Here is a 56,052-nt window from a genome sequence, read left to right as displayed (position 1 = left end):
TGTGTGGTTGACGCCTCCCGGCGAGGCCAGTCCCATACCGCTGCCTGCATGGCTCGCCGAGGCCGCCACCCGGCGGCCCACGCCCGCCCGTCCGGTCGCCATGCCCGCGGCTGTGAAGAACACCACCGGCTACGTCGCCGCCGCGCTTCACAACGAGGTGCAGCGCGTCTTGGACGCGTACCCCGGCACCCGCAACGACGCCCTCGTGCGCGCTTCGTTCAGCCTCGCCCAGCTTGCCGCTGGGGGGCGGCTCCCCGCCGCCCTGGCGGTCGAAGCCCTGTACGCCGCCGGACAGTCCGTAGGTCTCCCGTACCGCGAGGTCGAGGCCACCGTCACATCCGGCATGCGTGCCGGCGCCCAGCACCCCCGGAGCACGCCATGACCGCGCCGACGAACGCCCTCAAGCTCATCAGCCACCTGGAGAGCGTCGCCGAGGCCCGCGCCGAACAGGACACCGGCGACGACCCGGAGCACTCCGGACTGTCGTCCGAAGAGCACTTTGAGCAGCGCGTTACGGGCATGCTCGGCGAACTGCTCGACACGGATGCCCTCGACAGCATCGAGCCCCTTGAACCGGTCGTCGTCGACGTGCTGTTCCGCGACACCCTCGCCCGTATCTACGGCCCGTCCGGCACCTTCAAGTCGTTCATGACGCTCGACATCGCCGCGTGCGTCGCCACTGGCTCCACATGGCACGGCCAGGCCACCCGACCCGGACCCGTCGTGTACCTCGTCGCCGAGGGCCTGCGCGGTATCCGCAAGCGCGTCCGGGCGTGGGAGCAGCACCACGGCCGGAAGATGACCGGCGTCAAATTCCTGCCCCGCCCCGTACAGGCACGCGACCTCGAATGGCTCGTGCTCATCGAGGTGTGCCGTCGCCTTACCCCCGCCCTGGTCATCGTCGACACGCAGGCCCGCGTCACGGTCGGCGTCGAAGAGAACAGCAACAGCGAGATGGGCATCATCGTCGACCGCATGGAGCAGCTCCGCGCGGCATCCGGCGCCTGCCTCCTGCTCGTGCACCACACCGGCCACGACGAGGGCCGCAGCCGCGGCGCCACGGCCGTCAAGGGCGCCCTGCAAACCGAGTTGGGCGTCACCCGCAAGGACGCACCCGGCACCGGCCCCGTGATCACGCTGAAGACCGGCAAGCAGAAGGACGACGCCGAACTCGACGACATGGAGTTCGGTATCCACTCGATTGCCCTCGACGGTGAGGCCAACGAGGACGGAAGCCCCGTCACGTCCGTCGTCCTCGTCCGCCTCAACACTGCCGGGCAGGCCCAGGCGCACACCGGCTACGCGGGCAAGGTCGAAGAGATCGCCGCCGCCCTCGACGCCGCAGGAGTGCCCGCGACCGCCGGACGCGACCGCCTCCGCAACGAGTGCAGCCGCCTCGGAATCCAGGCCGGAAACGCGGTCCTGAGTGACGTAGCCAAGCACCGCAAGAACCGGACGAACAGCCCGGATCACCTGTCCCCGCAGACCCTCGAAGACACCCCACAGACAGGACAGGAGGAATAAGGCAAACCCTCTGTCCCGATCGTCGGGACAGGGACAGCCGAAAGCCCAGGTCAAACCTGTCCCGGACAGCCACAGGACAGCAGGGGACAGGGCACCTACGGGCGACCTGTCCCCACTGTCCCCACCCCTTGGAGGGGGGACAGGTGGACAGACCGAAGCCCCCACCCCACGTTGCCGCGCAGCACGTCGTGTCTCGCGCGCACCTGAACCACAGCCACCGCGTCCGCGACCGGTCGCGCCCCGGATTGCCTCGCGGGCGCACGTACATGTACGAGAGGACCAACCCCATGCACAGCAGCACCACCACCCCCGACGAACAGCAGCCGAGCGGCTACCCCGGCCGTGACCGGCTCGACGCCGCGAACCGCGGGTTCCGCCGCGCCCTGGCCAGCCTCGCCCGAGAGGGGCGACGACACGACCCCGAGTTGCTGCCCGTGGTGGAACGCATCGCCACCGAGGCCGCCGGCCACCTCGAACGGCTCGCCAAGAACGCGGCCGAGGCTGAAGGGAAGTCGGCCCGGCACCGCGCCGCACTGGCCCAGGAGCAGGAGAACCTGACCCGCACCCTGCGGAAGTTGTCCCGCTCGAACCCGACCCTCGCGGCACGAATCGCCCAGGGCGCCGCTGAGCAGGACGGGGCCGCCCGTGGTTAGCCACGTCGAGCAGGCCATAGCCGCCCGCATCGCCGCCGTACGCGCACGTCGGGAGCAGCAGGCCGCCGACCGCGCCGCGTTCGCCGAGCAGCGCGCCCATGGCCTACAGGCACGGCGCACGGCCAAGCTACGGCGCCTCAGCCCGGCCGCCAGTGGCCCGGGCCAGCTTCACGCGCAGGAGGACTGGGCCGCCCTCACGGGGCAGACGGCCGGCATGACCGACGACAACGTCATCCCCCGCGAGCAGGCGTTCGCTGCCGCCCGCGTCGCCTTTGATCGCGCCCTCGACCGCATCACCCGCGACTACTACGCCGGCCGCCTCACCCTCGAAGCCACCGCCCGCATCGCTGCCGCCGCCGGCCTCGACCAGGACTCCCACCGCGCCGCCGAAATCGCACAGCGCGGTGACGAAATCGAACAGTCGCCCCGGGGTGACGCCGATGAGTAGCCACGCCAGTGACCACCCCGTGAGCACCCCCACCGTGACCAGCAATGACACCCCCACCGCCGGATACCGAATCCGTAGGTTCCCCGCGCCATTGGTTCGTGCCGACGGGTCCGTGATCGTGCCGTCTGCCCTGGTTCCCGCCGTCCGCCGCGCCCTCGTCGCCGACCTGGCCGCACGCCAGCGTGCCGACGGGGGCGCACTCACTCCCGAGGCTCACGCGTTTCTGTACGCCCTGCGTACGGCCGCACAGGTCCGGAGCACCCCGCCCCCGGGCCATAGTTCCGCCGACGCAACCGCACCGCTCGACGCGGGCACCGTGGACCCCGACGCGCATGGGCGTCTTGGGTTGGTCACGGCAGGCGAGGCCGCCGACCTGCTCGGTTCATCCGCCGAGTGGATACGGCGCCTCGCCCGCCGAGGCACCCTCCCCGCCCGTCGCGTCGGCCCGCAATGGCTCATCGACCGCGCCGCACTCGACGACTACCGGCACGGCCGCACCAACGGAAGGAGCGCCGCAGCATGACCGCCGCCACCATCACCACGCCGGCCGACGAGGCCGCCCAGGCCGAGGCCGCCTACCTCGCCTCCGAAACCGAGGCCGTCGCCGCCGACGAGGCCGCCGAGCACCTGGCCGAACGCGTCCGCGAGGGCGACGACAGCGTGACGCCCGAGCAGCTCGACACCGCACAGAAGGCCGGTAAGTTCGCACGCCTCCGCGCCGAAGCCGCCCAGCGCAAGGCCCGCAAGGCCGCCGAGCACGCCGAGCAGGCCCGCCGCCAGGCCCTCACCGAGCAGGCCGTGACCCTGCTCGACAAGCAAGCCGCCCCGGCCACCGTCGCCGACGCGTACGAGACCGCCCGCCAGGCCCTCGCCGCCCTCGTCGCCGCCGTCGACCGGCACGACGACACGGTGACCGAGGCCGCCCGCCTGCTCGCCCAGGCCGATGCCCCGGCGACCATCCGGTACGAGCGGGTAGAGCACGGCGGCGGGTACGCCACACAGGAACCGCGTCCGACGACCGCGTCCCGGACCGCGCCGACCGTGAGCTACGACGCGCACGGCCACCCGCTCGCCCTGTCGGTGGACACCGGCAAGTCCCGCTGCCCGCTCCACAGCGGCAGTGTGCTGGGGGCCCTGCTCGCCGACCTCGCCGGCGCTTCCAAACCGCGGACCCCGATGGGCGAGACCGAGTTCGTACGCCGCCCGATCACAGAGCAGGCACACCAGCACGGCGACCGCGTGCGCGCTTTCCTCACCGACGCCACCAAGGGAGCCGCCGCATGACCGCGCTTGACGACGCGATCCGCCGGCGCATCCAGCGCCAGGCCGCCGAGGCCCAGGCCAAGCCGCCGAACCCCCTCGCGTCAGCGATCGCCCGCAACCTCGCCGGGCCGAACCCGACACGCCCCACCACCCAGCCCCCGAAGGAGCCCCACCGTGGCTAAGACCCTCACCCCCGCCGAGATCACCGCCGCCGCCAAGGCCGAGGCCGAGGCCGCCGAGCAGCGCGCCGCCGAACTGCGCGCCGCCGTCGAGAACGGCGACACCACCGTCACCCCCGCCGCCCTGGCGGAAGCCGAGCAGGCCGGCGTGTTCGCCCGCCTCCGCATCAAGGCCGCAGAGAAGAAGGCCGCCGCCCAGGCCGAAGCCGACCGGCACAAGCGCGCCGAGACCGTCGCCGCCGAGGCCGCCACCCTGGCCCAGCAGGACGACGCCGAGGACCTGGCCGTGAAGATGCGCACCGCCGTCGACGCCCTCGCCGCCCTGTACGCCACGGCCGCCGACCGGCACGGCCGCATCAAGGAGATGGCCGAACGCGTCGACGTGATCCGCCGCGAGGCCGAGCAGGCCGGCATCGCCGACATCCGCGCCCGTTACGGCATCGGCCGCGGCGGCTACGCCGGTGAACTCGCCCTCGCCGTCGGCAAGACCACCCCGACCCAGGTGCGAGCCATCAGCCCGGCCGACGCCGTCGCAACCGCGGTCGCCCTCGCCCTCCCGGCTGACGACCCGTATGCGGCCGGACCTGTGAGCGAGGCGTGCACCCACGCGCCCGCGCGAGCGAAGAAGGTGTGCGAGCGGGTACCCGTCATCGGCGCCCAGTTCACCGCGCCGTGAATCACGGGCAGCGCGAGGACCAGGCCGACGAGCAGCCCCCGGCGCCGCGGATGCTCCGCCCGCCGGCCACCCTCGCCGACGCTCGCCACCTCACCACCTGGCAGTGGTACCGACTCGCCACCGAGTGGCCCGACGACTACGAACGCCTCGTCGGCCGCCCCCGCACCCGAGCATGATCGGCCCCGGCGCCCTCACCGCCGGGGCCTCGTCGCGTCCCCGATTGCGCGCAACCAAGCAGCCCGCTCACCTGTCCGCAATTTCCAGCAATCACCGGGCAGTCGGCAGCCACCCGGCGCATCCTGGTCATCCGACCACAGGCGACCGGAGGGCGACATGACGCTACGGTTCATCGGCACCACCAGCGACGATGGAGACTGCCCCACCCTGTACGAGATCCCGGAGACCGAGGAAATCCTCGTTCAGGGCGACCGCGAGACCGACCCCGAGCACCTCGCCCAGCTCCGCGACGTCAAGCCGTCCGAGACGTTCGTACGCGTCCCCCGAGCACTCCTCACCCGCTACGCCCCCAGAACCGACACGCCCCCGCTACAGCCGTTCTCCGCGATCTCCCACCTGTTCCGCGACTTCCGGCACACCGCGTTCCGACTGGAGACCCGCCGCGGCTACGCCTCCGACCGCAACAGCCCCAAGTGGCAACGCTGGCTCAGCGGCGAGGACATCGCCGCCGAGCCGCCCAACCCGTGGCGCGAGAACGTCGCCGCCCAGACCGCCCAGGGCAAGAGGTTCGAACGCGTCCGCCTCGTCGACACCCCGCCCACGGAGGGGCAACGCTTCCTGCTCGCCAGCGCACCCGGCAACCTCGCCGCAGGCGAGGACATCCGCAACCTGTCCCGCGCCGACGCCGATCGGCTGCGCCTGCCCGAATACGACTTCTGGCTGTTCGACTCCAAGATCCTCGCCCGGTTCGCGTTCGGCGAGGACGACACCACCCTCGGCGTCCACGTCACTGAGGACCCCGCCGAAGTGCTCGCCGCCTGCCAGGCCCGCGACGCCGCATGGCACCACGCCACGCCTACCAGCGACTACGCCGAGCAGGTACGTTCCAGCGCGTGACCAGCGACTTTCAGACGGCCCGGGAAGCCCTCGGCGCGAGGCTGCGTGAGCTGCGCACCGAGGCCGGCCTCGACGGCAAAGACCTCGCCGCCAAACTCGGCTGGCAGACGTCGAAGGTCTCCCGGTTGCAGAACGGCAAGCAGACACCGACCCGCGCCGATCTCACGGCGTGGGCGCAGGCGTGCGAGCAGGCCGCCGCAGAAGGCGAGTTGCAGGGGCTGCGCGCCGGCTTGGAGATGAAGCAGCGCCACCGGTCATGGCGTCGCCAACTAGCCGGAGGCCACCGGGGCCGACAGGAGATCGCGGTACGCCAGACCGAGCACACCGCGATGATCAGGGGCCTGGAAGTCTCCCGCATACCCGGTCTGTTCCAGACCCCGGAGTACGCCCGCGTCATCTTCGACACCAACGCGGAGTTCCGCGGTATCGCGCCGACGACCGAGGCCGCCGTCGCCGCACGCATGCGCCGCCAAGAGGCCCTGTACGACCCGGAGAAGAGTTTCCGCTTCCTGCTGTGCGAGGCAGCCCTGTACCACCGCTCATGCCCGGCCGACGTCATGGCCGAGCAGCTCGACCGCCTGTACAACCTCGTCGGGCAACGCCGCGTAGAGATCGGCATTCTTCCGTTCGGTACCCAACTACGACGCACCGCGCCGCACGGCTTCTGGATCTACGACCGCCGGTTGGTCATCGTCGAGACGATCAGCGAGGAACTGTGGCTGACCGGTGATGACGACCTGGCCCTGTACGAACGGGCGTGGGAGTGGCTCGCCGAGGCCGCCGAGTATGGACCACTGGCACGCCGCCTGGTCGGCCGCGCTCGCGCCTCTCTTGACCCTCTGTAACGACCTTGAGAGCGGTTGTCACAACTCGCCCAACCAGTGCGGTCCGTCTTCTATCACGAGCCGATCGCCGCTCCCGAGGTCGTTAGCGGAAGTCGTAGTCCTCGTCCATGCCGCTGGAGAGGTAAATTTCCTCGGCTCCAGCGAACGAGTAGCCCTCGGGTTCTTCTTCCTCGCAGTCAACCGAGGTGGGACCCTCGATGTGATCATCACCCTCCATGCACCGGCAGGGGAAGATCTCCTGGGTAATCTCACCGTTGACGATGCTGTTGACGGCGCGGTCGTGCAAAGGTCCCGTTGGCATAGCCCGATGCTACAGAGCATTCCGCAGCAACCGGCGCCCCTGCATGCTCAATCACGCGCAATCCCCATACGGGTGCGCAATCGCAGTCCCTACCGTCCCCGCATGACCACACGGACACCTGCCCTGACCATTCAGCACATCCCCTGGTCACCCGCCGAAGAGGCCGCATACTGCGTTCTCGTCGACCACACGGGCGGCACCGAGGCCGCGCCCCCCTGCCCCGACTGCAACAGCCCCGAACGCGAGTGCGAGACCGGCGCCCAGCTCCGCCGTGCGCTCCGAGACGCAACCACTGCCAGGCGCGCAGGATGATCGCGCCCGCACTGCCCGTGCCGTACATCGCCGCATGGTCCGGCGAAAAGGCCGCGGAACGGCGTCTCGTGTGCCGTGCCGACGGCATCGCCTACGCCGATGAGCAGCCCGACGACCGCGACCAATACGGCGTCCTGTGGAACGGCCGCGCCCGCGCCCGCGGAGTCGGCCGCCCACGGTTCGGGGAGGTTCACCCGGTCAGGCAACGCGAGGCGATGGCGTACCTACTGTGTCAGGTGTGCGGGGCGCCGGCCGACCGCGACGGACGCGGGACCCTGTGGCTGTTGGAGGACAACCGGGCCGACTGGACCGGATGGCCCGATGGACTGATGACCGCGCACCCTCCGGTGTGCCTGCCGTGCGCGCGGCAGGCCGCCGATCTGTGCCCGCACCTCCGCGGCCGGTACGTCGCCGTACGCGTCCGCGAAAGTGACCCATGCGCCGTACTCGGCCGCCGGTGGGCCCCGACCGCCCTGGGGGCGCCACAACGGCTCGATCAGCGAGTGGTCCCCTACGGGAACTCGGCTGCTCGGTGGGTGACCGCCGGGCAGCTTATCCGGTCACTGCACGGCTGCACGTTCGTCGATTTGGACAGGCAGATCGCTTCGTCAGGTGCCCGGACCAGTGGGAACCAACCGTGAGGGAGGCCTGCCCTATGAGTATCGACATCCGTACTCGTGTCGCTTCAACCCCTGCTCAATCGCCTTCTGCTCCGTCACCGAGAGGTATCTGTCGTTGACGTAGCCGCAGGGCGACTCACTGGAGTGGTAGCAGTCGGGGTCTGGCCCTGGAGGGATCAGCACGACACGACGTCGAGCTTTGATCGCCAACTCCGCCGCTTGACTCCGGCTGTTCAACTCGCTCTTGAATCTGTTCTCAGCGAGCTGGACCTCACGGCGAAGTTTCGCAAGCTGTTCCTCTCGGTCTCGGCTTAGCTCCTCGTACAGGCGTGCTCGCTCTGCATTCAGCTCCATCGCTTCCTGCGGCGTCAGGTCCATGAAGACTCCGTCTGGTCCAGCTACGGCATTGGCAGTTGGCGCAAGCCTGACACCCTCGTGGTCCGTAACGGGTGGCGTTTTCCGAAGATGGCTCCCGGGGGCGTTGTACGGCGAGGGCGCCGAGCGGTTCATTCGCTCACTCCTCTCCGGCGAGGGCGAGATCCTTGTGCGTTGTAGCGGGGTCGCAGCTCTCGTTGAGACGGGCGAACACCTTCTTCACGTATGAGGTGCTGCGGGTAGCGAGGCGTGCCGCTTCGGTAACTGGGGTGCCCGTTGCCCAGCACGATTCCAGGACGACGCGCGCGGCGCCGGTGGACAGCCGCTCGGACTCCCAAACGGTCACTCCACCGTCGGTGTCGTTGGAAGGCCCCTCCAGCGGGAATTTGTGGTGGGCACCACAGATGACCAGCGGCGATGCCTGCGGCACGGTATCAGCGCAGTCGTTGTCAGGCGACTGCTCGGAAGCCACCTCTATGGGCGGCGTGCCAGTCAGCGCGGCGGGGTGCCCCGCCGATCCCGATGCGGACCGCACGGTGACCGGTGCGACCTCGACGCGAGGTTGCTTGATGGGCGTCTCGATTGCGGCCTCGACGTGGTCGGCGAGCCGGTGCACCCGCCACAGAACGAGGGGAGCGATCGCGGACACGGCGACGACGAGAAGCCAGTCGACGGGCAGCAGGCCGGCGGCGACGAGGTGCGCGGCGGCGTTCGTGGCGATCATGGCGGCGACGGCTGCGGCGACGTCCCGGCGGGCCCGCAGGGCACGCACGGCGTAGATGTCGAGGGCGGCGGGTAGGGCCGCAGCCGTCCACTCGCCGAACCCCGCGGCGCGGGCGAGGGCGTACTCGGCCGACGCGGTCACGGCCAGGGCGGCGGCGAGCGCCGCCCATGGGAGGGGTCGCGCTTCACCGGTGCTCACCGCCGGGCAGGGCGACGGCCTCGGACCACGTCTTACCTGCGGCGAGCGTGGCGCGCGCCTGGTCGCTGGTGACGTACCCGGTGGGCGGGGACTCGGCGAGGTGCTTGCGGAGGTACCGCGTGGTCCACTCGACGCCGAGCGGAGCGCCGTCGAGGGCGTCGCGGAGTGCGATCTTCGAGTGCATGGCGCGGTCGTTCAGCACCCGGTCGTGTGCTTCGGTGCCGCCAACCGTGGCGGGGGCCGGTATGTCGAGGGCGACGAGGACGGCGGCGAGCAGCTCGCGCACGGGGCCGTCTGGGATACGGTCCTGCATTGGGTTCGGGCTCCCTGATCTGGAGGGGTTCGGATCAAGGCCCCGGCCGGTGTTCACAGCACCGGGCGGGGCCGCCTCGTACCTGGGGCGTTCCGGTGGTCACGTGGTCACGGCGGTGGTCACGGACGCACCGGAACGGGCCGGTACGGCCCGAACGGGAGCGGGGGCGGGCGTGCCCTCTGAGCAGGCAAAACGGGGTGCGCCGACATCAGGCGTCAGCCTCCGGCACGTCCGTTTCAGGACTCATAATCCGTCGGCCGTGGGTTCGAGTCCCACCCGCCCCACCAGTTTTACCCTGCGGAAACGTTCTGACCTGCGGAAACGCATTTTCCGGGTGCGTTTCGCGTGTGGCGTTTGCCTCACGGCGGTGTGGCGAACGTGGGTCCTAGTGCATCGAAAATGAGCTCTGAACGGCTTTGACCTGGGGTTTTGTAGCGACGCCTCCGTGGGAGCGCCGTTGAACGGTCCCACGGCCGTGGAGGGAGGGGCCGCCCTTCGCCCAACACATCGGCGCGAGATCGCCCCCTTCGCGCGTGGCCTGCCTCGCGGGCAATGTGCCTTCCCCCTCGGCCACGAGGCGCCAGGCGTTGTCGAACAAGTCGGCCCGGACGTCACGGATGTCGATGCCGGCGACTTTGTCACCTTCGACTGGCGAACTGCATGCAGTCGGCCCACTGGCCCGTCGTGAGGACCAGGGATAGCGGGCGGCATAAGCCGTCCGTGCTCAGGTGGAGCTGTGGTGAGCCCGCTCCGCGAGAGCGGACCGGGCCGCCCCCGCCTCCACCAGGCGGGCCTGCAGGCCTTGCTGCGGTGTTTCGTCCTGGTGTTAAGGGACTTGGTATGAAACTGACGGCCCTTGTTGACAGGTGGGTGTGGGTCTCTCGTAACCAGCCTCGGCGTTTCAGTCGGGGTTGCCGGGCGACCTCGGCGGACTCGCGGAGGGTGCCGTCCTGGTCCAGGGCGGGGTGCCAGACCTGGTCGGGCAGGGCGCGGATCGCGCGGCGGACCGGCTCGGTGACCGCGTATCCGACCGAGAAGGAGGTGCGGATTCCGCGTGTTCGCAGGTTTCGGACGTGGGTGAGGAAGAGCTTCGCGGATCCGGCACTGTCGGTGCGGACGAGGATGTCGGTGCCGTACCGGTGTGCGTCGGGGATCTGCGCGAGAGCGTCGTCCAGAACCGCGATGTGGCCCGCGGCCGTGTTGGCTCCGGCGTTCCCGGGCCGGTCGGAAGCCTGGTGCAGGCAGAAGACGACGACACGAGGTGGCCGTGGTGTGAGGGCGCGGCCAACCGGCCGCCACCCGCACACCGCACCACAACCTCCCCGGCTCTCACCGGGCTTCGGGAGCAGGGCGGTGCTTGTACATTCAGTAGGGGGATCTGTGTTCCTCCTCGGAGGCCAGGGTGGGCAGACGAAGAGTGAACGTGGTGCCCACGCCAGGGGTACTGCGCGCGTCGACGGTGCCGTCGTGCGCGAGGACGAGCTGGTGAACGATGGCGAGTCCGAGCCCGCTGCCGCCAGTACTACGGCTTCGGGACGGGTCGGCGCGCCAGAACCGCTCGAATACGTGATCCAGATGTTCGGGAGCGATCCCGTGGCCGGTGTCGCTGACCGCGAGGACCACCATGTCGCCGTCGACGGTCGCCGTCAGTGTCACCGTGCCGCCGGACGGCGTGTGCTGCACGGCGTTGCTCACCAGATTCCCGAGAGCTTGTTTCAGTCGTACGGGATCCGCGTACAGCAGTGGTTCTCCGGTGACGGCCAGGGCGATGGTGAGGTTCGCCTTCACGGTCGCGGCGCGGTGTGCGCTGATCACCTGGTCCATCAAATCCGCGGCGAAGAGAGGTTCGGGGTGGAGCCTCAGGACTCCGGCGTCCGCTGCCGCGAGATCCTGGAGGTCGTCGATCAGGCGTGCAGATCTGCCCACGCCACGCAGGATCTTGGAGCCCTACCTGACCGGAAGCGGCGTCCCGGACCCGCTCTCTCGGAGCAGCGTCGGCCTCCCTCTGCGCGAGGCCGGTCATTCCTCCGCGTCACGTACCAGGAGCGCGATCCGCACCCGGTTGTCGACCCCCAGCTTGGCGAACAGGTTGCCTACGTGCGCCTTGACGGTCGCGACGCCGATGTGCAGCCGCTCGGCGATTTCCGGGTTGCCCAGTCCGTCCGCGACGGCCCGAGCGGTATCGAGTTCTCGTTCGGTCAGTGCGGACAGCTGTTTCCGCGCGGCTTCGCGGGATGAGTCGCGAGCGTAGGAGGACCGCGGGCTGGTGGCTGCGGCGATCACCCGTGCCGTGGCCGCTGGGGACAGCACGGGGTTGCCGTCCGCGACGGTCCGCACCGCGTCGAGGATCCGCGACGGCTGGGTGTCCTTGAGGACGAACCCGAGTGCTCCGGCGCGCAGTGCGCCGAGCACCAGATCGTCGGAGTCGAATGTGGTCAGCATGAGTACCCGGGGCGGCGCCGGACGGGTGAGGAGCTCCCGGGTCGCGCTGAGACCGTCACGGCCGGGCATCCGCACGTCCATCAGCACGACGTCCGGCCGCTGCTCGTCCACCACGGTGATCGCGGCGTCCCCGTCGGCCGCCTCCGCGACGACGGTCAGGTCCGGTTCGCCGTCGACGACGAGCCGCAGCGCCATGCGCACCAGCTGTTCGTCGTCGACGATGACGACACGCACCGGCTCCACCGGCTCCCGCTCGCTGTCCACTCATACTCTCTTTTCGTGGGTGGGATTCGGCCAGGGCAGCCGCGCGGTGAGGACGTATCCGTTGTCGGGTGCGGGGTGGTGGCTGAGTTCTCCGCCGGCGAGGCTGATGCGTTCGGTGAGGCCGAGCAGACCGAATCCCGATGTTGGTGGTTGTGCGGTTGCTGTGGTGGCGGGGGAGTTGTGGACGCTGACGCCGAGGTTGTCGCCGGCTGTTCCTTCGAGGGTGATGTGTACGTGCGCACCTGGGGCGTGTTTTGCGGCGTTGGTCAGTCCTTCCTGGACGATCCGGTAGCAGGTCCGTCCGACGGCATCGGACGGTGTTCCCGCCACGGTGCTGGTGAGCGTGACGTCCAGTCCGGATGTGCGGGCTTCGGCTATCAGTTCGGGGACGCGGTCGAGGGAGGGCTGGGGTGGTTCCGGGCGGCCCGGGTCGGCCCGGAGCACACCGAGGACATCCCGTAGTTCTTCCAGGGCCTGGTGGGAGCCGTCGGCGATACCGCGGACCAGCACGCGGCTTTCCTCTGCGGTGAGGTCGCTGCGGTGGTCCAGCACTCCGGCCTGCATGGCGACCAGGGAGATCCGGTGCGCGAGCACGTCGTGCATCTCGCGGGCGATCCGGTTGCGTTCCAGGGCCCGTGCCTGCGCCGCCCGTGCGGTCTGTTCACGTTCCGCGCTCTCCGCCCGGTCCCGCAAGGACCGCACTTCGACGCGCCGTGCCCCGATGGCCATGCCCATGGCCACCGCGATGCCCGCGATCAGTGCCGGGAACGCGAGCTGGTACCACAACAGGCCGGGCGAGCTCTGGACCGGGTAGAACCCGCCGGCGAACTGTGACGCGGTCACGAAGGCCAGAGCGACGACCCCGATCTCCACCGGACGACGACGCGTGGAGATCGAAACCAGCGCCAGAAACGCGGCGCCGGAAGCGAGTGCCGACGCGGTCGAGGCGATCACGACCGTCATGGCGACGGCGAGCGGGAACCGCCGCCGCCACAGAAGCGCCGTCAGGCAGCCGAGAGCCACCAGCGGATCACCGATGACGAACCACGAGCCCGTTTCGTCCGTCTGCCCCCGCAGCAACACACCGATGGACAGCCAGAGCGGTATCCCCACTGCCGCGGCCGCACCCAGCCGCCATGTCTGCTGCCACCACCCGAGCCGTGGCGCTGCGTCCGTGTTCACCCGGCCATTGTCGCGAAGCCGCGCGGCCGGTGAGTCGGACCGCGGGATGATGCGCCCCCGACCAGAGTCGAATCACCGCCCCGCCTTCGGCCGAAGGCGTTGCGAGCCGCAGGGCTGATGTGTCTGCCGCACCGCACGGACAGACTCGTTCACGTGCCGAGACAACCGAACACCAGACGGAGAAACGCGATGCGCAAGGGCGGCTATACGGCCCTTGAGGCGGTCGGCATGGTGATCACAGCCCTGGCCGCCCAAGGGATGATCCGCGCTCTGCTCAACCAGGGCTCCGAGCCGCTGTGGGGCATCCTCAACCGGGTCCCCGGCGGCCTCACCGGCCAGATGATCCTCCTCGGACTCATCGCGCTCGTCGCAATGGTGTCCGGTGGCTGGGCACACACCCGCAAGGAACCGACCACCGAGCGGGCCGGAGATCTTGGGGGAACCCGCGACCGGGGAACGACCTGACGCCCATCCGGACGACAGACCCGCCCCTACGGCATGTGTGCCCACGCGCCCCGGGGAGAGCATTCGCCGTCCACGCGCTCAGCCTGGCCGCCCACGGCCTCCACGACCCCGCCCGGATCGACGTGCTGGTCCGCTTGAACGGCCGGCGGCGGGGTTGTCCCGAGCATGCCCGTTTCGGCGCCCCCGTGCGCCCTCAGGAGGACATCAGATGCGTAGAAGAACCTTGTCCCTCACCCTCGACGCCACCACGGCGACGGCCGCCGTGGCGCTGACCGTGCTTCCGGAAATGTCGGTGGCGACGCCCGGCACCGCGGCGACGACGCCGGACACCGTGCGGTGGGGCCCGTGCTCGGAGAAGAAGGCCGCTTCACCCGGTAAGGCCGCGTCACCCCGTCTCGAGTGCTCGACACTCGAAGTCCCGTTGGACTACCGCAATCCCGACGGCCGGCAGATCGACGTCGCGATCTCCCGGCTGGCGAGCGAGAAGCCGTCGCAGCGCCGCGGTGTGCTGACCACTCCGGGCGGTCCCGGCATCTCAGGTCTCGGCCACCCAGTCGCTCTCGCCGCCTCAGGGCTGCCGCAGGACGTGCTGGACTCCTACGACGTGATCGGCTTCGGCCCGCGGGGCACCGGCCGCAGTACGCCGGTGACCTGCGACCTGACGCGGGCACAGCGCAACCGCGGCAACCTGCCGCCGTACGCGCACACAGCGGCCGATGTCGCGCGGGAGGCGGGGAACGCGCGGACCGTCGCCGGGCAGTGCGCCACCTCGCGGACGGCGTGGATGCTGCCGCACACCACCACCGCGAACACCGCGCGTGACATGGACCGGATCCGGGCGGCACTGGGCGAGCCGAAGCTCTCGTACCTCGGTGGGTCCTACGGCAGTTACCTCGGTGCGGTGTACACGACGATGTTCCCGAAGCGCAGCGACCGGATCGTGCTCGACAGCAACCTGGGCCCCGGCGGGTACGACGTCACGGCCACGCGGTCGCTCGCCCGTGGGATGGAGGACCGGTTCCCGGACTTCGCGGCGTTCGCCGCCGCGCACCCCGAGTACGGCCTGGGCACCACACCGGAGCAGGTGACCGCGAAGTTCTTCGAGCTCGCGAAGCGGCTGGAGGCGAAGCCGGTCCAGGGCATGGACGCGACGCTGTTCCGAGGGCTCACCTTCGACCGCCTCTACAGCGACGCGTCCACGCCCCTGGTGGCCGAGATGTGGCAGGCGCTCGACAAGGACCGGCCGCTGCCGCCCGACACCCCACCGTCGACGGACGGCATGGAGAACTTCATGGCGGCCCGGTTCCATGTGATCTGTGGGGATACGCGCTGGCCGGGGACGGTCCGGGAGTATCAGCGCAATGTCGCGGTCGACCGGGTGAGGTACCCGATGCTCGGCGGGTCCGCGGCAGGCATCGGACCGTGCGCGTTCTGGCCGGACAAGCGGGTCGAGCCGCCGGTGCGCATCAGGGAGCGGGGCCCGTCGAACGTGCTCATGGTGCGGAACGGGCGCGACCCGGGGAACCCGCTGGCCGGCGCCCAGGAGCTGCGGCGGGCGTTCGGGAAGCGGGCCACGATGGTGAAGGCCGACCAGGGCGGGCACGGCATCTATCCGTTCGGCCCCAACACGTGCGCGAACGGCGCAGTGACGACGTTCCTGACCACCGGGCAGCGCCCGTCGCGGAACCTCGCCTGCGCGGCGGAACCGAGTGAGTAGCGGGAGCGGAGACATGTTCAAGGAGTGGCGGCATCGTCGGGCCGTGCAGCGAATCAAGCCCGGGGACGGGCGACCGTTGAAGCGTTTCCGCTGGTGGCAGATGCTTACCCGCGGACTGTTCCATCTTCGGCTGATGAGTGACGACGGTCGGCAGACGGTCTACACCGTCGACGTAAGGCATCAAAAGCAGTCGTCGAATGGCCACGTCAAGGCCCACCTGTACCTCGACGGCAGGCATCACGCCGAGTCCAGAGTCCCCGCCGTCTTCCCCGTCCAGGGCGGCACCGTCGAAGTGAGGGCGAGCAATTTCGGGCTCAAGCGCTGCCACTACGTCACCGCCGAGGGGGCCGAGTTCCAGCTCGTCCCGGACACCGCCTCCGCCGAGGGGCGCCGCGCGCGCCTCGACCGCGCACACCCCGCGCTGAGCCGCTTGATCGGTTCCCTCTCGATGATGGTGCTCGTCATCGGCCTGGTCCTCCTGATCCTTCAGCTCGTCGAACAGGTCACCCGGGACCCGGAGGGCCTCGCCCAGTACGTCGGGACCTTCACCTCGCCCGCCGATCTGCCGGGCTGGGGCAACGCCGTGCTCGGACTCGTCACCGTGGCGGCCAGCACGGAGCGGGCGCTGCGGCTGCGCTACAGCAGGCTGCTCGACGGCGGGGCGGGCTGACCCCGCTTCTTCGGCGCCACCGGGTCGAACAGCTCGTGTTCACGGGCAAGACGAAGGCGTAGTGGGAGAGCCGGATCCGGCGCCCGGAGGAGGCCGCCCGCCGCTACTTCGCGGGGGAGCCGTACTCGGGCCGGGCCTCGGGCATCACGGCCGTCGGTTACCACCAAGCGGGGCCCGGGGCCGCCACCGAGCTGGAGCGGATCACGGCCGGTCCGGATGGGGCGGCGGGGAGGGTGTGGCGCAGGCTCGGGCGGGATGAGGATGAGTGGCAAAGGGGCGCCGCCCTCTGGCCCTGGTCCTCGCGCTCTCCGCGTGCGCGGCTGGCTGGCGCGGAGCCCCTGGCCGCGATCGCGGGGTGGAAAGCCGACGCACCCGCCGGTGTCCTCCCCGCCCTCGGCGGCCCGAATCGCGAACCCGCCGGTCCCGTGGCCCCAGCCGAACGAGCTGCATCCACTACGAAAAGTGAATGCCTGCTGTGGGCAGTGAGAGGTCGAGAGGTGAGAAATCACAGGAACCTCCAGGGGTGACCTGGTGACCTGGTGACCTGCGGAAGGCGAGGGAACCTTGCGCTCCTCGGATGCGGCGATGAGGCCAGCGGGGGAGGGGGCGGGGCGCGATGACTGATCACCTCAAGGACCCACAGGCCGTCTCCTGGGAGGGCCTGGCCGAGGAGTTCTCCTTCACCGACGCGGAGAAGGACCGGGTCCAGAAGGGGGCGCAGGCGCTGGTCCTGGCCTCCCGTGTCCATCGCCTCGCCGAGTTGCGGAAGCGGCAGCACACCACGCAGGCCCAGGTCGCCGAAGTCCTCTCCACTCCGTGCATCAGCGAGCGCCTACTGGCCACAGTACGGACAGGAGCTGCAACTTCTCGTAGCTCTCGCTGCCAGGAACGGCGGTGTAGACCAGCAGTGTGTGTGACTGGCTCGGGTCGTGCAGTATCTGGCAGTGCAGTTCCAGATCCCCCACCTCGGGGTGCGTGAAGCGCTTGACCTCGGCGGGGCGGATGCCTATCTCATGATCGTTCCAGAGGGTCCGGAACTCCTCGCTCTGCCCGTGAAGGAGGTCGGCGAGGTGCGCCGCCTGCGACCCGGGTCCGCGCAGGGTGAGGATCCCGCGCAAGCCGGAAACGAACATTCGGGAGAGGAACGGGTGCTCTTCGGGCGCGTACAGCCGACGCGCGGCGGGGTCGGTGAACCACCGGTAGCCGAGGCTGCGGGCCGGCCCGGTGTAGCCGGTCGTGTCGCCTGTGAGTGCGACGCCGAGCGGGGTCTGGCGCAGGGTCTCACCCAGTTCGGTGACGATCTCCGCGGGAGTGTCGTCGAGCCGATCGAGCACACGCAACAGGCCCGGGCTGATGTGCTCGCTGACCGCGCCCCGCGCAGGGGGATGGTGGCCTGCGAGCCTGAAGAGGTGGTCGCGCTCGTCGAGTGAGAGATGCAGTCCTTGAGCGATCGAAGCGATCATCTGCTCGGAGGGGTGGGGTCCGCGCTGGCGTTCGAGTCGTGCGTAGTAGTCGGTGGACATGTGGCAGAGCGAGGCTGCTTCCTCGCGCCGTAGTCCGTTGGTCCTGCGGCGTTCCCCCCGGGGGAAGCCCACGTCCTCGGGCTGTAACAACTCCCGGCGGCGACGGAGGAACTCGGCCAGGCCGACCCTGTCGATCATCATGCGGTTTCCTTCCTCGGCGTGCCTCAGTTCTACCTACCGGGACACACCGCCATCCACGGATCATCAATCCCCCCTTCCCGGTACAGCGGCGGTTCCGTGACCAGGACCGGCAGGCCGTGGCTGTCCTCCTCGGGGGGCCTGACCGGCGCGGGCACGTCACCGCTGAAGTCGGGGCGACGTCCCTCACCTCCGACAGGCGGTCGCTGCCGATCGCAGCAGACGGGACCGAACTGTCCGCACTGCTTCGGTCGAGGCCGGTCATCACCGGCACGGCGGACATGACTTCCCGGCCATGGCAGCCTGCGAACCCGTCCAACGACAGAAGTGCCCGCCACACCAGACGTCAGCACACCGTCGGCATCGTCGGCGGAGTCACTGCGATGTGCCTGGGCAAGCCCGGGCGCGTGAGGTTTCCGTCCCGGGCTGCCCGGGTCGAGCCGGCCAGGGATCGACAGGCCGTGGATGTCACCGCGGACCAGGTGCAACCTGAGACGACAACAGCCAGTCAGGGCGACTGGCATCGCCACCCGGCGGCCGGCACCACAGCGCCGCACAGGGTCAAGGAATCCTGGGAGCAGCACCATGGCACGTACACAGCCGGACATCGTCGTCCCCGATCTCTCAGGCAAGCTCGCCGTCGTCACCGGCGCCAGCGACGGCGTCGGACTCGGCCTGGCGGCCCGTCTCGTCGCCGCCGGCGCCGAGGTGGTCATGCCCGTCCGCAACGCACGCAAAGGCGCGGCAGCGATCGACAGGATCCGGGAGCAGCACCCGCAAGCCGTCCTGTCCCTCAGACAACTCGACCTGTCGTCGCTGGACTCGGTCGAGAGACTCGGCGCCACGCTGCTCGCCGAGAACCGCCCGATCCACATCCTCGTCAACAACGCCGGTGTGATGACTCCACCGAACCGGCAGACCACCGCCGATGGATTCGAGCTGCAGTTCGGCAGCAATCACCTCGGTCACTTCGCTCTTGTCAGCCACCTGTTGCCCCTGCTGCGCGCCGGCAGTGCGCGCGTGACCTCGCAGATCAGCGTCAGCGCGAACCAGCACGCCATCAACTGGGACGACCTGAACTGGGAACGCTCCTACAACGGCCGCAAGGCGTACAGTCAGTCCAAGATCGCTTTCGGCTTGTTCGGACTCGAACTGGATCGGCGCAGCAGGGCCGCGGGCTGGGGCATCACCAGCAACCTCTCGCACCCCGGCATCGCCCCCACCAGCCTCCTGGCCGCACGCCCTGAGGTGGGCCGGGCAAAAGACACCGCGGGGGTACGCCTCATTCGTGCTCTGTCCAGGCGCGGCATTCTTGTCGGCGACCTGGCGACGGCGCCGCTGCCGGCCCTGTTCGCCGCGACCTCCCCCGACGCGTGCGGCGGCCGCCTGTACAGCCCCGGCGGCCCCCGGAACCTGGGTGGCGCTCCCGCCGAACAGCCCCTCTACCCGCGACTTGCCGGCATGGACGACGCCCGGCGGATCTGGCAGGTCTCCGAGGGGCTCACACGCACCGCCTTCCCCGTGGCGTCGTCGACCACCGCTCCCGAGGACGGCAGGTGAGCGGCTGCCCCTTGTGGGCACGGTGACCGCCAGGACGAGGCTGCCGCCGTCGAAGAACGTTCCCGCCCGCAGGCCCCCTCCACAGGGCCGTCGGCGGACTCGGCGGCAGACCGCCCTCGCCGGCAGACCGCCCTCGCTGTGGGGGCGTGTCGCAGCACCGTCCCGCAAGGCGTCGCAGGGAGAGCCGCTTGCCGAACCAGCCGAACGGGACGCGCTGTCGGTAGGCACGCGAATTGCGTCACCCGCAGCCCGGTGAACGATTTCGCCCACGCCATCCTGCCCTCAACGCCGCAGTCATGCTCAAGTGGCGTCCAGTGCGCCGCCTTGCGCAACACCCCTGGGCGCCGAATTCGCGTACCCAGGAGGCGTGCGAAAAGCCTGACCGGGACGGAGGCCGAAGCCTCGCCGCGGCGGACCGGCGGCGACAGCGCCGGCATTGTGTGCCGGTCCACCCCTGCCGTGCGTGCGTACTGTCGCAGCCGACCCCATTCGTACACATTCCCGGACCTGTGCTCCTTCCGGCACTCCCGACGCGGGGCCGACCCGATGCGACCCGCCGAGGAAGTGCCCGATCCCAGGACGCTGTCGTCGGCATCGGCCGCTGAACCGAGGTGACGGTCTCAGCCCGGTCGGCATCCTCGGATCGAGAGGCCCTGGATACCGGCGATCGACCTCGAAACCCTGAAGCGACATCGACCCCGAGCAGACTCGAGGATCCATGACTTCACAGATGTCCTCCCTGTCCAGGCGCCGCCTCCTGGGCGCTGCGGGCGCCGCCGCGGGAGCCGTGGCCCTGACACCCTCGTGGGCGTCGGCGAACGCGGCACAGGAGTCGGAGTTCGCCCCGGCCGACCGCGGCAGGCTTCCCGAGAAGCCCAACATCCTCGTCATCCTGGCTGATGACCTGGGCTGGGCCGACCTCTCCTGCTACGGCGCCCCGGAGATCAGAACCCCTCATCTCGACCGGCTGGCACTGTCGGGAATCCGCTTCACCGACGGATACGCGGCCTCCCCGCTCTGCTCACCGACCCGCTTCGGCCTCTACACGGGCCGCTACCCGGGCCGGCTCGCCGGAGGCCTGGCCGAGCCGATCGTCAGGCCGAACGAGACCGACGGCATTCCGCTGGACCGGCCGACCCTTGCCGGCATGCTGAAGGAGCAGGGATACACGACCCGCATGTTCGGCAAGTGGCACTGCGGATACCTCCCCTGGTTCAGTCCCACTCGCGTCGGGTGGGACGAGTTCTTCGGCGCCATGGGCGGCGCTGTCGACTACTTCTCCAAAATCAACCCCAACGGCGACTTCGACCTCTACGAGAACGAGGTCCAGGTCGAGGATCTGGGGTACTTCACGGATCTCATCACCGACCGGACCGTGGACTTTATCCGCGAGAAACACCGCAAGCCATGGTTGGCCAACGTCAACTTCACCACGCCGCACTGGCCGTGGGAGGGACCGAAAGACGTGGCGATCAGCAAGGAGCTGACCGCCCGGACTCTGGCAGGTGAGACCGGCGACAACGGAGCGCTCGCCCACTGGGACGGCGGCAGCCGCGAGGTCTTCAAGGAGATGGTCGAAGGGCTGGACGCCGCGGTCGGGAAGATCCTCGAAGCACTGGACGCCACCGGGCAGCGCCGGAACACCGTTGTCCTGTTCACCAGCGACAACGGCGGTGAACGTTGGTCGAACATGTGGCCGCTGTACGGCAACAAGGGCGACACCCGGGAAGGCGGAGTCCGGGTGCCCGCGATCCTGAGCTGGCCGGGCACGCTCCCCGGGCACAAGGTCAGCAGCACGCCGGTGATCACCATGGACTGGACGGCGACGTTCGTCGAGCTGGGAGCGGCCACCCCCGACCCCGCTCACCCGTTCGACGGCGTGAGCCTCGTCGACCACTTGCTGCGCGGCAAGCCGGCGCCCGGGCACGACCTGTTCTGGCGAATGCGAAACAGCCGGGCTCTGCGCCGCGGCGACTGGAAGTTCTACTACAGTGCACTGCCGCAGCCCGGAATGCCCAGGCCCACCCCGCAGCTGTACAACCTCGCCGTCGACCAGCGTGAGTTCGCCAATCTGGCGACGAAAGAACCTCGCAAGCTGTCCGAGCTCGTCGAGGCATGGGAGGCCATCAACGCCACCCTTCTCCCTTACCCGCCGCCGACGAACGGATGACCCGGTTCCGCACTTTCATGGGTGTGCTCGTCCATACCTCGATCGGATAAGTGGAAAGTGTTTCTGGCCTCTGGAGACGGAACTGGACCAGAGTTCTGATGGCTGAACGGAAAGCGGCACTCTCCACATGAGCGAGCCCGTCGGGTTGCACTCGCGCGTCCGTGGCAAGGGCGGTGGCAGGGGCGGTTCGCAGGCCCGGACGACGCGTCTGGTGGAGAAGGTCCGCAGGTTGGGCCGGACACCGCGACACCGACGGCACTGGCGCCGTGGCGCAAGCCGCGGACAGCGCCTCGCCCAGGTCGCCCCTGCGGGCCGAGCCCGACGTGTTCGGCCGGCCGCGTCCGACCTCGCGGTCGCCCGGTTCGTCTGCATCTCGCCGCAACCGGCCCGTAAGGCCCCGCTGTGATCGCTCGGCACAGGCCGACGCGCGCTCGCGGGTCTGAGGGCCGGCCGGGGTGAACGATCCGGCCGCCGGCGGCACCCACGCCTTTCCCTGCTGGTTCTCCGAGCGCTGACGGTGGCTGTCGTGTTCCGTTGGAGAACTTCCGCTACGGATCACCCGCCCGGCCGGCAGCGGTCTCGGCCTGGCCGTCGCCGACCGGTTTGACAAGGCGGCGGGCGGATCGATCAGGGTGACCGGCCACGCCCCAGAAGGTGGTGCCTGCTTCAGAGGATCCGGTAACGGCAAAGAGTGTGATTTCCTTGGGCCTCTTCAGCGCGGCCCATGGGTGAGAAGCCGGTGCGGCGAACGCCGAACAGTTCCCGATCGAGCCGGATCGAGAGGGATCCGGCCGGATGGAAACAAGAGGTTGTGTCCGTGGTTTTGGCATCCTCGCAGGTGAGACGAGTCACTTGAATGGGTTCGAGTCCCACCCGCCCCACCATGCGCTCACCCGCGGAAACGTCAGGTTTCCGGAGTCGGTGCGGGAGCGCTCGCCGCACGAGCGCTGCGGGGAAGCCCCGCAGGTCCCGTCCCATGGCCTGGGCCGGGAAGGCTGAGCGTCCGGATGGAGACCGGACCGGTCGGCATTCTCGTATGCGCGGGGACCGCGGAGGCCCCGGCGCTCGGCGCGTGGATCCCGGACATTCGCAGGCACGCGTGTTTCGTGGAGGTGCTCCCGGAGGACGACGGCCACGGGGCGCGCCGAGTCGTCGGCGCGGCCCCGCACGGGCAGCGACTGGTGTCAGGCAGCCGTAATGGCGTTGGCGGCCTTGCGGCGGCGCACGATGAACAGGGCACCGCCGCCGACGGCGACCGCGGCACCGCCCGCGAGGGCGATGACCGGGAGCGCGGAGCTGGAGCCGGTTTCGGCGAGACGGCCCTGCGGGTCGATCTGGGTGTCGCCCACCGGCTTGTTCGGCAGCGGCTTGCTGCCGCCCTGCGGCTTGCTGCCGTCCTGCGGCTTGGCGTCACCGGTGTCGGCCGGGGCGGAGCCGGCGGCGAGGATGTCGAACTCGTAGTAGCTGTCGTCGCCGGAGTAGACGCAGTTGCCCTCGTCGTCGGCGTACATGCCGATGCTGATGGCGAAGCCGAGACCGGACGGGGCCTTCTTGTCGACGCTCAGGCGCAGGTCGATGGAGAAGGACTCCTTGGCGCGGATGTCGGTGTAGCCGAGGTAGCCGGCGCCCTCGTCCTCCTCGTCCAGGGAGATGTCGGTCCAGGTGCCGGTGGCCGGGTCCTTGAACTGCAGGGTGAGGTAGCCGGTGTCGACGAAGAAGTCGTTCTCGTCGACCTGGGCGGCGAACACGCCGAGGTCGACGCGCTGGTAGGCGTGGTTTCCCTTGTTGTCGACGTCCAGCTTGAAGCCGTGGAAGCCGCTGCCCGCCACGATCTTCGAGGGCAGGCCGGAGAGGCCGGTGTGCAGGTCGTCGTCGAACGTCACGTCCTCGCCGCCGCACTCGACCGGGCCGGGCGAGACGGAGGAGGGCGCCGAGGGGGAGGCGGGCGCGGCCGCCGAGGAGGAGGCGTCGGGCGCGGCCGGCTCCGCGGCGGCCGGGCTGGACTCGCCGGCCACAGGCGTCGACTCCTCCGCAGCCGGAGTGGTGTCCTCGGCCGCCGGGGCGGTGTCGTCCTCCGCGGGGGCGGACTCCTCCCCGGTGGGGGCCGCCTCGCTGACGGAGGGCGACGGGCTGCTGTCCGTGGCGTAGGCGGCCGGGGCGACGAGCAGGGCTGTCGGAGCTATCACAGCCGTGGCGGCGGCAAGAGCCAGGGAACGGCGAATCTTCATATGTACCTCAGAGGAGGAAGCGACCGATGCGTCGCCAGGCAGGACCGGCGGGCACCATAAAAGGTTGCACGGTGATCACTGTTCCTTCACATGATGTGGATCACATAAAGATGGCCTCTCCGTCACGGTCGCACGGCCGGTGCGCACGCTTCCAGGGGGAACCGCTCCGCACCGGTCTGTCGTCCGGCTGGTACTCGATCCACGCGCCTGGTAGAGGAGTTGGCCGTCTGACGCCTTCGGCGGTACGGCTTGCCGTCATCCTCGCGCGTCCGGGACTCCCGCCCCGATGACGTCAGGCTCCGCTCCCGCCGCGCCCGCCTGGTTCGTCCGACGATGCCGCTGCGTGGGCCCGTGCCCGCCCTGCGGCCCGGGCGCGACCGGTGTGGTCCGTGCTTGCGCTGCTGGCTGCCGGTGTGTGGGCGATCGCAGTGGAGCCGGTGCCGGTGTGCAGCGAGTCGGCGCCGTGCGGTCCGGACTGGATCGGCATGCCGCAGACGGGGTCGGCCGCAGGGCTGCCGCACTGGCTCGCCCGGCTGCCGGAGTCTGCTCTGGTCACGGCGCCCGTCCTGGCGGTCCTTGTGGTCTGGGGTGAACTGTCCGATGCGGAGGGCTCCCGCCTGGTCGCGAACACCGCCGTGGTCACGGCTCTGGCGTTCGGCTGGGCCGCTGCGCGGGAGCGGGTGGCGGCCCGCCGCCGGCAGTGGGCGCTTGCCGGGCACGCCGCAGGGGTACGGCATGAGCTGCCGCCGCTCCCGGGCCGGCCGGGGCGGTCGTCCAAGGGCTCCGCGGGCTCGGCGTACACGGCGGTGTGCGGGATCGGGGCGTGCCGGCCTTGTCGCCCGGGGCGGGTGACCGGAATCCGTGCCGAGTGCGCCGTCTTCGGCAGCATGATGGCGATGTCCGGACCTCCGCCCGCGTTCGGGGCTTCCGCTCCGGCTCAGGACAGGTGGCGGGCGAGAGCCGTGGCCAGGGCCTCCCGTACCTCCCGCGGAGGGCGGGGGCCCGCCCGGTCGGTGTCGGCGGTGAGGGCCGCGGCGGCCGTGCGGAGCGGGGCGCCGGACAGGCGGGAGGTCTCGCGCAGGATGCGCCAGGCGGTGTCCGAGTCGCAGCCGTGGAGGGCCATCAGGATGCCGCGGGCCCGGTCGACGGCGGGACGGGCGGCGATCTCCTGCCGGAGCTGTTCGACCTCGTCCTCCCGTATCCGCGCGGGCGGCCGCCGCGCCGGTTGTGGGGCCGTCACCGGGGCGGGGGCGCCGCCCCGGCGCCGGGAGCGCAGGGGGTCGGTGGTGTCCAGGCCGACGAGCGCCAGGACGCGACGCGGCTGACCGGTCCAGCGGGTGGCCGTGACCGGCACCGACCGCCGGCGGCCGTGGTCGCGCAGGACGTCCAGGAACCGCAGTCCCGCCGTGTCCATGAAATGCACGCCGCTCATGTCCAGGTCGACCCCGGCCGTGCGGGCGGGCAGCTGGGCCAGCTTCCGGGCGAGGGTGTCGGCGCTGCCGTGGACCAGTTCGCCGCGCGGGGTGAGCAGGGCCCGGTTCCCGTCCATGCGTCCACCGATGACCAGCGTGTTTCGTCTTCCCGAGAAAGGGGGTGGAGCCGCGGAGGTCATGTCACCGCCTGGTTCGGTGGGCGAGCGGGCCGTCGGGCGTGCGGATCGGGCGCCGTGGACCGGGCGGCAGGAGGTGCGGGACGTGCGGGGCGGGGGCGGTGCGAAACGTATACGGTCCGTGCGGTGCTCGCGAAGGCGCCTGCCCGGTTTGCCGCGCCCTACACCCCTCGTTCGTGCGCCGGCCGGAATTCCGGCCGGGTGGGGCGGGCCGGGTGGCTCAGGTCGCCAGCGGGTTCAGCACCAGGGGGGCGATCTTGCCCTCCAGCATGGCGCCCAGGCCCTGGACGGCGCACACGTCCGGCCGCTCGGCGATGTGGACCGGCATGCCCGTCGCCTGCCGCAGCATCTGGTCGAGGCCCGGCAGCAGGGCGCTGCCGCCGACCATCATGATCCCGCGGTCGGCGAGGTCGGCGACCAGGTCGGGCGGGCAGCCCCGCAGCACCTTGCCGATCCCGTCCAGTACGGCCGTCAGCGGGGTCTGGATGGCGTGCCGCACGGCCGCCGTGTCGACCTTGACCGAGCGGGCGAGGCCGGTGGCCACGTCCCTGCCGTGGATCTCCGTCGACTCCGGACCGTGCGGGGTGAGCCCGTTGCCGGACAGGGCCACCTGCAGCGGCCGTACGGACTGGCTCGGCAGCATCAGTTCGTGCTGGTGGCGCAGGTGCTGGACGATCGCGTGGTCCACGGCGTTCCCGCCGACGGACATGCGCTCGGCCGTCACGATCGACCCGAGCGAGAGCACGGCCACCTGTGTGGTCGCCGCCCCGCACACCAGGATCATGGTCGCCTCGGGACGTTCCACGGGCAGCCCGCAGCCGACGGCGGCCGCGATGAGCGTGTCGACCAGCTCCACCCGGCGGGCGCCCAGCCCCACCAGCGTCTCGATCGTGGCGCGCTGGGCCAGCGGATCGGCGTCGTGCGGGGTACAGGCCGCGGCGCGCAGCCGGGGTCTGCGGCGCAGGGCGCGGCGGATCCGTTCGCCGAGCAGATGCCGCAGCATGCGCTGCGCCATCTCGATGTCGACGACGGTGCCGCCCGAGACGGGCCGTACGACACGGATGTAGTCCGGCGTCCGCCCGGTCATCCGCTCCGCGAGCTCGCCGACCGCGATCAGCGCACCGGTACGGGTGTTCACGGCGGCGGCGGACGGCTGGTCGACGACGAGCCCGGCACCCTTGACGTAGACCCGGGTGCGGGCCGCTCCCAGGTCGACGGCGAAGTGGCAGCGGCGCAACTGCTCCAGACTGGCGGTCACGGCAGATCCTCCCGAGTGCGCGGTTCTGCGGGCCGCCGGGCGGCGAACCTCGGGACCATCGTGCGCGCGAGCGGGGGCCGCCGCCTCTTGTGGAGGGCCGGGCGGGGGGCCGCTGAACGGGGGCGGGCGCGGCAATCGCAGGGGCCGGACCCGAGCCTCCCACCGGCCCCGTACGTGGCGAGGGGGCGGCCGAGGTGGGCGGGAAGGAGGCGGTGGCCGCCTCCCCGCGGACACCGACGCGGACGCCGGCACTGGCGCTGACATCGGCACTGGCACCACCGCTGACGCGGACGCCGACGCCGACACCGTCGCCGGTACTGGCACCAGCGCCGACACCGCCGACAGCCGGGGCGACCCGGCCCTGCGGCCCGCCCGCCGCACGCGGGGCGACGCTCAGGTTCGGCGGCGACCGCGTGGGCCGCGGGCGGCCCCCGGTTCAGCTGTCGTCGTGATGGTGATCGTGGTGGTGGTTCCGGCCGCCGACGATGCCCCGTACGACGCCCAGGTCCACCAGGTCCTGGGGGCGGACGCGGAGCTGGTCCGCCGTGGCCTCCGCCTCCCGCGGAGGGCGCTTGAGGATCGCCGCCGCGAGTTCCGGGGCGATCACCGAGAAGTAGCTGTCGGGTGTGGCCCAGGTGTTGCCCGGCGCCGCCAGGGCCAGGGCGCCGCCGGAGCCGCCCTCGCCGACGACGAGCGTGGTGACCGGGGTGCGGGCGGCGGCCACCGCGGCGAACAGGTCGGCGATGGCCGCCCCCGCGCCCTGCCGTTCCGCCTCCGCGTCGTTGGCCGCGCCCGGAGTGTCCACCAGGGTCAGCACCGGGATGCCGAGCCGGTCCGCGAGCCGGATCAGCCGGGCGGCGGTGCGGTACCCGGCGGGACGGGTCGCCGTCCCGGTCTGCGCGGCGTAGGCGATCGTACGGCCCTCGTGCTCGCCGAAGCCGCAGAGCACGCCCTGCGGATCGGTGCCGCCGCAACGGTCGCCGCTGAGCGCGACGCGGTGGGTGAAGTAGGTGTCCAAGTAGGCCTGTGCGCGCGGGCGTTCGGAAGAGCGGGCGCGCTGTACGGCGTCCCGGCCGGTGGCCGGAAGGTCACCCGGCCCCATGCCCAGCGGCTCCGGTGGGGCGGCCGGGGTGGTGGACGGGCGGGTCAGCAGCCGCAGCCACCGGCCCAGCGTGCCCCGCAGGTCCTCCGGCGGGACCACGGCGTCCACCGCGCCCGCCGCCATCTGCGCCTCGGCCGTGTACGCCGCCGGGTCGGCGTCCGCCGGGCGGACCCGTGAGCCGGCGAAGCCGACCTGTGCGCCGGGCAGCGCGAGGACCACGTCGGCGCCCGCGCCCAGCGTGGCCCAGCCGCCGCCCGTCGTCGGGTCCCGGACCACCGCGATCTGCGCCGGCCCGGCTTCCCTGGTGAGCGCCGACTCGCGCGCCACCCGATGGAGTTGGGTGAGGGCGAGCATGCCCTCCTGCATCCGGCTGCCACCGGTGGCGACCAGCGGGACGACCGGCAACCGGTGCTCGCGGGCATGCGCGTACGCCGACACCAGCCGGTCGCCGGTGCGTTCACCCAGCGAACCGCCGAGGAAGCCGAACTCGAAGGCGATCAGCACGGCCCGGACGCCCTCGACCAGGGCGGTGCCGCAGACCACCGACTCCTGTTCACCGGTGCGCTCGGCCGCACGGGCGCGCAAGGCGTCGTAGCCCGGCCAGCCGAGCGGGCCGTCGGGGGCGGACTCCCTTACGGGATGAGGAAGTTCGGTGAACGTGGAATCGTCGGCGACGCGTGCGACGGTCTCGCGCGCGGAGAGCCGCTCAGTCATGACGCAGCGCCCGCTTGATGATCTTCCCCATGTCGTTGCGGGGGAGCGAGGTGAGGTGGTGGAGCACCCGCGGACGCTTGTGCGGGGCCAGTCGGCGGGCGACATGGTCCGCCAACTCCTCCAGATCAGGCGGTGACTGAGGATCCGCCGGGACGATCCACGCGACGATCCGCTCGCCCAGGTCGGCGTCCGGCTCCCCGGTCACCGCGGCCTCCCGGACACCGGGGTGCTCCAGCAGCGCGTTCTCGATCTCCCCGGCGCCGATCTTGTAACCCCCGCTCTTGATCAGGTCGGTGGCCTTGCGGCCGACGATCCGGACATGGCCGTCGGCATCACGCACCGCCATGTCACCGGTACGGAACCAGCCGTCGGCGGTGAAGGCGCCCGCGGTGGCGTCCGGCCGGTTCAGGTACTCGGTGAACAGGTTCGGGCCGCGCACCTGGATCTCGCCCACGGTCTCACCGTCGTACGCCGCCACCGGGGACCCGTCCTCCTCCACCAGCCGCAGCTCCACGCCCGGCAGCGGCACGCCCACGGTGCCGGGGCGGGCCTCGCCGTCCGCGCGGACGGCGGTGTTCATCAGCGTCTCCGTCATGCCGTACCGCTCGACGACCCGGCGTCCGGTGGCCGCCGCGATCCGCTCGTGGTCGTGCACGGGCAGCGCCGCCGACCCCGACACCAGCAGCCGCGCCCCGGCCAGCGCCTCGGCCAGTTCCGGCTCGGTGGGCAGCGACTCCGCGACGCGGTGGTACATCGTCGGCACGCCGAACAGCATGGTCGCGCCACCGCTCAGCTCCCGGGTCACGCCCTTGGTGGTGAACCTGCCGAGGTGACGCACCGAGCCGCCGCGGCGCAGCGGGCCCAGGACGCCCAGGACGAGACCGTGCACATGGAACAGCGGGAGCCCGTGGACGAGGACGTCGTCGCCGGTCCACTGCCAGGCGTCGGCGAGCGCGTCCAGGGTGGTGGCGATCGCGCGGCGGGGGATGACGGCGCCCTTGGGCGGGCCGGTGGTGCCGGAGGTGTAGACGACCAGGGCCGGGTCCTCGTCGCCCGCACGGTCCCAGGGGACGGCGCCAGGGGTGCGGTCGGCGGGGTCGACGTCCAGGCGGGCCAGGCCGGCCAGTGCCTCCGGGAGGTCCTCGCCGGGCGCGGTGAGGACCAGGTCCGGGGTGCTGTCGGACAGGATGTGGCCGAGTTCCTTCCCGCCCGACTTCGGGTTCAGCGGCACCACCGTCACCCCGGCGAGCAGCGCCGCGGTGACCGCGACCGCCGTCTCCAGCGTCGGGGTCGCCCAGACGGCGACCCGCCGCGCCTCCCGGACGGCCCCGGCGACCGGGCCGGCCGCGGCGGCGAGTTCCCCGTACGTCAGTGAGCGCTCGCCGAACCGGAGGGCGGGCCGGCCGGCGGCGGGGCCGCCGGCCCGGCTGTCGGTCAGGACCGGGAAGAGAGAGGACACGGGTCGTACTCCTTAACCGTTGGGGCTGCGCAGCCGCTGTCGTGCAGCCGCTTCGCGCAACCGTGTCGTGCGGCCGTGCAGCGGTCGTCCGTGGGGGCGTCCCGGGGCTCTACCCCCAGCCTGGTACGACCAGCGCCAGCCACACCACCGCGGGCACCACCGCGACCACGATTCCTCCGTACATCATCAGCTGTCGGAAGAAACGTTCGCGGTCGACGTCCGGCGCCGCGGCCAGGACCAGCGCGCCGTTCGTCGAGAACGGGCTCACGTCGACCACCGTCGCCGACACCGCGAGCGCCGCCACCATGCCGACCGCCCCGATCTCACCCTGGGCGAGGAACGGCACCGCCGGCGGGATGAGCGCGCCCATGATCCCGACGGAGGAGGCGAACGCCGACACGATCGCGCCGATGTAGCAGAGCAGCACCGCGGCGAGCAGCGGAACACCGATGCCGCCGACCCCTTCGCCTGCCCAGGTGATCGTGCCCATCCGGTCCAGCACACCGACGTAGGTCAGGACACCGCAGATCAGCAGCACCGTGGGCCAGGCGATCCGGGCGACCGCCTGTTCCACGCGGCGGTGACGGCGGCGGCGCACAGCGGCCTGCTCGCGGAGTTCATGCGCTCCATCGCCGAGCAGATCGCCGAGAGCCGCACCGAGTCCCTGCGCCGGCCCGGCCGCCCCGGCCGTTCCCTGGCCCAGCACCGGGCCATCCTCGACGCCATCGAAACCGGCAGTCCCCGGCAGGCCGCCGCCGCGATGCGCCGCCATGTCCGCACGGTGGCCAAGGTGCGGCTGCTGGACTGGGATCCGGAGGACGAGAGGTAGGCCCACGCGGCCGGCCGACCTGGCGGACGTAGTCCGCCGGAACTGCGACAAGAGCTGGAACGCGTCAGTGGCGGGGGTCAGGCCGGGCGCGAGGGGACGGACGGTGGTTCCCGGGGGAGGCGAGGGGGGCGGGGACGGCGCCGTGGCGGCGTTGGCGTCGGCTGTACTCGGTGATGGCCTGCCACAGGTCACGTCGGTCGATGTCGGGCCAGTAGCCCGGGGTGAAGTACAGCTCCGCGTAGGTGGCGTGCCAGGGAAGGAAGTTGGAGGTGCGCTGCTCATTGCCGGTGCGCCACAGCAGGTCGACGTCCGGCATGTCGGGGTGGGGCAGACGGCGGGCGAAGTCGTCCGGGCCGATGAGGCGGGGGTCCACTTCACCTTCTCTGGCTGCCTGGGCGAGTGCCGCGGCGGCCCGGGTGATCTCGTCGCGGCCGCCGTAGTTGATGCACAAAGTGAGTGTCAGTCCGGTGCGGTTACGGGTGCGGTGCTCTGCGTCCCTGAGGGCGTGGACGAGGTCCTCGGGCAGTCTGTCGGGACGGCCGGACCAGCGCTGGCGCACGTTCAGGTCACGGAGGGGGCCTTCGTCGATCTCGCGGCGGAGCGTCTCCAGGATCGTGGTGATCTCCTGCGCGTCGCGTTTCCAGTTCTCGGTGGAGAACGTGTACAGGGTCAGGTGGCGCAGGCCGATCTCCAAGGCTCCGTGAACCACCTCGTGCACGGCGGCGGTGCCGACGCGGTGGCCTTCGTGGCGGGGCAGACCGCGCTGCTCGGCCCACCGGCCGTTGCCGTCCATGATGACCGCCACGTGGGAGGGCATCCGGTCGGCGGCGATCCGCGGGGGCCGAACGCCGTCGCGGTGCGGTGGCGGGGGCCGGAGACCGGCGTCCTCGGCCGCCCGGCCCGGATCGCTCGACTCCACCGCGGGGGGCCGGGGGCCCGGCACGGTCAGGGGGGTCAGGCTCCAGGCCAGGGCCGCGCGGAGGCGGGCGGGGGCCAGTATGCGGGCGCGTGCCACGACGGAGGGGCGCGGGGGGCGCTTCAGCAGGGTGGGGCCGGCCGCGTCGACGGCGTCGAGTTGGGCGCGCATCAGGTCGGCCGCCGTGTCGAGCACGGTGGCGGGCCCCGGGTGCATTCCTCTCGTCACGGCGGGCTTGGTCACCCGTCGGCGCGCCAGGGCTGTCAGTTCGGCGATCAAGGCCGCCACGGCTGGACTCCAGCGTCCCTCGACCAGATCGGCCTCTGCGCCGGGGAAGGGGTCCAGCGCTTCCTGTGGCAGGAACAGGTGGCCCTGGGCGAGGTCGGTGCTCAGGTCGGTGAGGATGTCGGTGAGCTGGGCGCCGTCGATGAAGTGTTCGTAGTCGGCCTGCCGGTCCAGCCGTAGCGTCATCGGCGCGCCGGCCTGCTCGAACAGGTGCCTTACCTGGTCGACCCAGGGCACGACTCCCTCAGCGCACCCGGCCCGCCACGCGGCCCAGTCGGGGAAGCGCAGACCGTGGGCGTCGTCCCGTGTCCTGGCCATCGCGCCCTGCAGGCTGGTCAGGTCCAGATGCCACCGTCCTGCCGTGTCCACCAAGGCATACCGGATCGGATCGGTGCTCGTGCCCGCCCTCGTGTCGTGCTTCAGCGCCCTGGTCCACGCCTCGACGCGGGCCGCGCGCCGGGCCGGCTCCACATCCGGTTGGTCCGCCAGGTCGTCAAGGACGCTGGCGGCCGCCCAGAGTGCCCAGCATGCCGGGCGCAGGACGGCCGGCATCAACTGGATGAGGGCGTGGATCCCGGGATCGTGCTGCCGTGTGGTGCGGCGGCACAGCCGGTACGCCGCCCGCAGAACGGGATCCTCGCCCATCAGTGCACGGGCGGTGGCTCGGCCGCGCCACGCGTGCGTGGGCGCGTCGGGGGGCGCGGGGGTGGGCTGCGGTTTCGTGCGCATCTCGGGACGTGGACCTCAGGGTGCTTCCGTGTCGGATACCGAAGCCGATGGCGTGGCAGTTCGGCGCGGCGCGGGAAGGGAGAAGCCGCCGTCTCCCGGCCCGGGCTCAGAGGGCTGTGCGTTGACGGGCAGGGCGCTGCGGGTGCTGCGGCGGAAGCCCACCAGGGCGATCAGGGCCGCTCCCGCGAACCAGGTGAGCTGGATGGCCAGATGGCGCGGCACCGGGTTGGTGGAGAATCCCGCCGCCGTGCTGGCCTGCATGGCTCCGTAGGAGGGCAGGTAGCGCATGATCGGGTTGTCGGCCCCGGAGCTCGTGATCGGGTTCTGCAGGGCGAGGTCGATGATGCTGGTCATCACGATGGCGAACATGCCCTCGACCTCCCGGCGCAGCACGGAGCCGAAGCCGACGCCGAGGGCGCCGTAGGTGAGGCCGGCGCTGAACAGCGCGGCGGCGAGCAGCAGAGGCTGCCGGGGTGTCCACGCCAGGCAGGTGACCGCGGTGGCGTAGGCGGCGACCGCCGCCGAGATCAGAGCCAGTGCGGTGACCTTGGCCAGGACGAGGTGGGCACGGGGATAGCCGGCCATCGCCAGTCGTCGGTCGAAGCGGTTGCCGGAGAAGGTGGCGGCGAACATCATGAAGCCGGTGATCAGGGTGACCGCGTTGAGCGCGCCGCTGATCTCGGTCAGTTCGTTGCCATGGGGCGCCAGCGTCTCCCCGGTGGCGCGAAGCCGCATGGGCGCCGGGGTGTCGGGCATCGCCAGGTAGGCAAGGGTCGTCCACAGGGGGACGAACAGGGTCACGAGCACCATGGCGAACCGGTTGCGGCCGTGCTCGGTCAGCGCGAACCCGGTGGCGAGAGCGAACCGGGTCAAGTGAGACCTCACGCGGCAACCGCCTGGTCCGGACGGAGTACCCCGCCGTCCAGACGCCACAACTCGTCCAGGCGCTCGGTGTCGTACGCCAAGTGGGAGATGACCAGGACCGAACGTCCCGCATCACGCAGCCGCACAGCCAGATCCCAGAACCGCTGGTAGGTGTCCCAGTCGAATCCCTGATACGGCTCGTCCAGCAACAGCACCCGGGGATCGTGCATCAGCGCCAGCGTCACGTTCAGCTTCTGCCGCGTCCCACCGCTGAGGATCCCCGCCCGCTCATCGGCGTATCCGGCGAACCCCAGCACGTCCATGACCTGCTCGGCATACCGCAGATCAGTGAGGCGATAGGCCCTCTGGAAGAACCTCAAGTGCTGCCGGACAGTCAGCGCGTCGTTGAGGACCACGTGCTGCGGGCAGTAGCCGAACCGGTCACTGTGACGGACCGTGCCGCGAGTAGGCCGCAGCTCACCAGAAAGGATCTTCAACAGAGTTGATTTGCCGGTGCCGTTCTCTCCGACGATCCCACACAACGTCCCTGCCCGAAGCCGCATGTCAATGCCCCGCAGGACCGCACGCCGACGGTAGGCATGATGCACATCCCTGACCTCCACGCCCGCCTCCCCCCATACAATCGGACTACGGATTTCCCAACGACCATGGCGCGGAAAAGATACGGGCCCCCACGTCAACAACCCGACGCCGGCGAACCGTTGACGTGCGACCGTGAGCGCAGCGCCTTGGCCGTCCCGCGGCCGACACCGGGCACCCCGCAGATCCGGCGCCTTCCGGGCTGCCGGCCGTGTGATGAGCCCGGAACGCGACGGAGCGCACAAGGGACTGTCGGCACCACGCCGCGATGGGCGCGTCGGGCGCACGCCCTGGGGCCTGTCCGGCGGGTCATGCCGAAGACGTGGGGTCCGGCACGCCCGTCCGCGGTGTTGTCGTCGGTTGCCGGCTCCCCCGGGCTCCCGGCTCCGCTCGAGCAAGGGAGGGGCTCCCCTCGCGTCGGCGCCCTCCTCCGCCTTGCGGCCGAACGCACCGGACCCCACTCGCCCCGGCCGGACGGACACCGCCGACCGCCTCCGACCCGATCCGCCGGACCGGCCCCAGCGCCTGCCCGGAGAATGATCTTGGTGGGGTTCGCGGAGCCAGAGTGAGGCGAGGTGGAGTCCGGCGCGGTAGCGGGCGGCGAGTTCGTCGAAGCGGGTCGCGATCGCCCGGAACCGTTTGAGCCGGGCGAAGCGGCGTTCGGCGACGTCGCGGGCCTTGTGGAGCTCGCGGTCGAAGGCCGGGGCCTGCCACCGGTCCGTCCGCGCCGGACCCGGCTGGCTTTCCGGTCGGCCCGTTCGAGGTCAGAGGTTGAAGACCAGGCTACGGCGGATCGCCGATCGCGGTCCGTTGCAGCAGGCCCCAGGTGAACTCCGCGACGACCTCGCGCCGCACGCCCCGCGCGTCCGGTGCGACGAGGGCGAGGCCCCACCGGGTGGGAGCGGTGCCTTCGAGCGGGCGGGCCGGGGCGAAGGCGCGGGCGGCCTCGTCGACCGTGCAGGACCACGGCGTCAGGTCCTCGACGGTGCGCAGGACGGGCGGGTCGGCGTCGGGCGCGCGGACCAGCCACTCGTTCCAGACGGTGCCGTCGGGCGCGGTGAGGATCTCGAAGCGGAGGTCCGGCCAGAGCGGGAGCCGCCACCGCGACGCCTCGCAGTCGAGGTCGCCGATCCGGCGCCGGAGACGGGACTCCGGCTCGCCGAGCACGGACCGGTACCTGGAACGGGCCGAACGGGAGCGCGGGGAGCGGACCATGGCCTGCCAGCGCTTGTTGGCCTCGCGCATTCCGGCGAGGGAGACGCCCAGTTCATGACGGGCGTCCTCGACCAGGCCGGGATTGTGGTCGGCCATGCGGCGCAGCAGGACGAGCTGGAAGTCGAGCGGGGTGAAGGGGGCGGGCGGGCCGGGCGGGCTACTGGGGGGTGTCGCGGGAGGCACGGGAACCATCGTCGCTCACCGGGGGCGCTCCGGGGCGGCGGCCGTCCGGGAGGAACAGCACCGAGTTCACGTAGCGCGGACCCCTGAGCGCGCCGTGCGGCAGGACGCGGCGGAGCAGGCCGTGCGAGACGACGTAGGAGACCCTGGCCTGGTGGGCCTCCAGCGGGAAACGGTCCAGTGGGACCCAGGCGTCGTCGGGCAGCACCCAGCCGCGGTAGCCCAGCAGGGACAGATGGGTGACCACGGGCGCGATCGGCTGGATGCGGGACTCCAGCTCCACGAAGAGCGCCGGGCGGTCGCGGGCGAGGATGCCGGTGGCGCCGCGCAGCACCGCCGACTCGTTGCCGTCCACGTCGATCTTGATGAAGCCGACGTCCTTCAGGCCCAGTTCGTCCAGCGTGACGCAGGTGACGTCCAGGGCGTGACCGTGGATGTCCCGGCGGACCAGGGAGGACACGCCCCGGTCGCCGCCGTCGTCCGGCGGCAGCCACAACCGGGCGATCCCGGCGCGGTCCGAGGCGGCCGCGCGGATCACGCGGACGTTCGGCGGGGCGCCGGAGACGAGCAGCCGCGCCAGGTGGGGGACCGGTTCGACGGTCACCACCTGGCGGGCGCGCCGGGCCAGCCGGTGCGTCCAGGGGCCGTACCAGCCGCCGACGTCGACCGCCGTGCCGCAGTCCGGAGGGCACAGGTCGGCGAGCCGGGCCAGCTCGGGCTCGAAGCGCGGGTAGACCGCGCGGGCGGCGGCGGCCACGACCCGGGTGGGCAGGACGGACGCCGCACGGGCGGCGAACGTGACCCGGGGGAGGCCCTCCGTCATGGGGTCGCCCCCGGGGACCCGGGATGCCCGGTGAGGTCAGCGGACCCGTGGTCCCCGGACATATGGCCCTCGGACACACGCGTCAGCAGTCCCTCGTGCTCCTCGTCCGAGACCTGCTCGCCGGAGGACGGGAGCAGTTGCGGGATGCCGTCGACGATCGGGTAGCGGCGGCGCAGACGCGGGTTGTACAGCGCCTCCCCGTGACGGCCGTCCTCGTGACCGCCGTCCTCGTGACCGTCGGCGTCCGCGGCGGCGGGGAGCAGGTGCAGCGGACCCTTGTCGAGCGGGCAGGCCAGAATCCTCAGCAGCGGGTCGTCGGGCTTCACGGCGGAGTCAACTCCTTTGTAGGGGTACTTTGTTGCGAGGCGGTGTCGTGCTTCGGCATGGCCAGCAGCACGGTGACCGCGAGTACCGTGCCCGCCACGCGCAGGCCCAGCCGCAGGGGTTCGTCGGGGAGTTCCTCGCCGAACGACAGCGTGCCGAGCACCGCCGTGTACAGGCAGGTCACGGTCGTGCAGACCGGCACGATCAGTGAGGCCCGGCAGCGCTGGAGCGCCGCCTGCGACAGCACCAGGCCGAACGCGCCGGTGAACAGCAGCAGATACGGATACGGGGAGCGCAGCAGGCCGAGCACCGCGTCGCCGATGCCGCTGGTCGTCAGATGGCTCGACACGCCCTTGACGGCGAGCGAGCTGACGCCGTAGAGCAGGCCGACGGCGATCCCGTACTCGACGCCGGTGGTCGGCATCCGGTGCCGGCGCCGGGCCCGGCGCTCGGCGGACCGGTAGAGCCACACCCCGGCCGCCAGCGACGGCACGCACACCAGCAGGATCAGCCGGTACGGCGCGTCGCGGCCGACGGTGTCGGCGCCCTCGCCGCCCCCCTTCAGGGACAGCACCACCATCAGCAGCGCGAGCAGGATGGCGCCGAGCGCGTACCGCTCCCGGCCGGTGGTCTCCTCACCCAGGAGCCGCGCCGACAGCATCACGAGGAGCACCAGGCCGGAGACGAACAGGCCCTGGGCGGCGGCGATCGGCAGGGTCCGGTACACCGCGAGCTGCGCGGCGAAACCGGCGGCGAGGGACAGGGCTCCGGCGATCCACAGCGGGTTGCCGAGCACCAGCCGCAGCAACCGCGCCGGCCGGTGAACCGATACTTCGGGCAGGGCGGACAGCGCCCGCTTCTCCAGGACGAACCCGCCGCTGTACAGGACGTTCGACACCAGGGCCGCGGCCACTCCCCACCACATCGTCCCCGGTCCCCCTTACGTCCGGCGGGCGTGCAGGAGCAGGATCGAGGCGAGCGGCGGCCGGGCACAGGCCAGCCGGTCCAGCACCCGCAGCGGACGCGGCACCCCGTGGAACGGAGCGCCTTCGAGGCGTACGACGGTGAAACCGGACGCGGCGACGAACTCCCGCAGCGCGCGGGCGGTGTACAGCCGCAGGTGTCCCACCACCTCCGAGCCCGGCCTGCCGTGGATGCCGCGCAGACTGACCTCGGAGAACACCGGCTGCACCCCGGCCAGCAGCAGCGCACGGTTGTACCAGGCGGCCAGATTGGGGGTGGACAGCATCAGATGGCCTCCGGGGCGCAGCACCCGGTGGATCTCCTCCAGGGCCGCGTCCGGGTCGACGAGATGCTCGATCACCTCGCTGAACAGCACCGCGTCGGCCGCCCCGGACGCGAACGGCAGCCCGCCGTCGGTGAGTTCGCCGCGCACCGCGTACGGCATCCGGGTGCGGGCCCGCGCCAGGGCGTCCTGGGACCAGTCGACGCCGACGAGGCGGTGGCCGTGCAGGAGGGGCGCGGCCGTGGCCGCGGCGGAACCGTCGCCGCAGCCGATGTCGAGGATCGTCCGCGCGCCCTGGGCACCGGCCGGGCCGAGTGCCCCGGCGAGCATCCGGGCCTGGCGGAGGCTGCGGGAGGGGCCCGAGGCCACCGGCACGGCGGGGTTCTCGTAGAAGTCGCGCAGGTCGCGGGGCGGGGAGGCGGTGGAGGCGGTGGTCGAGTTGGTCGCGGTGGCCGTCACGGGGTTGCCTCCGTGGAGTGCAGGTGGTGCGCGAAGAGGTCGTGGAGGCGGGCGCCGTCCGCCTGCCCCAGCAGCGCCCGGGACCAGCGCACGGACAGATGGAGCCGGCCCGCGGTGGAGGCGGTGGTGAAGGTGAGGCCGCGCGGCATCCGGGACGGCGCCGAGAACCACACCGCGTGTGCGCTGCCCGCCTCCTCGCCGAAGTCCAGCGGGTACGGGATGCGGCCGATGTTGCTGAGCAGCGTGGTCGACAGCAGGGGCGCCGCGGCCCTGCGCAGCGTGCGGGCGAGGACCCGGCGGGCGGCGACCGGGGCCCAGGGCGCGGTCAGCAGATTCGCCCCGCGGCCCAGTTGGGGGCGGGAGCGGGACTTCAGGGCACGGGTGCGCAGAGCGGTGCGGTGGAGCAGGCCGGGCAGGTCGGCGGTGTCCAGTTCCGCGAGGCCGAAGGGGACTTCGACCAGGCGGGTGCCGTTGCCGATGGGCATCGTGGCGTCCCTGGGGCGGTCGTCCACCGGCATGGTGATGCGCAACGGGCGCGGGCGGGCGCCGCGTTCGCGGTTCCAGTGGGCGAGGGTCAGGGCGGTGGCGACCATGAGCTGGTCGTTGACGGTGTACGGGGCTGCCTTGGGCCGGTGCGGCAGCGGGAGTTCGGAGACGATCAGCCCGTTGCCGGTGCGGTGGCCCGGGTCCGGGGTGCCGGGGGCCACCCGGGCGGGCGGCGACCAGGGGGAGGGCGTGTCCGGCGCGTCGGACTGCGCGGGCTCGGGCCGCCGTACCGGCGGGGCGGCGGCGGAGTTGTCCCTGCCGCCGTAGATCTCGGCGGCGGTGGCCAGGATGCGCAGGCAGGCGGGGCCGTCGAGCGCGGTGTGGTTGACGGTGAGGAGCAGCGCGGCGCCCACCCTCTCGCCGGCCCCGCCGGCCCCGCCGGCCCCGCCGGCCCCGCCGCCCGCGCCGGCCTGGACGGTGTCGCCGGGGCCCGGGGCGTTCACCAGCTCCAGGCGGATCGGCGGGGAGGCGGTGAGCGGGGGCGCCTGGGTCAGGGTCCGGGTGCGGGCGTCCCGCAGGGCGCCCGCACCCGGCGGCGCGAAGCGCACCACCTCCACGTCGGGCTCGCCGGTCAGCTCCCACTCGTAGTGGCGCCGGTACCAGGGGCCCGGGGCCTCGCGCATGAGGATGCGCGGGTGCCGGCGCAGGGCCTCGAGGAACGCCTTGCGCAGGCGGCCGGGGTCCAGTTCCCCGGGGAGGTGCACCTCGATGTGCACCGTCTCCGGTTCCTCCTCCTGAAGGCAGTGCCGGGACACCTCGTCCACCACGGGGAACGGGATGCGAAGGGGTGCGGTCATCCGGTGCCGCCCCTTCCCGCCGAGCCGTGGGAGCCGTCCGGGCCTTCCGTGCCGTGGGCGCGGGGAAGCTGCCGGGTGGACGTCTCCGGGCCGGGCGGCGGCCGGTGCGCCGGAACGCGTGAGGGCACCGGAGGCAGCTCGGCCGTGTGGTGGTCCGGCCCGTCGGAGGACCGCTGCCACCCGGCGGAACCGGCCCCGGCCGCTGCGGGCCCGGCCCCGGGCCCGCCCGTGGCCGTCCCGGTCCCGTCGTCCGTCCGGCCGGACCCCCAGCCGTCCTCCCGCACCGCTCGCCCGGACCCCGGACCGCCCAGGCTCACCAGCGCCGCGAACAGGCCGATCAGCGCCAGCAGTTGCGCCAGGTGTCCGAAGGCGCCCTCGCCCGCGCCCGCCGGCTCCCCGGCCCCGAGGGCCGCCGCGGTCCCCGCTCCCGCGAGGGCGGCGAGCGCCACCGGCACCAGCAGGGCGGCCCTGCGCCACGCGAGCAGCGCCAGCGCCGGGACCAGCAGTGCCCACCAGCCCGCGACGACCACGCCGACCAGCGTCAGCGCCACCGTGCCCAGCCACGGTCCGGGCGCCGCCGGCTCGGGCTGCGGGGCGTCGGGGTTCTCGGCCTTCCGGCGCCACAGCGCCAGCCCGATCAGCACCGCGATCCCGGCCCCGCTGCCGATCAGAGCGGCGTCGTACGTCGTGGCCGGACCGTAGGACAGCTTCACGGTGCCGCTCTCGCCCGCCGGGATCCGCCAGCCCTGCTGCCAGCCGTCCAGCCGCAGCGGGGTCAGTTCCTCGCCGTTCAGGGTGGCCGTCCAGCCGTCGTTGTGGTTCTCGTACGTCGTGAGGTACGAGGCGGCTCCGGAACCGACCGACAGCTCCCGCCGGTCGCCCAGCCAGTCCTTGACCTCCAGCTCGCGCCCGGCCGCCGAAGCGTCCGGCACGGTGCCGCGGGTCAGGGTCACGGAGGTCACGGTGAGCGGTCCCGCGTCACCGGCCTCGACCCGGTGCTTGCCGGTGGACAGCTCCAACGCCGTCTCGTCACTCCCTTCCCGGCAGAGCGTCACGTCCACCGGACGCCGCTCGACCAGGTCCCCGACCGTGCCCTTCACGCCGGTCTCGTACAGCTCGCCGTCCACGGCGAGCACCGGTCCCCTGCCGCACGCCAGGGTGAACTCCCGGTCGGCGGACGGCTGCGGGGTGCGGTACGCGTCGAGCGCCGGTACGTAGGCCTCCGTCAGCCCCACCGGCAGGCTCAGGTCGTCGCCGACGACGGGGTTGTGCAGGGTGAGCGGGGCGGTCCGGGTGATGGTGATGTCGAGCCGGTCCGTGGTGATCGGCGGGAAGCGGACCATGCCGTTGTCGTCGACGCCCGCGATCGCCGCGCCGTCCGGGGAACCGATGTGCACCTCGGTCGGCCGGGTGGACAGGCCGCCCGCGGCCGCCAGCACGATCTCGCCCACCGGCTGCTTGCCGTCCCAGCTCAGACGGACGACGGGCTTGTCGCCCGCGATCCAGGCGGTGGTCAGGTCGCCGTCGGTGAGGTTGCGTGCGCTCAGGCCCGCGCCGAGGCGGGCGGTGGAGTCGGCGGTGGCGGTGATCCGGGCCTGCTGCTCGGGCGCCACGTCGTACAGCAGGCGGTCCAGCGCCTCGCCCGGCACGGCCACCGCGCTCGCCTCGACCTCGTACGTGCCCGCCGTGCCCGTGGTGAACACGCGGTGCAGTCCGTTCTCGGTGCCCGTCGGGGACAGGCCGGTCGGGTCGGCGGAGCGGTGCAGCGAGACGACCTGCGCGCCGGCGGTCGAGTTCTCCGCGTCCGTGGGCAGCCGCAGCAGCCGGGTCACCCGCACGTCCGGCAGGTCGATCTCGGAGAAGCCCGCGCCGCCCAGACCGGAGTGCCGGGCCACCGAGTCGACGATCGTCAGCTTCATCCAGTCCGTCGCGCCCTCGGGCGCCTTGACGTCCTGCTTGGTGCCGTTCGCCTGGAGGAAACTGGTCTCCGACCCGCGTTCCGTCTCCACCCGTACCTTGGTCGCCGCGGCCCGCACACCGTCCTGCGACAGCGGGACGATGCCGAGGGAGTCCGGCATCTCGTAGCTGTCGTCGAAGGCGATCCGCAGCCACTGCCCGTCCGGCGAGCCGGCCGAACCCTCCGCCCAGGCCGTCTCCGGGTTGCCGTCGAAGGCGTTCACCGGGTCGTACTGCGGCAGATGGAACAGCCAGTTGCCGTACGAGGACGCCGACACCGTACGGGCGCCGCGCAGTTCGGCCACCGTCTGATGGTCCAGGCCCTCCGTCGGCAGGATCTGGTGCGGCTTCTCCCCCGCGCCCTGCGTGGCGTCGGGCGCGTTGCGCTCGTCGGCCGTGTACGTGTACGACGTGTTGGAGTTGACCAGGCCGAACCGGGTGTCGGCGTACCGCATCCCGTCGCCGGTCACCTGCAACGGCGGGGTGCCGAGCCCCGGATGGGCGTCGCCGGTCAGCACGGCCGGCCGGCCGCGCAGCTCGCCGGCCAGCGGCAGCAGCGCCTCCGGGCCGCCGGAGACCACGGCGGTGTCGGCGATCGGGGCCAGCGAGGCCGGCCCCGGACGCCGGACGTCCGCCCCGGCCGGACGGTAGATCTCCACCGCCCGCCGCTGCGGGTACAGCCCCTCGACCTGGAGCGGGGTGTCGTTCGCGATGACTCCGCCGGTCGACACCGGACCGAGCCCGGTGACCCGCTCGTACCCGGACTGCGTGAGGGTGCGCTTGACCGTCGTGGTCGGCACCTGCCCGACCTGGTCCGGGTCGAGGTCGTTGCGGACCACGACGTAGTAGAGGCCGGCGCGGCTCAGGTAGTCGGCGAGCCCCGGTACTTCGGCGCCGGTCAGCAGGGCCTGCTCGACCGCGTCCATGGCCCGACGGTTGCCCGGGGTGCCGAACGGCACGTAGTCGCGCTGTGCCCAGCGGGAGTCGGCGACCACGTCGAGCGGTTGGTCGATGGTCGAGCCCCAGGTGTGGATGCCGTGCGCGGTCGCCGGCACGACGAGCGCCCGCGAGTCGGGGGAGTTCTCCTCCAGCCAGTCGGCCGTGGCCCGCCAGTACGTGGGGATCTCCTGGAACGAACCCGGGCTGAGGATCGAGCCGTTGAGGTACGGCCACACCAGCCCCGGCAGGATCAGCACCGCCGCGACCAGCGGCGCGAAGCGCCCGCCCCGCACCCGCCGTCGGATCCCGCCCGCTTCGTTCGTTTCGGGGGGCCCGCTCGGCCGGCCGGCCTCGTCGGCGTGCCGTGACCGGGCGGCCGTGCCCACCAGATGGGCCAGGCCCAGGACCAGGGCGAGCGCCAGGCCCGTCTGGAACTTGTAGACGTTGCGGAACGGCGACAGCCAGCCGTCCAGCCAGTCCTGCACGACCCCGTGGAACGGTGCGCCGAACGCGCCGCCGTACCCGGCGAGCAGCACCAGCACCGTCACCAGCACCGTCAGCACCAGCCAGCGGCGCTCCGGCAGGTCCCGCCGGGCCAGCCCCGCCAGGCCCAGACCGGCCGCGAGCGCCGAGCAGACGATCACCACCGCCGAGGAGGCGACGGTCCAGCCCGCGGGCAGCCACGCCTCACCGAAGTGCAGATAGGCCACCCAGTTCCCGGCCCCGCGCAGCGCCTCGGTGGCCGCCATGGTGTCCGTCGTGGTCTGCGCGGTCTCGACGTAGGGCAGGAAGTTCTCGCCGTACACGCCGAGCAGCAGCAGCGGGATCCACCACCAGGCCGTCGCCACCGCCACGGCGGGAGCCCACCAGGCGATCAGCTTCCGCCGGCGCGGCCCCGGCGGCCGGGACAGCAGGTACAGGCCCACGGGCAGCAGCGACGCCAGCGTCGAGGCCGCGTTGACCCCGCCCATGAACGGGACGAGCAGGGCCGAGCGCAGCGCCGCGACCCGGGCCGTGCAGCGCTCGTCCGTCAGTGGCAGCAGCACCCACGGCAGCAACGCGCCCGGCAGGGCGGCGGCCGACGTCGAGCCGATCACCGTCGTGAACAGCGGCCACAGCGCGTACGCCGCCGCCGCGAGCAGCCGGGACGCCCCGCCGCCCACACGCAGCCGCTCGGCGAGACGCAGGGCGCCCCAGAACGCGACGGACACGATCAGCGACAGCCACAGCCGCTCGGCCAGCCACACCGGGAGCCGCACCAGGTCGCACAGCCAGTAGAACGGCAGCATCGGCCACAGGTAGCCGGTGTACTGGTTGTTGACCCCGCCGAACGATCCCTGGTCCTGCCACAGTTGGCCGAGGTCGGCGAGGAACCGTCCCGGGTCGACGGTGACACCCAGCTTGGTGTCGAAGGTCTGCCGTCCCGGTTGCACCGCCAGGAGCAGGACGAACATCACCGCCCAGAAGCCCAGCAGCCAGCGCCGCGACCGCGGGTCCCGGGGCGGGCCCGCGGCGGTCGCGGTACGAGGGGTGGCTGCCGGAGGGGGAGCCTGGACCGTGGTCGTCATTCGGGACACCGCCGGAGGATGAGGAGGAGGTTCCACGTAGCGAACTCACGCAGACCGGGCACCTTGACCACGGTCTCGGTGAGGAACGGCCAGTAGCGGGAACGCGCCGAGACGATGCGTACGTCGGCGCGGCCCCGTACCTGCCGCAGGGTGGTACCGATGTGCACCGGGAAGAGGTTCTCGCCGAGCGTGTGCTTGGCGGGCCTGCCGGTACGGCGCCGGTAGCGGGCGCGGGCCCGCTCGGCGCCGAGATAGTGCCACGGGGCCCATTCGTGCCCGCCCCACGGCGACAGCCAGTTGGTGAACGACACATAGATGAGCCCGCCCGGCCGGGTCACCCGGGCCAGCTCGCTGAGGAAGGTCTGCGGATCTGCCACGTGCTCCAGGACGTTGGACGAGAACGTCACGTCCGCGGCGCCGTCGCACAGCGGCAGCAGGTAGCCGTCCGCGATCACGGTCCCCTCGGGCGGCTTCCCGGCCAGCTCCCGCACGTCCGGTTCGAAGAGGAAGGCGTCCGCGCCGCGGCGGCGGAACTCCTCGGTGAAGTGCCCGCTGCCGCCGCCGACGTCGACCACGACCCGGCCCGCCACGGGACCGCCGTACGCCTCGACCTGGTCGGCGGCGTCCCGGGCGAGCAGCGCGTAGCAGGCGTCGGGGTCCTCCTGCTCACGCAGGAAGGCACGGAAGAGGGCGAGGGAGCGGCGTGGTGAGGGGTCCCTCAGCCGGCCGCCGGCCGGCGCGCCGCCGGCCGTGCCCCTGCCGCCCGTCCCGCCGCCCATACGTCTGTCACCCGGCTCTCCGTCACCCGGCCCGCTGCCGGTCATGCTCCTGTCACCCGTGGATCCGCCGCTCATGGCCGATGGCCCCGCACCGCCTCCGCCGCCACCGCGCGGAACTGCCGCACGGTGCGGTCCCAGCGGTAACGGGTGGCGCGCTCCCGGGCCGCCTCGCCCATCAGCTCCCGCCGGGCCCCGGACAGGGCGAGGGCGCACCAGGCCGCCGCGAACGAGGACTCGCCGCGCGCCAGCACACCGGTCTCGCCGTCCACCACGGAGTCCCGCAGGCCGGGCACGTCGAAGGCGACGGCCGGGGTCCGGCGCGCGGCCGCCTCGGTGACGACCAGGCCCCAGCCCTCCACCGCGGAGGGATGCAGCAGCAGCCAGGCCGCGCACAGCAGACGGTGCTTCTCCGCCTCGGAGACATGGCCGGTGAACTCGACACCGGGACCGGCGAGGCGTTCGAGACGCTCCCGCTCGGGGCCGTCGCCGACGATCACCAGCCGGCCGCCGGTGACCGGCCGCACCCGTTCCCACAGCCTGAGCAGCAGATCGATCCGCTTGTACTCGACGAGCCGGCCCACCGCCACGAACAGCGGCTCCGGGGAACGCCCGGTGCCCGGACCGGGCTCCTCCACCCCGTTGTGCACGACCCTGATCCGCTCGCGCGGTACGCCGATGCCGTGCAGCGCGTTCGCGGTCGACGGGGAGACGGCGACCAGCAGCCCGTGCTGCCGGGCACCGGTCAGCGCCCAGTGCTCGAGCCTGCGCCCGATCCGCGCGGCCGGAGCCAGCGGACCGCCGAAGCGCATCCCCCACAGGTCGGTGTGCACATGGTTGACCAGGCACAGCGTCGGCCCGCGATGCCACAGCGGCGCCAGGTACGGCATGCCGTTGCACACCTCGACCAGCAGATCGCAGGCGCCGACCCGACGGGTGAAGGCGGAACGGGCGCGCAGGTAGTGACCGTAGGTGCCGCCCGCCGACACCACGCGGTAGTCGCGGAACGCCGCGGGACCCCCGCACAGCAGGGTGACCTGGTGGCCCATGCGGGTCAGGCCGCCGGCCAGCCGGTCGACCAGCAGCTCGGAGCCGCCGGCGGAAGGGTTGTCCAGATCGCGGTGGGCGAGGAAGACGATCCGGCGGGGACGCGCGGGGAGTGCCGGAGGGTGCTGCGGCACGCCGGGGAGCGGCGTGCGCAGCGGGGAGGGCACGTGCTGGGGCATCGGTGCTCCAACTCGTCTCGGGGTGCGGAACCGTGCGTGGGGTACGCGGGACAGGTGCGGGGCGGGGTGTTCGAAGGCCGGGGAGTGGTGCGTGATGCAGGGGGTGTGCGAGGCGCAGGGGGTGCGGAACGGGGTGGGCGGGTGGGTACGGATTTCGGACGGGCGGGGTGACGTCGATCGGAACTCGCGTGCCTCGGAAGGGCGTTCGGGCCCTTCCTGGGCATGAGCTGTGCACGGCTCGTGCTGGGGTGGGGTTGGACAGTTTTCGCCCAGACGTTCCCCAGTGCTACTCACCGGGATGACAATTTCGGACCTTGTTGGACCCGAAGTCACGTACTTCCGTGAGCGTCTACTGAGCAGTACGGGGCAAATCGGGACGCTCTTCTTCCTTCCGGCCACGTGCCACCAGAACCCCACCGGCCACCGCGAGCACGAATCCCGCCACGGCCGCGCCGACCGGAACGGTCTCGCCCACCAGACGCAGCTGCCCGCTGTCGCGCTTCGCCTGCCGCACGGCCTCCTTCTGCGTGTCGGTCGTGAACGAGAGCTTCTCCGCGTCCAGCAGCACCGCCGCGTCCTCGTCCCCGCCCGGCGCCCGCAGCGTGCGCCGCGGGCCGGTCTGCGCGTAGATCACCCGGCCGGTGGCCTGGTCCACGACCAGCTCGAGGCCGTGGTTGGAGTACCACTCCTCGGCCAGCACCTGCGGCCGGTCCGGCTCGTCCACGAGGGCGCCCGGCACCAGCCGGGTGCCGGTCTTCGTCGCCGGCACCGAAGCGGTGAACCGGTAGCCCGTGTACCCCTGCACCTTCTCGGTGCCCCGGTAACGCAGCACGACCGTGTCGCCCAGGGTGTTGTCCCACCACTGGTAGGAGCGTTTCTGCACGTCGAAGGGGAACTTGAGGTACGCCTCGCCCTCGATGTGCGGCTTCTCCTCGCAGCAGTGCACCGGCTTCGTGGTCCTGCGGTCCAGCACCCAGCGGTGCGGGGTGAAGTCCAGCGCGTCGTGCGGATCGGCGGCCGGCAGCGACTTGTCGGTGTCGACCGTGGTCGTCACGTCCCACACGGCGTTCCCGCTGCGTTCGCTGTCCTCGACGTTCCCGCGCACCTTCTGGGTGACGGTGATCGTCTGACCCGGCACGGTCTCGACCTTCTCGAGGTCGATCACGCTGCCCCGGCCCTTGTAGACGGCGGTCGTGTCGATGTCGATCGGGTTCACCGCGGCACGCGGCTGCACGTACCAGGCCAGCAGGGGTGCCAGCACCAGCAGAAACGTGCCGAGGCCCAGCAGGACCAGGGAGAAAGGGGAGGCTGTACGGCGCATCCGGGCACTCCAGAGGCTCGGGACGGATCGGCACGGACAAGGCCGACTCCGTGGAGGAAAACGCGCGTGCGAGAGGGGCGGAGCCATCCGGCACCCCCTGCGGGCCGGGACCGTACTCCCTCTGGGCCGGGAACCGTAGGCGCCCCTTGACTCGGTGTCAATGTGCACTCGACACTGGGGGGCGACGGGCAGGGGTGGCCGGACGAGTGTGCGGGGGTGGGGAAACCTCCGACAGAGAGGCTGTCCCTGAGATGTCCAGACTGCTCGCCGCCGCCCTGACGGTCGCGCTCGCCGCGGTCCTCGCCGTGGGCGCCGCGCTCGGCGTGGTCGCGCTGCTCGATGCCGGGCCCGACCAGCCGAACACACCGTTGATCACCTACGAACAAGCGGGCCAGGGGAGTTGACCGGTGACGGCGTCCAGAACCGTCACGGCCCGCTCCGCCTGGCACGACGTACCGCGCACCCAGGTGCACCGGTTCGCCGAGACCGCCATGGCCGAGATCCCCGGGCTCGCCGAAGAGATCATGAGCGAGATCCAGCGCGAGTACCCGGAACTCCCCGTCGTCCTCGACGACTCGGGCGAACCGATGGCGCTCGTCGGCATCCGCCGCGCCATCGAGGTGTTCGTGCAGCACCTCGAGCACGCCGACTACTCGGCCGGCCGGCCCACCGTTCCGCCCGGCATGTTCCACGACTTCGGGCGCGGTGAGGGCCTGCACGGACGGTCGCTCGACTCGCTCCAGGCGATCTACCGGCTCGGTGTCCGGCTGGCCTGGCGCCGGCTCGCCGAGATCGGCCAGCGCATCGACATCCCGCCGCCCGCGATGTACGAACTCGCCGACGCGGGCTACGAGTACCTGGACGGACTGGTCGACCAGTCCGTCCGCGGCTACGCGGAGGCCGCCGCCCGCCAGGCCGGGGAGCGGCTGCGGCTGCAGCGCCGGCTGATGGAACTCCTGCTCACCGAACACCACCGGGGCGATCCCGCCGACGCGCTCGCCGAGCGGGCCGCCCGCATCGGCTGGCCGCTGCCCGGGAAGGTCGCGGTGGGCGTGCTGCGGCGCCCCGCGCGCGAGGCGGTCGCGCCCGCCGTGGGCCAGGAGGTGCTGCTCGACATGGAGTCCGAGCAGCCCCGCATGATCGTCCCCGAGCCGGACGCCGCCGGCCGCCCCGAACTGCTGCACCGCGCGCTCACCGGCTGGTCCGGCGCGATCGGCCCGCCGGTGCCGCCGGCCGACGCGGCGAAGTCGCTGCGCTGGGCCGAGGCCGCCCTGCGCCTGATGGAACGCGGACTGCTGCCCGACGGCGAGATGCTGCACTGCACCCAGCACACCGAGGCGCTGGTGCTGCTCCAGCCCGAGGAACTCATCGACGACCTCGCGCTCAGGTGCCTCGCCCCGCTGTCCCACTGCGCCCCCACCAACGCGCGGCGGCTCGCGGAAACGCTGCTGGCGTGGCTGGAGACCCGGGGCGGCGCGCCCGAGGTGGCGGCACGGCTCGGCGTGCATCCGCAGACCGTCCGCTACCGGCTGCGGCAGATCCGCGAACTGTGGGGCGACGAGATCGACGACCCGGACCGCCGCTTCGAACTCGAACTGGTCCTCCGCTCCCAACGCCTCCGCGGCGAACTGGGCGCCCCCGCACCCCGCCGCTGAACGGGGCAGCCGCCCCGGCGGGACTCGCGGGCCCGGCGGGAACCGGGTCGGCTCTCCGGTAGGCCATTGCCCGGGTGGGGCCGGATGGTTAGCCTGTGTGTTCGTCATTCCGATCGCCTGTTGATATCTCGAACGGGCTGAGACATACAGGGAGGGGGCCGGTCGTGGGACGCCTCGTACCAGCCGTGACCCGGGCTCTCGACATTCTCGAGCTCTTCCTCGACGGGGACGGGACGCTTTCCGCCCCCGACATCGTGCGCAGGCTCCAGCTGCCGCGCACCACCGTGCACGAACTGGTGACCACGCTCGCCGCCCGGAAGTACATCGTCCCGGTGACCGGCCAGCCCGGCCGCTACCGGCTCGGCGTGCGCCCGTACCAGCTCGGCGCCCGCTACGCCGAGTATCTCGATCTCGCCGCCGAGGGCCAGCAGGTGGCCCGGTCCGTCGCCGAGACCTGCGACGAGACGGTGCACGTGGCGATCCTGGAGGACACCGACGTCATCTACATCGCCAAGGTGGACTCCACCCACGCGGTGCGGATGGTGTCCGCGGCCGGCCGCCGGCTGCCCGCGCACTGCACCTCCGTGGGCAAGATGCTGCTGGCCTCCCTCCCCGAGAGGGAACTCGCCGCGCGCATGCCCGACGACGCCGGGCTGGCCGCGATGACCCCCAACAGCATCACCGACCCGGTCGCCCTGCGCGAGGCCCTCACGGAGATCCGTGCCCGGGGCGTCGCCGTGGAGAGCCGCGAGTCCAACCCGGACGTCAGCTGCGTGGCCGCCCCGGTCCGCGACCGCACCGGGCAGGTGGTCGCCGCGCTGTCCATCTCCGTGCCGATGATCCGCTGGAGCGACGACCGTCTCACCGAGCTGGAACAGCTCGCCGCCAAGGGCGCCGACGACCTGTCCGAGCGCCTCGGCCACCGGAGGGTGTCATGACGACGAAGAGCGGTGCCGCCCCGTACGAGGTCGCGGTCCGGGCGGAGTCCGCCCTGGGCGAAGGCCCCACCTGGGACGCGGCGGCCGGCCGCCTCCTGTGGATCGACATCCTGGGATCCCGGATCCACACCTACGATCCGGCCACCGGCCGGCGCACCCTGCGCAGCAGCGAGCAGCACGTGGGCGCGGTCAAGCCGCGCGCGGGCGGCGGCCTGGTCCTCAACCTGCGGGACGGCGTCGGCCTGCTCGACCCCGACGACACCTTCCGCTGGCTGCGCCACGAGCCCGTCCCCGGCCGCCGCGGCAACGACGCCGCCGTCGCCCCCGACGGCACCCTGTGGACCGGCACCATGCGCTACGACGAGGCCACCGGCGGCGGCACGCTCGCGCGCGTCACCGGCGACGGCACCGCCGAACTCGTCCTCGACGACGTGACGGTGAGCAACGGCACCGGCTGGAGCCCCGACGGGCGCCTGATGTACTACATCGACACCCCCACCCGCCGTATCGACGTGTTCGACCACGACCCGGACACCGGCAGGGTCACCGGCAGGCGCCCGCTGGCCGAGGTCGAGGACGGCGCGGGCTTCCCCGACGGCCTCACCGTCGACGCCGAGGGCTGTGTGTGGGTGGCACTGTGGGACGGCGCGGCGGTACGCCGCTACACCCCGGCCGGCGCCCTGGACCGGGTGATCGACCTCCCGGTCCCGCGCGTCACGGCCTGCGCCTTCGGCGGCCGGGGCCTGACCGACCTGTACATCACCACGGCCCGGGTGGGCCTGGACCCCGCGCCCCCGCTGGCCGGCTCGCTCCTCGTCGTCCCGGGCGCGGGCACGGGCGTCGCCCAGCCCGCCTTCGCGGGCTGACGCGGGTCCCGACTCCCGTCCGTGACATCCCTTCCGCTCAGCCCCCCGTACGATCCAGCCGTTCGAGGACCTTCCGCTCGCCCGGAGTCATAGGCGGCAGGGTCGACGGGGGCAGTGGGGAGCCCGCGAGGGCGGCGAGCACCGTGGCCGGGTGGAACATCCGGGCCGGGGGCGTCCGCAGACCGGTGACGCCCCAGAGCGCGGAGGCCGCCGGGTACGAACCGGTGGCCGCCCGCGTGACGCGCCGTGTGTACGCGGAGACGACGCGGTCGGCGGCGGTCGGCGCACCGCCGCGCACCCCCGGGTACAGCACGTCCTGACTGACCGCCATGGACCAGGCCCCCTCCGCCACCCGTGCCGCGCCCCGCTGCACCCGCCGGGCGAGACCGGGCGCGCCGAGGTCGCCCGCCACCCCGTTCAGCTCCCGGCCGAGGACCCGCGCGCCGAACGCGGCCACCGACATGCCGTGCCCGTACGCCGGGTTGAAGGTGGCCAGCGCGTCCCCGAGTGCCACGAAGCCGTCCGGCCACCGGGGCGCCTTCTCCAGATACCGCCGCACATTGCTCGTCGACCGGCTCAGATGGATGTCGGTGAGCGGCTGCGCGCCGGAGACCAGCCGGCCCACGATCGGGTCCGGCAGGTCGAGCATGTACCGCAGGAAGCCCTCCGGGTCCGCGGGCGGCTCACCGCCGCGCGAGCCGCCGCAGCTCACCAGCCACCGGCCGCCCTCGACGGGCATGACCATCGCGCTCCGCGCGGGCCGGGAGACGAACGGGTTCGCCTGCACGATCGTCAGCGGGAACCTTTCCGCACCCTCCGGAACCCGGTACAGGCGTGACGCGTTGACCAGCCCGGAGTCCACGGTCCGCTCCCGGATGCCGGACAGGCCGAGTTCGTCCAGCCAGGTCACGACCCGCGTACCGCGCCCGCTCGCGTCGACGACGAGATCCGCGTCGAGTTCCTCGTCACGGTGCCCGCCGTCGTCGGCCACCGTCACCCGTACCCCGTGCACCCGCCCGGCGGAGCCGGTCAGCCCGGTCACCGCCGCCCTGCGGATCTTTACCGGCGCGTGGTCCAGCACCGCGGTCCGTATCACCCAGTCCAGCAGCGGCCGGGTGCATGTCAGCATCACCGGTCCCGTGCGCCGCCACCGCCGCAGCCAGCCCTCGGAGGTGAGCGCCAGCATGCCCGAGCTGAGGGAGACCTCGTGCGCACCGGCGGCGAGCAGCCGCCCCCGCGGATCCACGCCCGGCAGCAGCCCCTCCATCGCGTCCAGCCCGCCCGGCATCAGCAGATGCGCGTGGTGCCCCTGCGGCAGGCCCCGGCGGTGCCCGGGGTCCTCGGGCAGGTCGTCGCGGTCCAGCACGGTCACCTCGTCCGCCCCGGCGTCGGACAGGGCGGCTGCGGCCAGCATGCCGGCCAGCCCGGCACCGATGACGACAGCTCTACGCGACATGGGGCTCCTCGGGTTCTGCCATGGGTCCAGCCATGGAGTTCGGCCCCGCGCCGTCGGGTGCGGGGGGCGTGGGGGGCATGGGGGGTGAGGTGGCGGCGCCGGCGGGAGGGCGGTCCCGTACCCGTTCCAGCGCCTGGGCCAGTTCCACCAGACCGCTCGTGCCGGAGACCTCGGTGGCGTGCAGCCGGTAGCTGCCGTCGGCCTGGGGCGGTTCCTCACGGGCGGCGGCCCGGCGCGCGGCATCGGCGAGCATGGCGGCCTCCGCCGCCAGCCTGGCCTCGTGGGGGGAGCGCCCGGCGGCCAGGGCGTCGTCCCGCGCCCGCTCACGGACGCGGTGGTCGAAGTACGGCGCCAGGGCGAGCAGGGCGTCGTGGATGGACACCTCGCGCCACTGGAGCCGGACCTGGGGGAGCTGCCACCAGGCGGTGGGCGGCCTGGGAGCGGTGGACGCCGACCGCACGAGGCACCACAGGGATGCCAGCCGCCGGTGGTCGAGCAGTCCCCGCCACTGGGCGAGCGTCGGCGGCAGCAGCCGCGGCAGCACGAACCCCGCCGAGCACAGCACCGCGCCCAGCGAGGCCATCGGCGGGGCGACGGCGGTGGACAGGAAGTCGAGGTCGTGCCCGTTCCAACGGGCCACGACCGCCGTGTACTTGGTCAGCTGGAAGCCCACCACGTCCAGCAGGGTGCCCAGCAGGATCAGCCGCAGCCCGGTGCGCAGCAGTCCGGTGACCTCGCGGGCCCACTTCAGGCACATGGCACACATGACCAGCATGGCCGCGCTGTGCCCGAGCAGGTACAGCAGGATCATCTCCCGCATGAACGGGGTGTTGGCGTAGTACGTGTCGAGGTCGGTCAGCCGCTCGGTGTCCGCGTCGGCGAGCGCGAACAGGACGACGATGGCGAGCACCAGCAGCCCGTACGCGGCGACGCCGCGCAGCACCAGGCGCCGCACCAGCTCACGGGGCCCGCCCCGCCAGTTGATCAGCAGGACGAGCGCGGCGCAGCTGTACGCGGAGAGCATCCCGTAGGTCAGCGGCGCACCGAAGTTGGGGATGCCGGTGAGCTCGTTGACGGCGGCCAGGGTCGCCGGGGCGGCGCAGACGAAGACCAGGGCGGCGAGCGCGATCGCCACGCAGGTGGACAGCGTCAGCGGGTCGCGCAGGGCGGTGCGCGGGCGGCGGCGCACCAGGACGGAGGAGATCCCCAGCATGACGGCCGCCACATACACGACAAGACTCATCCCCCACACCCCCCTCGCGACGGGGCGCGCCCGACACGGCCGGTGCGCCCGTTGCGGTTCATGCGGCCCCCGTCGGTGCGGTGGGCGCCGGTACGGGGGGTGCCGGAGCCGCCGGCGGCACGGGCGCGGCCCGCGTCGCCGTCCCGGGCCGCGTCACCGGGGCGGCCGGTGCCGTGCCGGGCAGGGCGTCGGCGACGCGGGCCAGTCCGGCCGGTCCCGGGATCCGGTCGAGGAGCCGCCCGGTGCCGCGGGCCGGCGGCAGGTGGTGCCCGGGGGCGGCCTCGTCCCGCACGGCGGTGACGATCACGGCGGCCCAGGCGGCGGCCTCGGCCCACTCGGGATCGGCCGTCGTCCCGAGCGCGGACGCGCGGGTCCGGTCGAACAGATCCCGGTCGAAGTAGGAGTCCAGGTGGCTCAGCGCGTTGTGGATGCTGGTCTGACGCCACACGAGGAGGGCGGCGGGGGAGGCGAGCCGGGGCCGGGGCAGCCGCAGCGTGCGGCGGACGAGCAGGTCGTCGAGCGCCCGCTCCAGCGGTGCGAGCCGGGCGTACGTCCGCCGGGCCCGCCCCCACCGGGCCACCCGGGGCGTCACCAGCGGCACCAGCACCCCGACGACCGTCAGCAGCGCGCCCAGCCCCGCGGCGGCCGGCGAGACGGCGGTGCCGAGCGCCGACCAGTCCCGGCCCGACCAGCGGGCGGCCACCGCGACGAGCTTGGCCACGCTGTAGCCGGCGCCGCACAGCGCGCCCGCCCCCATCAGCGTCAGGCCCGCCCGCAGCCCGCCCCGCACCCGGCGCGCCCAGCGCAGCGACGTCACCGCGGTCACGGTCACCGCGGTGAGGTGCGTGACCAGGTACAGCACGATCATCTGGGCGAGGAACGGGGTGGTCGCGTAGTAGGTGTCCAGGTCGGTGCGGCGCTCCACCGGGGCGTCCCCGAGGGCGAAGGCCACCGCGACGACGGTGACGACGCCGGTGCAGGCGAGGATCCAGCGGCGGGCGGTACGGCGTACCCCGGGCCCGCCGCGCCAGTGGACGACGAGGACCTGGGAGGCGGCGCAGTAGGCGATGATCGCCGCGTACGTCAGCGGCGCCGCCAGGTTCGGCACCCCGCCGAGCCGGTTGACCGCGCCGACCGTCGGTGGCGCCCCGAGGAAGAAGCAGAGCCCGGCCAGCCCCAGCACGGCGCAGATGGCCCGCAGATACGGATCGTGCCGGTGCCGCAGCAGATCCGGGGCCCGCACCAGCAGACCGAGCCACAGCGCCCCGCAGCTCACGTAGTTGATCAGGCCGTTCATCGTCTCGTCCCGCGGTGGTTGAGCGCGGCCCCGATGCGTCCGGCGAGGTCCTGCGGTTCGCCGGAGCCGCCGCCCCCGGCGGCGAACACGGAGTCGGTGGAGGCGTCCAGCCAGATCCTCAGCCGACGGCCCATCAGCATCCCGAAGAGGTCGGCCTCCTGCTCCTCGGCGAGGCTGAAGTCGGTCCGGGCGGCAATGGCCTGACGTCCCGTGGGACCACCCGGGCGACCGCCGGAGCCCGCTTTCGACTTCGCTCCGGCCTCCGCCTCCATCCGCCGCCGGTTCATGTGCCACACCTCGTGGCAGAAGATCACGATCTGGTGCCACACGGCGGCCCGTTCGTCCACCACCACGTCGTCGTGGCTCTCCCGCTCCAGCCACAGTCCGCTCGCGGTGTGCGGCGGGAACGCCGCCCGGTGGACGAGTACTTCACGTCCCCGCCAGGCGCCGACGGAGTCGACGAGTGCGTTGAACAGGACCTCGGGCTCGGCGGGCACCGGCACCCGGATGGGCTCGATGAGCGCGTCGGCGAGACGACGCATCTCCTTCCTGGTACGCACCGCTTACTCCCTTGTTTCCCTGTTCCCCCGGGTGATCTCAAGGCTGTTCGAGACTACGCGCCGTGAGGGTCCACGTCATGCGAACAGGTGTCCCTTCGGACAGGCCCCGAGATCTTGTCCGAAGCATTGACGCGCCCGCGCCCGCCCCTTACGGTCCGTTCGAAGTTACGGGCGATATTCGAAATCCCGAACGAGTGCACCTCTTCGACATGACACCTCGACAGATGGGGCAGGGCATGGGACGACCTGGCCTGAATCGCAGGCACTTCCTGGCCGCGGCGGGCGGCCTGACGGTCGCGGGCAGCTTCGGCTTCGCGGCCCTCGGCACCGGCGCGGACGCCCTGGCCTCCGACGCCGGTACGCGGGTGCGGTACTGGAACCTCTTCAGCGGCGGCGACGGCTACAACATGATCGCGATGCTGGACTCCTTCC

53 protein-coding genes and 4 pseudogenes (2 of these 57 only partly in view) are annotated in these 56,052 nt (G+C 72.3%); 24 read left to right on the top strand and 33 right to left on the bottom strand.

Annotation, left to right across the window (positions count from 1 at the left end):
* The 11 genes from ACFWVE_RS00780 to ACFWVE_RS00730 all read left to right on the top strand — a co-directional run.
* Positions 1–382: the 3' portion of a bifunctional DNA primase/polymerase gene (locus tag ACFWVE_RS00780; RefSeq protein WP_384006813.1), read on the top strand. The gene continues 497 nt to the left of window position 1, outside the view; the window shows 382 of its 879 coding nt (coding positions 498–879); its start codon lies off the left edge, out of view; its stop codon occupies positions 380–382.
* Positions 379–1,524, top strand: a complete 1,146-nt coding sequence (locus ACFWVE_RS00775) for an AAA family ATPase (RefSeq protein WP_384006810.1) — start codon at positions 379–381, stop codon at positions 1,522–1,524. Before ACFWVE_RS00780 ends, ACFWVE_RS00775 begins: the two co-directional genes overlap by 4 nt.
* Before the next feature lie 287 nt (positions 1,525–1,811).
* Entirely contained in the window at positions 1,812–2,177 is a 366-nt protein-coding gene (locus tag ACFWVE_RS00770; RefSeq protein WP_384006808.1) for a hypothetical protein, read from the top strand.
* Entirely contained in the window at positions 2,170–2,625 is a 456-nt protein-coding gene (locus ACFWVE_RS00765; RefSeq protein ID WP_384006805.1) for a hypothetical protein, read from the top strand. The genes ACFWVE_RS00770 and ACFWVE_RS00765 overlap by 8 nt, the downstream gene beginning before the upstream one ends.
* Before the next feature lie 112 nt (positions 2,626–2,737).
* Positions 2,738–3,148, top strand: coding sequence for a helix-turn-helix domain-containing protein (locus tag ACFWVE_RS00760; RefSeq protein ID WP_384006802.1), 411 nt, complete (start codon positions 2,738–2,740; stop codon positions 3,146–3,148).
* Positions 3,145–3,909: a hypothetical protein gene (locus tag ACFWVE_RS00755; protein WP_384006798.1), complete on the top strand. Its 765-nt coding sequence runs from the start codon at positions 3,145–3,147 to the stop codon at positions 3,907–3,909. The genes ACFWVE_RS00760 and ACFWVE_RS00755 overlap by 4 nt, the downstream gene beginning before the upstream one ends.
* Positions 3,906–4,070, top strand: coding sequence for a hypothetical protein (locus ACFWVE_RS00750; protein WP_384006796.1), 165 nt, complete (start codon positions 3,906–3,908; stop codon positions 4,068–4,070). Before ACFWVE_RS00755 ends, ACFWVE_RS00750 begins: the two co-directional genes overlap by 4 nt.
* Complete coding sequence (locus ACFWVE_RS00745; protein WP_384006793.1) at positions 4,063–4,743, top strand: hypothetical protein; 681 nt, start codon at positions 4,063–4,065, stop codon at positions 4,741–4,743. Before ACFWVE_RS00750 ends, ACFWVE_RS00745 begins: the two co-directional genes overlap by 8 nt.
* Positions 4,740–4,919: a hypothetical protein gene (locus ACFWVE_RS00740; RefSeq protein ID WP_384006790.1), complete on the top strand. Its 180-nt coding sequence runs from the start codon at positions 4,740–4,742 to the stop codon at positions 4,917–4,919. The genes ACFWVE_RS00745 and ACFWVE_RS00740 overlap by 4 nt, the downstream gene beginning before the upstream one ends.
* 157 nt (positions 4,920–5,076) lie before the next feature.
* Positions 5,077–5,817: a DUF6879 family protein gene (locus ACFWVE_RS00735; protein ID WP_384006788.1), complete on the top strand. Its 741-nt coding sequence runs from the start codon at positions 5,077–5,079 to the stop codon at positions 5,815–5,817.
* Positions 5,814–6,662 (top strand): helix-turn-helix domain-containing protein, encoded by an 849-nt coding sequence (locus tag ACFWVE_RS00730; RefSeq protein ID WP_384006785.1) that lies wholly within the window; start codon positions 5,814–5,816, stop codon positions 6,660–6,662. Before ACFWVE_RS00735 ends, ACFWVE_RS00730 begins: the two co-directional genes overlap by 4 nt.
* Positions 6,663–6,744: 82 nt before the next feature.
* On the opposite strand, the gene ACFWVE_RS00725 is transcribed toward ACFWVE_RS00730, so the two are convergent.
* Positions 6,745–6,963, bottom strand: coding sequence for a hypothetical protein (locus tag ACFWVE_RS00725; protein ID WP_141658488.1), 219 nt, complete (start codon positions 6,961–6,963; stop codon positions 6,745–6,747).
* 102 nt (positions 6,964–7,065) lie between these two features.
* On the opposite strand from ACFWVE_RS00725, the gene ACFWVE_RS00720 reads away from it, so the two are divergent.
* Positions 7,066–7,275 carry a hypothetical protein gene (locus ACFWVE_RS00720; protein ID WP_384006782.1) on the top strand — a complete coding sequence of 70 codons (210 nt, stop codon included), beginning with the start codon at positions 7,066–7,068 and terminating at the stop codon, positions 7,273–7,275.
* A 653-nt stretch (positions 7,276–7,928) separates the two neighbouring features.
* On the opposite strand, the gene ACFWVE_RS00715 is transcribed toward ACFWVE_RS00720, so the two are convergent.
* The 3 genes from ACFWVE_RS00715 to ACFWVE_RS00705 all read right to left on the bottom strand — a co-directional run bounded on the left by ACFWVE_RS00715 (position 7,929) and on the right by ACFWVE_RS00705 (position 9,505).
* Complete coding sequence (locus ACFWVE_RS00715; protein ID WP_384006779.1) at positions 7,929–8,273, bottom strand: hypothetical protein; 345 nt, start codon at positions 8,271–8,273, stop codon at positions 7,929–7,931.
* 136 nt (positions 8,274–8,409) lie between these two features.
* Complete coding sequence (locus ACFWVE_RS00710) at positions 8,410–9,192, bottom strand: hypothetical protein (RefSeq protein ID WP_384006776.1); 783 nt, start codon at positions 9,190–9,192, stop codon at positions 8,410–8,412.
* Positions 9,179–9,505, bottom strand: a complete 327-nt coding sequence (locus tag ACFWVE_RS00705; protein ID WP_384006773.1) for a hypothetical protein — start codon at positions 9,503–9,505, stop codon at positions 9,179–9,181. Before ACFWVE_RS00705 ends, ACFWVE_RS00710 begins: the two co-directional genes overlap by 14 nt.
* 445 nt (positions 9,506–9,950) lie before the next feature.
* Between ACFWVE_RS00705 and ACFWVE_RS00700 the strand changes: the two genes are divergently transcribed.
* Positions 9,951–10,193, top strand: a complete 243-nt coding sequence (locus ACFWVE_RS00700; RefSeq protein WP_384006770.1) for an alcohol dehydrogenase catalytic domain-containing protein — start codon at positions 9,951–9,953, stop codon at positions 10,191–10,193.
* A gap of 232 nt (positions 10,194–10,425) precedes the next feature.
* On the opposite strand, the pseudogene ACFWVE_RS00695 reads toward ACFWVE_RS00700, so the two are convergent.
* The 4 genes and pseudogenes from ACFWVE_RS00695 to ACFWVE_RS00680 form a co-directional block, all read right to left on the bottom strand.
* Positions 10,426–10,728 (bottom strand): annotated as a pseudogene (locus ACFWVE_RS00695) (IS1380 family transposase); the annotation flags it as partial.
* A gap of 142 nt (positions 10,729–10,870) precedes the next feature.
* A pseudogene (locus tag ACFWVE_RS00690) lies at positions 10,871–11,416 on the bottom strand (sensor histidine kinase); the annotation flags it as partial.
* Between the two features lie 108 nt (positions 11,417–11,524).
* Positions 11,525–12,211: a response regulator gene (locus tag ACFWVE_RS00685; RefSeq protein ID WP_384006767.1), complete on the bottom strand. Its 687-nt coding sequence runs from the start codon at positions 12,209–12,211 to the stop codon at positions 11,525–11,527.
* On the bottom strand, positions 12,212–13,393 hold the full coding sequence (locus ACFWVE_RS00680; RefSeq protein WP_384006764.1) for a sensor histidine kinase: 1,182 nt from the start codon (positions 13,391–13,393) through the stop codon (positions 12,212–12,214).
* A gap of 228 nt (positions 13,394–13,621) precedes the next feature.
* Between ACFWVE_RS00680 and ACFWVE_RS00675 the strand changes: the two genes are divergently transcribed.
* The 3 genes from ACFWVE_RS00675 to ACFWVE_RS00665 all read left to right on the top strand — a co-directional run bounded on the left by ACFWVE_RS00675 (position 13,622) and on the right by ACFWVE_RS00665 (position 16,245).
* Complete coding sequence (locus ACFWVE_RS00675; protein ID WP_384006761.1) at positions 13,622–13,858, top strand: hypothetical protein; 237 nt, start codon at positions 13,622–13,624, stop codon at positions 13,856–13,858.
* Between the two features lie 208 nt (positions 13,859–14,066).
* Positions 14,067–15,575: an alpha/beta hydrolase gene (locus tag ACFWVE_RS00670; protein WP_384006758.1), complete on the top strand. Its 1,509-nt coding sequence runs from the start codon at positions 14,067–14,069 to the stop codon at positions 15,573–15,575.
* 13 nt (positions 15,576–15,588) lie between these two features.
* Complete coding sequence (locus tag ACFWVE_RS00665) at positions 15,589–16,245, top strand: hypothetical protein (RefSeq protein WP_384006755.1); 657 nt, start codon at positions 15,589–15,591, stop codon at positions 16,243–16,245.
* Positions 16,246–17,066: 821 nt separating this feature from the next.
* On the opposite strand, the gene ACFWVE_RS00660 is transcribed toward ACFWVE_RS00665, so the two are convergent.
* Positions 17,067–17,909, bottom strand: coding sequence for a helix-turn-helix transcriptional regulator (locus ACFWVE_RS00660; RefSeq protein ID WP_384006753.1), 843 nt, complete (start codon positions 17,907–17,909; stop codon positions 17,067–17,069).
* A 582-nt stretch (positions 17,910–18,491) separates the two neighbouring features.
* On the opposite strand from ACFWVE_RS00660, the gene ACFWVE_RS00655 reads away from it, so the two are divergent.
* Together ACFWVE_RS00655 and ACFWVE_RS00650 are read left to right on the top strand one after the other, a co-directional pair.
* Positions 18,492–19,466 carry an SDR family oxidoreductase gene (locus tag ACFWVE_RS00655; protein WP_384006750.1) on the top strand — a complete coding sequence of 325 codons (975 nt, stop codon included), beginning with the start codon at positions 18,492–18,494 and terminating at the stop codon, positions 19,464–19,466.
* A gap of 718 nt (positions 19,467–20,184) precedes the next feature.
* On the top strand, positions 20,185–21,636 hold the full coding sequence (locus ACFWVE_RS00650; RefSeq protein ID WP_384006747.1) for a sulfatase-like hydrolase/transferase: 1,452 nt from the start codon (positions 20,185–20,187) through the stop codon (positions 21,634–21,636).
* Between the two features lie 666 nt (positions 21,637–22,302).
* Here the strand turns inward: ACFWVE_RS00650 and ACFWVE_RS00645 are convergent.
* From ACFWVE_RS00645 to ACFWVE_RS00615, 7 genes and pseudogenes are all read right to left on the bottom strand, one after another.
* Entirely contained in the window at positions 22,303–22,509 is a 207-nt protein-coding gene (locus ACFWVE_RS00645; protein ID WP_384006745.1) for a hypothetical protein, read from the bottom strand.
* Positions 22,510–22,820: 311 nt separating this feature from the next.
* Positions 22,821–23,864 (bottom strand): LAETG motif-containing sortase-dependent surface protein, encoded by a 1,044-nt coding sequence (locus ACFWVE_RS00640; RefSeq protein ID WP_384006743.1) that lies wholly within the window; start codon positions 23,862–23,864, stop codon positions 22,821–22,823.
* 937 nt (positions 23,865–24,801) lie between these two features.
* On the bottom strand, positions 24,802–25,413 hold the full coding sequence (locus ACFWVE_RS00635; protein WP_384006740.1) for an ANTAR domain-containing protein: 612 nt from the start codon (positions 25,411–25,413) through the stop codon (positions 24,802–24,804).
* 280 nt (positions 25,414–25,693) lie between these two features.
* Positions 25,694–26,731, bottom strand: a complete 1,038-nt coding sequence (locus ACFWVE_RS00630; protein ID WP_384006737.1) for a rod shape-determining protein — start codon at positions 26,729–26,731, stop codon at positions 25,694–25,696.
* 436 nt (positions 26,732–27,167) lie between these two features.
* Positions 27,168–28,547 carry a carboxyl transferase domain-containing protein gene (locus tag ACFWVE_RS00625; RefSeq protein ID WP_384006734.1) on the bottom strand — a complete coding sequence of 460 codons (1,380 nt, stop codon included), beginning with the start codon at positions 28,545–28,547 and terminating at the stop codon, positions 27,168–27,170.
* On the bottom strand, positions 28,540–30,006 hold the full coding sequence (locus tag ACFWVE_RS00620) for an acyl-CoA synthetase (protein ID WP_384006731.1): 1,467 nt from the start codon (positions 30,004–30,006) through the stop codon (positions 28,540–28,542). The genes ACFWVE_RS00625 and ACFWVE_RS00620 overlap by 8 nt, the downstream gene beginning before the upstream one ends.
* A gap of 109 nt (positions 30,007–30,115) precedes the next feature.
* Positions 30,116–30,574, bottom strand: a pseudogene (locus tag ACFWVE_RS00615) (hypothetical protein); the annotation flags it as partial.
* On the opposite strand from ACFWVE_RS00615, the pseudogene ACFWVE_RS00610 reads away from it, so the two are divergent.
* Positions 30,548–30,835 (top strand): annotated as a pseudogene (locus ACFWVE_RS00610) (FadR/GntR family transcriptional regulator); the annotation flags it as partial. The pseudogenes ACFWVE_RS00615 and ACFWVE_RS00610 overlap by 27 nt on opposite strands.
* Positions 30,836–30,899: 64 nt before the next feature.
* Here ACFWVE_RS00610 and uppS read toward each other — a convergent pair.
* The 13 genes from uppS to ACFWVE_RS00545 all read right to left on the bottom strand — a co-directional run bounded on the left by uppS (position 30,900) and on the right by ACFWVE_RS00545 (position 47,605).
* Complete coding sequence (uppS, locus tag ACFWVE_RS00605) at positions 30,900–32,765, bottom strand: polyprenyl diphosphate synthase (RefSeq protein WP_384006728.1); 1,866 nt, start codon at positions 32,763–32,765, stop codon at positions 30,900–30,902.
* Between the two features lie 15 nt (positions 32,766–32,780).
* On the bottom strand, positions 32,781–33,650 hold the full coding sequence (locus ACFWVE_RS00600) for an ABC transporter permease (RefSeq protein ID WP_384006725.1): 870 nt from the start codon (positions 33,648–33,650) through the stop codon (positions 32,781–32,783).
* Positions 33,647–34,252, bottom strand: coding sequence for an ATP-binding cassette domain-containing protein (locus ACFWVE_RS00595; protein ID WP_384006722.1), 606 nt, complete (start codon positions 34,250–34,252; stop codon positions 33,647–33,649). The genes ACFWVE_RS00600 and ACFWVE_RS00595 overlap by 4 nt, the downstream gene beginning before the upstream one ends.
* 760 nt (positions 34,253–35,012) lie before the next feature.
* Complete coding sequence (locus tag ACFWVE_RS00590) at positions 35,013–35,636, bottom strand: hypothetical protein (RefSeq protein WP_384006720.1); 624 nt, start codon at positions 35,634–35,636, stop codon at positions 35,013–35,015.
* Positions 35,602–36,447, bottom strand: coding sequence for an FkbM family methyltransferase (locus tag ACFWVE_RS00585; RefSeq protein WP_384006717.1), 846 nt, complete (start codon positions 36,445–36,447; stop codon positions 35,602–35,604). The genes ACFWVE_RS00590 and ACFWVE_RS00585 overlap by 35 nt, the downstream gene beginning before the upstream one ends.
* A complete protein-coding gene (locus ACFWVE_RS00580; protein WP_384006714.1) occupies positions 36,444–36,773 on the bottom strand; it encodes a Trm112 family protein in 330 nt (109 codons plus the stop codon). The genes ACFWVE_RS00585 and ACFWVE_RS00580 overlap by 4 nt, the downstream gene beginning before the upstream one ends.
* The gene (locus tag ACFWVE_RS00575; RefSeq protein ID WP_384007056.1) at positions 36,770–37,684 is read right to left on the bottom strand and encodes a hypothetical protein; all 915 of its coding nucleotides are present in this window, start codon (positions 37,682–37,684) and stop codon (positions 36,770–36,772) included. Before ACFWVE_RS00575 ends, ACFWVE_RS00580 begins: the two co-directional genes overlap by 4 nt.
* Before the next feature lie 27 nt (positions 37,685–37,711).
* Positions 37,712–38,476 carry a methyltransferase domain-containing protein gene (locus tag ACFWVE_RS00570; protein WP_384006711.1) on the bottom strand — a complete coding sequence of 255 codons (765 nt, stop codon included), beginning with the start codon at positions 38,474–38,476 and terminating at the stop codon, positions 37,712–37,714.
* Positions 38,473–39,819 carry a condensation protein gene (locus tag ACFWVE_RS00565; RefSeq protein WP_384006708.1) on the bottom strand — a complete coding sequence of 449 codons (1,347 nt, stop codon included), beginning with the start codon at positions 39,817–39,819 and terminating at the stop codon, positions 38,473–38,475. Before ACFWVE_RS00565 ends, ACFWVE_RS00570 begins: the two co-directional genes overlap by 4 nt.
* On the bottom strand, positions 39,816–44,282 hold the full coding sequence (locus ACFWVE_RS00560) for an alpha-(1->3)-arabinofuranosyltransferase family protein (protein ID WP_384006706.1): 4,467 nt from the start codon (positions 44,280–44,282) through the stop codon (positions 39,816–39,818). Before ACFWVE_RS00560 ends, ACFWVE_RS00565 begins: the two co-directional genes overlap by 4 nt.
* Positions 44,279–45,061 carry a class I SAM-dependent methyltransferase gene (locus tag ACFWVE_RS00555; RefSeq protein ID WP_384007054.1) on the bottom strand — a complete coding sequence of 261 codons (783 nt, stop codon included), beginning with the start codon at positions 45,059–45,061 and terminating at the stop codon, positions 44,279–44,281. The genes ACFWVE_RS00560 and ACFWVE_RS00555 overlap by 4 nt, the downstream gene beginning before the upstream one ends.
* A 71-nt stretch (positions 45,062–45,132) precedes the next feature.
* Positions 45,133–46,284: a glycosyltransferase family 4 protein gene (locus ACFWVE_RS00550; RefSeq protein WP_384006703.1), complete on the bottom strand. Its 1,152-nt coding sequence runs from the start codon at positions 46,282–46,284 to the stop codon at positions 45,133–45,135.
* Between the two features lie 349 nt (positions 46,285–46,633).
* On the bottom strand, positions 46,634–47,605 hold the full coding sequence (locus tag ACFWVE_RS00545; RefSeq protein WP_384006700.1) for a DUF3068 domain-containing protein: 972 nt from the start codon (positions 47,603–47,605) through the stop codon (positions 46,634–46,636).
* A 251-nt stretch (positions 47,606–47,856) separates the two neighbouring features.
* Here ACFWVE_RS00545 and ACFWVE_RS00540 point away from each other — a divergent pair, with 251 nt between their 5' ends.
* From ACFWVE_RS00540 to ACFWVE_RS00525, 4 genes are all read left to right on the top strand, one after another.
* The gene (locus tag ACFWVE_RS00540; protein WP_384006698.1) at positions 47,857–48,009 is read left to right on the top strand and encodes a hypothetical protein; all 153 of its coding nucleotides are present in this window, start codon (positions 47,857–47,859) and stop codon (positions 48,007–48,009) included.
* A gap of 3 nt (positions 48,010–48,012) precedes the next feature.
* Positions 48,013–49,260 carry a PucR family transcriptional regulator gene (locus tag ACFWVE_RS00535; protein ID WP_384006695.1) on the top strand — a complete coding sequence of 416 codons (1,248 nt, stop codon included), beginning with the start codon at positions 48,013–48,015 and terminating at the stop codon, positions 49,258–49,260.
* A 164-nt stretch (positions 49,261–49,424) separates the two neighbouring features.
* On the top strand, positions 49,425–50,198 hold the full coding sequence (locus ACFWVE_RS00530; protein ID WP_384006692.1) for an IclR family transcriptional regulator: 774 nt from the start codon (positions 49,425–49,427) through the stop codon (positions 50,196–50,198).
* On the top strand, positions 50,195–51,064 hold the full coding sequence (locus ACFWVE_RS00525; RefSeq protein ID WP_384006689.1) for an SMP-30/gluconolactonase/LRE family protein: 870 nt from the start codon (positions 50,195–50,197) through the stop codon (positions 51,062–51,064). Before ACFWVE_RS00530 ends, ACFWVE_RS00525 begins: the two co-directional genes overlap by 4 nt.
* 37 nt (positions 51,065–51,101) lie before the next feature.
* Here the strand turns inward: ACFWVE_RS00525 and ACFWVE_RS00520 are convergent, their stop codons facing one another.
* Genes ACFWVE_RS00520 through ACFWVE_RS00505 form a run of 4 tightly spaced genes read right to left on the bottom strand, consistent with a single transcriptional unit; the run spans position 51,102 to position 55,620 of the window.
* Positions 51,102–52,520, bottom strand: a complete 1,419-nt coding sequence (locus tag ACFWVE_RS00520) for an FAD-dependent oxidoreductase (protein WP_384006686.1) — start codon at positions 52,518–52,520, stop codon at positions 51,102–51,104.
* The gene (locus ACFWVE_RS00515; RefSeq protein WP_384006683.1) at positions 52,510–53,763 is read right to left on the bottom strand and encodes an MAB_1171c family putative transporter; all 1,254 of its coding nucleotides are present in this window, start codon (positions 53,761–53,763) and stop codon (positions 52,510–52,512) included. The genes ACFWVE_RS00520 and ACFWVE_RS00515 overlap by 11 nt, the downstream gene beginning before the upstream one ends.
* A gap of 58 nt (positions 53,764–53,821) precedes the next feature.
* Positions 53,822–55,060 (bottom strand): MAB_1171c family putative transporter, encoded by a 1,239-nt coding sequence (locus ACFWVE_RS00510; protein ID WP_384006680.1) that lies wholly within the window; start codon positions 55,058–55,060, stop codon positions 53,822–53,824.
* Positions 55,057–55,620: a toxin gene (locus tag ACFWVE_RS00505; protein WP_384006677.1), complete on the bottom strand. Its 564-nt coding sequence runs from the start codon at positions 55,618–55,620 to the stop codon at positions 55,057–55,059. The genes ACFWVE_RS00510 and ACFWVE_RS00505 overlap by 4 nt, the downstream gene beginning before the upstream one ends.
* 236 nt (positions 55,621–55,856) lie before the next feature.
* Here ACFWVE_RS00505 and ACFWVE_RS00500 point away from each other — a divergent pair, with 236 nt between their 5' ends.
* A protein-coding gene (locus tag ACFWVE_RS00500; RefSeq protein ID WP_384006675.1) for an ABC transporter substrate-binding protein crosses the window boundary here: on the top strand, positions 55,857–56,052 show its beginning. 866 nt of this gene lie beyond the right edge of the window; only the first 196 of its 1,062 coding nucleotides appear in the window; the start codon lies at positions 55,857–55,859; its stop codon lies beyond the right edge, outside the window.

It is taken from the genome of Streptomyces sp. NPDC058632 (assembly GCF_042717095.1).
Classification (GTDB): Bacteria; Actinomycetota; Actinomycetes; order Streptomycetales; family Streptomycetaceae; genus Streptomyces.
The sequence above is the reverse complement of the archived record's forward strand: the minus strand, read 5'-3'. Positions and strand labels throughout refer to the sequence as shown.

Excerpts from the sequence above, each read along its gene's own strand:
- ACFWVE_RS00775 (WP_384006810.1), top strand. The coding sequence starts at position 379 with ATGACCGCGCCGACGAACGCCCTCAAGCTCATCAGCCACCTGGAGAGC.
- ACFWVE_RS00770 (WP_384006808.1), top strand. The coding sequence starts at position 1,812 with ATGCACAGCAGCACCACCACCCCCGACGAACAGCAGCCGAGCGGCTAC.
- ACFWVE_RS00755 (WP_384006798.1), top strand. The coding sequence starts at position 3,145 with ATGACCGCCGCCACCATCACCACGCCGGCCGACGAGGCCGCCCAGGCC.
- ACFWVE_RS00750 (WP_384006796.1), top strand. The coding sequence starts at position 3,906 with ATGACCGCGCTTGACGACGCGATCCGCCGGCGCATCCAGCGCCAGGCC.
- ACFWVE_RS00735 (WP_384006788.1), top strand. The coding sequence starts at position 5,077 with ATGACGCTACGGTTCATCGGCACCACCAGCGACGATGGAGACTGCCCC.
- ACFWVE_RS00725 (WP_141658488.1), bottom strand. The coding sequence starts at position 6,963 with ATGCCAACGGGACCTTTGCACGACCGCGCCGTCAACAGCATCGTCAAC.
- ACFWVE_RS00720 (WP_384006782.1), top strand. The coding sequence starts at position 7,066 with ATGACCACACGGACACCTGCCCTGACCATTCAGCACATCCCCTGGTCA.
- ACFWVE_RS00715 (WP_384006779.1), bottom strand. The coding sequence starts at position 8,273 with ATGGACCTGACGCCGCAGGAAGCGATGGAGCTGAATGCAGAGCGAGCA.
- ACFWVE_RS00705 (WP_384006773.1), bottom strand. The coding sequence starts at position 9,505 with ATGCAGGACCGTATCCCAGACGGCCCCGTGCGCGAGCTGCTCGCCGCC.
- ACFWVE_RS00675 (WP_384006761.1), top strand. The coding sequence starts at position 13,622 with ATGGTGATCACAGCCCTGGCCGCCCAAGGGATGATCCGCGCTCTGCTC.
- ACFWVE_RS00670 (WP_384006758.1), top strand. The coding sequence starts at position 14,067 with ATGCGTAGAAGAACCTTGTCCCTCACCCTCGACGCCACCACGGCGACG.
- ACFWVE_RS00665 (WP_384006755.1), top strand. The coding sequence starts at position 15,589 with ATGTTCAAGGAGTGGCGGCATCGTCGGGCCGTGCAGCGAATCAAGCCC.
- ACFWVE_RS00660 (WP_384006753.1), bottom strand. The coding sequence starts at position 17,909 with ATGATGATCGACAGGGTCGGCCTGGCCGAGTTCCTCCGTCGCCGCCGG.
- ACFWVE_RS00655 (WP_384006750.1), top strand. The coding sequence starts at position 18,492 with ATGGCACGTACACAGCCGGACATCGTCGTCCCCGATCTCTCAGGCAAG.
- ACFWVE_RS00650 (WP_384006747.1), top strand. The coding sequence starts at position 20,185 with ATGACTTCACAGATGTCCTCCCTGTCCAGGCGCCGCCTCCTGGGCGCT.
- ACFWVE_RS00640 (WP_384006743.1), bottom strand. The coding sequence starts at position 23,864 with ATGAAGATTCGCCGTTCCCTGGCTCTTGCCGCCGCCACGGCTGTGATA.
- ACFWVE_RS00635 (WP_384006740.1), bottom strand. The coding sequence starts at position 25,413 with ATGGACGGGAACCGGGCCCTGCTCACCCCGCGCGGCGAACTGGTCCAC.
- ACFWVE_RS00625 (WP_384006734.1), bottom strand. The coding sequence starts at position 28,547 with ATGACTGAGCGGCTCTCCGCGCGCGAGACCGTCGCACGCGTCGCCGAC.
- uppS (WP_384006728.1), bottom strand. The coding sequence starts at position 32,765 with ATGCGCACGAAACCGCAGCCCACCCCCGCGCCCCCCGACGCGCCCACG.
- ACFWVE_RS00590 (WP_384006720.1), bottom strand. The coding sequence starts at position 35,636 with ATGGTTCCCGTGCCTCCCGCGACACCCCCCAGTAGCCCGCCCGGCCCG.
- ACFWVE_RS00585 (WP_384006717.1), bottom strand. The coding sequence starts at position 36,447 with ATGACGGAGGGCCTCCCCCGGGTCACGTTCGCCGCCCGTGCGGCGTCC.
- ACFWVE_RS00565 (WP_384006708.1), bottom strand. The coding sequence starts at position 39,819 with ATGACCGCACCCCTTCGCATCCCGTTCCCCGTGGTGGACGAGGTGTCC.
- ACFWVE_RS00560 (WP_384006706.1), bottom strand. The coding sequence starts at position 44,282 with ATGACGACCACGGTCCAGGCTCCCCCTCCGGCAGCCACCCCTCGTACC.
- ACFWVE_RS00555 (WP_384007054.1), bottom strand. The coding sequence starts at position 45,061 with ATGGGCGGCGGGACGGGCGGCAGGGGCACGGCCGGCGGCGCGCCGGCC.
- ACFWVE_RS00550 (WP_384006703.1), bottom strand. The coding sequence starts at position 46,284 with ATGCCCCAGCACGTGCCCTCCCCGCTGCGCACGCCGCTCCCCGGCGTG.
- ACFWVE_RS00545 (WP_384006700.1), bottom strand. The coding sequence starts at position 47,605 with ATGCGCCGTACAGCCTCCCCTTTCTCCCTGGTCCTGCTGGGCCTCGGC.
- ACFWVE_RS00540 (WP_384006698.1), top strand. The coding sequence starts at position 47,857 with ATGTCCAGACTGCTCGCCGCCGCCCTGACGGTCGCGCTCGCCGCGGTC.
- ACFWVE_RS00525 (WP_384006689.1), top strand. The coding sequence starts at position 50,195 with ATGACGACGAAGAGCGGTGCCGCCCCGTACGAGGTCGCGGTCCGGGCG.
- ACFWVE_RS00520 (WP_384006686.1), bottom strand. The coding sequence starts at position 52,520 with ATGTCGCGTAGAGCTGTCGTCATCGGTGCCGGGCTGGCCGGCATGCTG.
- ACFWVE_RS00515 (WP_384006683.1), bottom strand. The coding sequence starts at position 53,763 with ATGAGTCTTGTCGTGTATGTGGCGGCCGTCATGCTGGGGATCTCCTCC.
- ACFWVE_RS00510 (WP_384006680.1), bottom strand. The coding sequence starts at position 55,060 with ATGAACGGCCTGATCAACTACGTGAGCTGCGGGGCGCTGTGGCTCGGT.